This window comes from Xanthomonas hydrangeae, from assembly GCF_032697525.1.
Taxonomy (GTDB): Bacteria; Pseudomonadota; Gammaproteobacteria; order Xanthomonadales; family Xanthomonadaceae; genus Xanthomonas; species Xanthomonas hydrangeae.
Genome location: NZ_CP103836.1, coordinates 5,120,324 through 5,177,994 on the forward strand (window position 1 = coordinate 5,120,324; position 57,671 = coordinate 5,177,994).

General features: G+C 64.5%; 49 protein-coding genes, 1 tRNA gene and 1 other RNA gene (2 of these 51 running past the window's edge). 11 read left to right on the forward strand and 40 right to left on the reverse strand.

Annotation, left to right across the window (positions count from 1 at the left end):
- Both NYR97_RS21590 and NYR97_RS21595 read right to left on the reverse strand, forming a co-directional pair.
- Positions 1 to 935: the 5' portion of a glucosidase family protein gene (locus tag NYR97_RS21590; protein WP_316695708.1), read on the reverse strand. 1,423 nt of this gene lie to the left of the window's left edge; only the first 935 of its 2,358 coding nucleotides appear in the window; its start codon is at positions 933 to 935; its stop codon lies off the left edge, out of view.
- Positions 925 to 1,383 carry a hypothetical protein gene (locus tag NYR97_RS21595; protein ID WP_316695710.1) on the reverse strand — a complete coding sequence of 153 codons (459 nt, stop codon included), beginning with the start codon at positions 1,381 to 1,383 and terminating at the stop codon, positions 925 to 927. Before NYR97_RS21595 ends, NYR97_RS21590 begins: the two co-directional genes overlap by 11 nt.
- Here NYR97_RS21595 and NYR97_RS21600 point away from each other — a divergent pair.
- The gene (locus tag NYR97_RS21600) at positions 1,382 to 2,548 is read left to right on the forward strand and encodes a DUF5694 domain-containing protein (protein WP_316695711.1); all 1,167 of its coding nucleotides are present in this window, start codon (positions 1,382 to 1,384) and stop codon (positions 2,546 to 2,548) included. The two genes, NYR97_RS21595 and NYR97_RS21600, sit on opposite strands and share 2 nt — an antisense overlap.
- Before the next feature lie 683 nt (positions 2,549 to 3,231).
- Here NYR97_RS21600 and NYR97_RS21605 read toward each other — a convergent pair.
- From NYR97_RS21605 to NYR97_RS21665, 13 genes are all read right to left on the reverse strand, one after another.
- On the reverse strand, positions 3,232 to 3,528 hold the full coding sequence (locus NYR97_RS21605) for a flagellar basal body rod protein FlgC (RefSeq protein ID WP_115040378.1): 297 nt from the start codon (positions 3,526 to 3,528) through the stop codon (positions 3,232 to 3,234).
- 232 nt (positions 3,529 to 3,760) lie between these two features.
- Positions 3,761 to 5,401: a DUF5597 domain-containing protein gene (locus tag NYR97_RS21610; RefSeq protein WP_425613016.1), complete on the reverse strand. Its 1,641-nt coding sequence runs from the start codon at positions 5,399 to 5,401 to the stop codon at positions 3,761 to 3,763.
- Entirely contained in the window at positions 5,398 to 7,746 is a 2,349-nt protein-coding gene (locus tag NYR97_RS21615; protein WP_316695715.1) for a S9 family peptidase, read from the reverse strand. The genes NYR97_RS21610 and NYR97_RS21615 overlap by 4 nt, the downstream gene beginning before the upstream one ends.
- On the reverse strand, positions 7,736 to 9,322 hold the full coding sequence (locus NYR97_RS21620) for an APC family permease (protein WP_316695716.1): 1,587 nt from the start codon (positions 9,320 to 9,322) through the stop codon (positions 7,736 to 7,738). Before NYR97_RS21620 ends, NYR97_RS21615 begins: the two co-directional genes overlap by 11 nt.
- Before the next feature lie 155 nt (positions 9,323 to 9,477).
- Positions 9,478 to 11,355 carry a DUF885 domain-containing protein gene (locus NYR97_RS21625; RefSeq protein WP_316695718.1) on the reverse strand — a complete coding sequence of 626 codons (1,878 nt, stop codon included), beginning with the start codon at positions 11,353 to 11,355 and terminating at the stop codon, positions 9,478 to 9,480.
- On the reverse strand, positions 11,352 to 13,169 hold the full coding sequence (locus tag NYR97_RS21630; RefSeq protein WP_316695719.1) for a DUF885 domain-containing protein: 1,818 nt from the start codon (positions 13,167 to 13,169) through the stop codon (positions 11,352 to 11,354). The genes NYR97_RS21625 and NYR97_RS21630 overlap by 4 nt, the downstream gene beginning before the upstream one ends.
- A gap of 117 nt (positions 13,170 to 13,286) precedes the next feature.
- On the reverse strand, positions 13,287 to 14,486 hold the full coding sequence (locus NYR97_RS21635; protein ID WP_316695721.1) for a M24 family metallopeptidase: 1,200 nt from the start codon (positions 14,484 to 14,486) through the stop codon (positions 13,287 to 13,289).
- A complete protein-coding gene (locus tag NYR97_RS21640; protein WP_316695723.1) occupies positions 14,483 to 16,099 on the reverse strand; it encodes an aldehyde dehydrogenase family protein in 1,617 nt (538 codons plus the stop codon). The genes NYR97_RS21635 and NYR97_RS21640 overlap by 4 nt, the downstream gene beginning before the upstream one ends.
- Before the next feature lie 198 nt (positions 16,100 to 16,297).
- On the reverse strand, positions 16,298 to 17,206 hold the full coding sequence (locus tag NYR97_RS21645; RefSeq protein WP_205394430.1) for a dihydrodipicolinate synthase family protein: 909 nt from the start codon (positions 17,204 to 17,206) through the stop codon (positions 16,298 to 16,300).
- Positions 17,203 to 18,516, reverse strand: a complete 1,314-nt coding sequence (locus tag NYR97_RS21650) for an FAD-dependent oxidoreductase (RefSeq protein WP_316695726.1) — start codon at positions 18,514 to 18,516, stop codon at positions 17,203 to 17,205. Before NYR97_RS21650 ends, NYR97_RS21645 begins: the two co-directional genes overlap by 4 nt.
- Entirely contained in the window at positions 18,509 to 18,754 is a 246-nt protein-coding gene (locus tag NYR97_RS21655) for a 2Fe-2S iron-sulfur cluster-binding protein (RefSeq protein ID WP_205394428.1), read from the reverse strand. The genes NYR97_RS21650 and NYR97_RS21655 overlap by 8 nt, the downstream gene beginning before the upstream one ends.
- Positions 18,751 to 20,013 (reverse strand): NAD(P)/FAD-dependent oxidoreductase, encoded by a 1,263-nt coding sequence (locus tag NYR97_RS21660; protein ID WP_316695728.1) that lies wholly within the window; start codon positions 20,011 to 20,013, stop codon positions 18,751 to 18,753. The genes NYR97_RS21655 and NYR97_RS21660 overlap by 4 nt, the downstream gene beginning before the upstream one ends.
- On the reverse strand, positions 20,013 to 20,951 hold the full coding sequence (locus NYR97_RS21665) for a proline racemase family protein (RefSeq protein WP_316695729.1): 939 nt from the start codon (positions 20,949 to 20,951) through the stop codon (positions 20,013 to 20,015). The genes NYR97_RS21660 and NYR97_RS21665 overlap by 1 nt, the downstream gene beginning before the upstream one ends.
- A 160-nt stretch (positions 20,952 to 21,111) precedes the next feature.
- Here NYR97_RS21665 and NYR97_RS21670 point away from each other — a divergent pair, with 160 nt between their 5' ends.
- From NYR97_RS21670 to NYR97_RS21685, 4 genes are all read left to right on the forward strand, one after another.
- Positions 21,112 to 21,828 carry an AraC family transcriptional regulator gene (locus tag NYR97_RS21670; protein WP_316698429.1) on the forward strand — a complete coding sequence of 239 codons (717 nt, stop codon included), beginning with the start codon at positions 21,112 to 21,114 and terminating at the stop codon, positions 21,826 to 21,828.
- Positions 21,829 to 22,032: 204 nt separating this feature from the next.
- Positions 22,033 to 23,697 carry a signal recognition particle-docking protein FtsY gene (gene ftsY / locus NYR97_RS21675; RefSeq protein WP_316695731.1) on the forward strand — a complete coding sequence of 555 codons (1,665 nt, stop codon included), beginning with the start codon at positions 22,033 to 22,035 and terminating at the stop codon, positions 23,695 to 23,697.
- A 56-nt stretch (positions 23,698 to 23,753) separates the two neighbouring features.
- Entirely contained in the window at positions 23,754 to 24,827 is a 1,074-nt protein-coding gene (mutY, locus tag NYR97_RS21680; protein ID WP_316695734.1) for an A/G-specific adenine glycosylase, read from the forward strand.
- Positions 24,828 to 24,880: 53 nt separating this feature from the next.
- Positions 24,881 to 25,159 (forward strand): oxidative damage protection protein, encoded by a 279-nt coding sequence (locus NYR97_RS21685; RefSeq protein ID WP_006451832.1) that lies wholly within the window; start codon positions 24,881 to 24,883, stop codon positions 25,157 to 25,159.
- A gap of 63 nt (positions 25,160 to 25,222) precedes the next feature.
- Here the strand turns inward: NYR97_RS21685 and NYR97_RS21690 are convergent.
- From NYR97_RS21690 to NYR97_RS21700, 3 genes are all read right to left on the reverse strand, one after another.
- Positions 25,223 to 25,298: non-coding RNA, sX9 sRNA (locus NYR97_RS21690), on the reverse strand.
- Positions 25,299 to 25,958: 660 nt separating this feature from the next.
- A complete protein-coding gene (locus tag NYR97_RS21695) occupies positions 25,959 to 27,581 on the reverse strand; it encodes a histidine kinase famiy protein (protein WP_316695737.1) in 1,623 nt (540 codons plus the stop codon).
- 115 nt (positions 27,582 to 27,696) lie between these two features.
- Positions 27,697 to 28,029 carry an SMR family transporter gene (locus NYR97_RS21700; RefSeq protein ID WP_043889818.1) on the reverse strand — a complete coding sequence of 111 codons (333 nt, stop codon included), beginning with the start codon at positions 28,027 to 28,029 and terminating at the stop codon, positions 27,697 to 27,699.
- 286 nt (positions 28,030 to 28,315) lie between these two features.
- Here NYR97_RS21700 and NYR97_RS21705 point away from each other — a divergent pair, with 286 nt between their 5' ends.
- Positions 28,316 to 28,990: a class I SAM-dependent methyltransferase gene (locus NYR97_RS21705; protein WP_210763265.1), complete on the forward strand. Its 675-nt coding sequence runs from the start codon at positions 28,316 to 28,318 to the stop codon at positions 28,988 to 28,990.
- Between the two features lie 16 nt (positions 28,991 to 29,006).
- Here NYR97_RS21705 and NYR97_RS21710 read toward each other — a convergent pair whose 3' ends face one another.
- The 3 genes from NYR97_RS21710 to NYR97_RS21720 all read right to left on the reverse strand — a co-directional run bounded on the left by NYR97_RS21710 (position 29,007) and on the right by NYR97_RS21720 (position 30,394).
- Positions 29,007 to 29,615, reverse strand: coding sequence for a hypothetical protein (locus NYR97_RS21710; protein ID WP_316695742.1), 609 nt, complete (start codon positions 29,613 to 29,615; stop codon positions 29,007 to 29,009).
- 153 nt (positions 29,616 to 29,768) lie between these two features.
- A complete protein-coding gene (locus tag NYR97_RS21715; protein WP_043889283.1) occupies positions 29,769 to 30,035 on the reverse strand; it encodes a hypothetical protein in 267 nt (88 codons plus the stop codon).
- Between the two features lie 283 nt (positions 30,036 to 30,318).
- Positions 30,319 to 30,394, reverse strand: a tRNA-Phe gene (locus tag NYR97_RS21720).
- 180 nt (positions 30,395 to 30,574) lie between these two features.
- Between NYR97_RS21720 and NYR97_RS21725 the strand changes: the two genes are divergently transcribed.
- The 5 genes from NYR97_RS21725 to dxs all read left to right on the forward strand — a co-directional run bounded on the left by NYR97_RS21725 (position 30,575) and on the right by dxs (position 36,751).
- Entirely contained in the window at positions 30,575 to 31,111 is a 537-nt protein-coding gene (locus NYR97_RS21725; protein WP_316695744.1) for a lipocalin family protein, read from the forward strand.
- 122 nt (positions 31,112 to 31,233) lie between these two features.
- Positions 31,234 to 31,710 (forward strand): LEA/WHy family protein, encoded by a 477-nt coding sequence (locus NYR97_RS21730; RefSeq protein WP_316695747.1) that lies wholly within the window; start codon positions 31,234 to 31,236, stop codon positions 31,708 to 31,710.
- A 37-nt stretch (positions 31,711 to 31,747) separates the two neighbouring features.
- Positions 31,748 to 33,541, forward strand: coding sequence for an acyl-CoA dehydrogenase C-terminal domain-containing protein (locus NYR97_RS21735; RefSeq protein ID WP_316695749.1), 1,794 nt, complete (start codon positions 31,748 to 31,750; stop codon positions 33,539 to 33,541).
- Between the two features lie 262 nt (positions 33,542 to 33,803).
- Entirely contained in the window at positions 33,804 to 34,460 is a 657-nt protein-coding gene (locus NYR97_RS21740; protein ID WP_316695751.1) for an HNH endonuclease, read from the forward strand.
- A 374-nt stretch (positions 34,461 to 34,834) separates the two neighbouring features.
- Positions 34,835 to 36,751, forward strand: a complete 1,917-nt coding sequence (gene dxs, locus NYR97_RS21745; protein WP_316698434.1) for a 1-deoxy-D-xylulose-5-phosphate synthase — start codon at positions 34,835 to 34,837, stop codon at positions 36,749 to 36,751.
- Between the two features lie 357 nt (positions 36,752 to 37,108).
- Here the strand turns inward: dxs and NYR97_RS21750 are convergent, their stop codons facing one another.
- From NYR97_RS21750 to NYR97_RS21840, 19 genes are all read right to left on the reverse strand, one after another.
- Positions 37,109 to 38,365, reverse strand: coding sequence for a glycosyltransferase (locus NYR97_RS21750; RefSeq protein ID WP_316695752.1), 1,257 nt, complete (start codon positions 38,363 to 38,365; stop codon positions 37,109 to 37,111).
- Complete coding sequence (locus NYR97_RS21755; protein WP_316695753.1) at positions 38,334 to 38,966, reverse strand: hypothetical protein; 633 nt, start codon at positions 38,964 to 38,966, stop codon at positions 38,334 to 38,336. The genes NYR97_RS21750 and NYR97_RS21755 overlap by 32 nt, the downstream gene beginning before the upstream one ends.
- The gene (locus NYR97_RS21760) at positions 38,944 to 40,098 is read right to left on the reverse strand and encodes a glycosyltransferase (RefSeq protein WP_316695756.1); all 1,155 of its coding nucleotides are present in this window, start codon (positions 40,096 to 40,098) and stop codon (positions 38,944 to 38,946) included. Before NYR97_RS21760 ends, NYR97_RS21755 begins: the two co-directional genes overlap by 23 nt.
- On the reverse strand, positions 40,089 to 41,048 hold the full coding sequence (locus NYR97_RS21765; RefSeq protein WP_205394413.1) for an NAD-dependent epimerase/dehydratase family protein: 960 nt from the start codon (positions 41,046 to 41,048) through the stop codon (positions 40,089 to 40,091). Before NYR97_RS21765 ends, NYR97_RS21760 begins: the two co-directional genes overlap by 10 nt.
- Positions 41,045 to 41,893: an MBL fold metallo-hydrolase gene (locus NYR97_RS21770; protein WP_316695759.1), complete on the reverse strand. Its 849-nt coding sequence runs from the start codon at positions 41,891 to 41,893 to the stop codon at positions 41,045 to 41,047. Before NYR97_RS21770 ends, NYR97_RS21765 begins: the two co-directional genes overlap by 4 nt.
- Positions 41,894 to 41,928: 35 nt before the next feature.
- Positions 41,929 to 42,960, reverse strand: a complete 1,032-nt coding sequence (locus NYR97_RS21775; RefSeq protein ID WP_316698436.1) for a 3-oxoacyl-[acyl-carrier-protein] synthase III C-terminal domain-containing protein — start codon at positions 42,958 to 42,960, stop codon at positions 41,929 to 41,931.
- 114 nt (positions 42,961 to 43,074) lie between these two features.
- A complete protein-coding gene (locus NYR97_RS21780) occupies positions 43,075 to 44,100 on the reverse strand; it encodes a TraB/GumN family protein (protein ID WP_316698439.1) in 1,026 nt (341 codons plus the stop codon).
- Between the two features lie 92 nt (positions 44,101 to 44,192).
- Positions 44,193 to 44,654, reverse strand: a complete 462-nt coding sequence (locus NYR97_RS21785; protein WP_316695761.1) for a cupin domain-containing protein — start codon at positions 44,652 to 44,654, stop codon at positions 44,193 to 44,195.
- 32 nt (positions 44,655 to 44,686) lie between these two features.
- Positions 44,687 to 45,481, reverse strand: coding sequence for a WecB/TagA/CpsF family glycosyltransferase (locus NYR97_RS21790; RefSeq protein ID WP_316695764.1), 795 nt, complete (start codon positions 45,479 to 45,481; stop codon positions 44,687 to 44,689).
- Between the two features lie 4 nt (positions 45,482 to 45,485).
- Entirely contained in the window at positions 45,486 to 46,280 is a 795-nt protein-coding gene (locus NYR97_RS21795; RefSeq protein WP_006449127.1) for a polysaccharide pyruvyl transferase family protein, read from the reverse strand.
- Between the two features lie 40 nt (positions 46,281 to 46,320).
- Positions 46,321 to 47,520: a GumK N-terminal domain-containing glycosyltransferase gene (locus NYR97_RS21800; RefSeq protein WP_006449128.1), complete on the reverse strand. Its 1,200-nt coding sequence runs from the start codon at positions 47,518 to 47,520 to the stop codon at positions 46,321 to 46,323.
- Positions 47,521 to 47,584: 64 nt separating this feature from the next.
- Positions 47,585 to 49,069, reverse strand: coding sequence for a lipopolysaccharide biosynthesis protein (locus NYR97_RS21805; RefSeq protein WP_043889285.1), 1,485 nt, complete (start codon positions 49,067 to 49,069; stop codon positions 47,585 to 47,587).
- A gap of 17 nt (positions 49,070 to 49,086) precedes the next feature.
- Positions 49,087 to 50,136 carry a glycosyltransferase gene (locus tag NYR97_RS21810; RefSeq protein WP_205394406.1) on the reverse strand — a complete coding sequence of 350 codons (1,050 nt, stop codon included), beginning with the start codon at positions 50,134 to 50,136 and terminating at the stop codon, positions 49,087 to 49,089.
- Complete coding sequence (locus tag NYR97_RS21815) at positions 50,133 to 51,275, reverse strand: glycosyltransferase family 4 protein (protein ID WP_316695768.1); 1,143 nt, start codon at positions 51,273 to 51,275, stop codon at positions 50,133 to 50,135. The genes NYR97_RS21810 and NYR97_RS21815 overlap by 4 nt, the downstream gene beginning before the upstream one ends.
- 67 nt (positions 51,276 to 51,342) lie before the next feature.
- Positions 51,343 to 52,431 (reverse strand): acyltransferase family protein, encoded by a 1,089-nt coding sequence (locus NYR97_RS21820; RefSeq protein ID WP_316695769.1) that lies wholly within the window; start codon positions 52,429 to 52,431, stop codon positions 51,343 to 51,345.
- 13 nt (positions 52,432 to 52,444) lie between these two features.
- A complete protein-coding gene (locus NYR97_RS21825; protein ID WP_316695771.1) occupies positions 52,445 to 53,536 on the reverse strand; it encodes an acyltransferase family protein in 1,092 nt (363 codons plus the stop codon).
- Positions 53,533 to 54,819 (reverse strand): polysaccharide biosynthesis protein GumE, encoded by a 1,287-nt coding sequence (locus NYR97_RS21830; RefSeq protein WP_205394812.1) that lies wholly within the window; start codon positions 54,817 to 54,819, stop codon positions 53,533 to 53,535. The genes NYR97_RS21825 and NYR97_RS21830 overlap by 4 nt, the downstream gene beginning before the upstream one ends.
- 94 nt (positions 54,820 to 54,913) lie before the next feature.
- Complete coding sequence (locus NYR97_RS21835; protein WP_023904402.1) at positions 54,914 to 56,368, reverse strand: undecaprenyl-phosphate glucose phosphotransferase; 1,455 nt, start codon at positions 56,366 to 56,368, stop codon at positions 54,914 to 54,916.
- A gap of 243 nt (positions 56,369 to 56,611) precedes the next feature.
- Positions 56,612 to 57,671, reverse strand: partial view of a GumC family protein gene (locus NYR97_RS21840; RefSeq protein WP_316695772.1) — the 3' portion only. 380 nt of this gene lie beyond the right edge of the window; only the last 1,060 of its 1,440 coding nucleotides appear in the window; the start codon falls outside the window, past its right edge; its stop codon occupies positions 56,612 to 56,614.

A 57,671-nucleotide genomic window follows, 5' to 3' on the forward strand; every position in this document is an offset into this window, starting at 1 on the left:
GCCATATCGTTCCAGCTGGCATCGGGCAGCTCCGCCTGCACCGTACCGTCCAGGGCCTGCTGCCAGTACGCGGCGAAATCGATCAACGCCGCGTAGAACTGTTCGGCGGTGGCCTCTTTTCGCGCAGGTGCGAACGCGGGATAGCTATGCGTGTAGTGCACGCCAACGATCTCGCCGCCGCGCACATGCATCGTGCGATGCCAGGTCTGCACCACGAAGCGATCGCTGGCACGCACGTCGGCAAATACCAGCACGTCGTACCAGGCATCGGCCTCGCCCTGGCGGCGCATGACCTTGCGCACTGCAGGCATCCACCCGCCCAGCATGCCTTCCTCGCGGCGCTTGATCAGCGCCTCTTCGCCCAACTCGGCAAACGCCTGCTCCGGCCGCGAGGTGCGGCTGCGGCCATTGGGCAGGATCGGCATGGTGTCCAGGCTCTCGCGCGTGCCGACGAAGGTGGTCCACGGCCAGCGCCCGCCATTGTCCTTGGGGTCGAGTAGCGAAGCCGGCGGTGGCGCGACATCGCGCACCTGCGCCTCGTCCGGGTCGCCATCGCGCAGCAAGCGGTCGGCAAGCAGATCCGCTTCGGCCATCGCCACCTCGGCCAGCGACATGCCAAAGTACGGCTTGCCCTCGGCCGGATAGGCCGGCTCGGTGCGCTTGTCCAGGCGCAGCATGCCAGCCTCGGTCCACAGCGTCAGCTGGCCCTGCGGGTCGTCGAGATGCTCGTAGACGGTCCAGTCCTGCTGCAGATGCCGAAAGCGGCACAGCGTGCTGCCGACATGCGCGGCGGAGGGGAGTGCTTCCAGACGTGGGGCTGAAGGCGGAGATAATGCAGTAGCAGCTGCGCTGGCAGCTGGCGTCGCCATCGCGCCACCAGCGCCGACAACTGCAGTAGCCGCCATGCCGTGACGCAAAAAGGTTCTACGGTCCATCGTCGCGCCCTCGAGTGATCTCTCCCGCATCCTGCGCGACTTCGTGCCTTGCGTCTTGTAGCAGGTCTCTGGCACGTGTGCGGAACTCTGCATACAACCAACGCAGCGACCGGCTTGCGGTTTTGCTTTGCGATGCCCTGTCCGTTATCTGCGGCCTTGGCGCGACAGCGGCGGCTTCCGGATGCGATGCCAGCACCGGACCCGGCATGGCCGACGGCGCGCGGTTGACGGCGCTGCTCAAACCACGCGTCATGCCGGCTGCACAGGTTGCTGCAGCTGCATGCGACAACAGCGCAGCGGTTGCTCGTGACTCCCCTGCCATTTGGCCAAGTGACTTTTCGGCCACGCCGATATCTGCCGTGCCAACCACACTTGCTGCACACACGCAGGCCGCATCCTGGCAATCCAGCCGCGCATCCAAGACCAGACCGCCAACAAGGAACGTCATGCAGGCACACCTATCTCGCGTCCCGCACATTGCCCGCGCGGCAGCACGTGTTTCGAATGCCGGCGCTGAATCGGCCAAGACCTCAAAACGTTCAGCGCGTTACTGGCTGTGGTTTGCCTTGATCGCGCCCTGCATCGCACACGCGCAGGTCGATCTGTCGCAGCTGGATGCCGAGATGACTGCGCCACGCACCCAGGTGCTGGTCCTAGGCAGCGTGCACTTGTCGCAGTTGCCCAAGGGCAGCGACATCGGTGCGGCGCGCTTGCGACCGTTGATGGACCGGCTGGCCTCCTACAAGCCGACCATCATCACCGTAGAGAATCTTTCGGGAGAAACCTGCGATCTGATGCGACGCCATCCTGCAGTCTATTTGCCCGAAGACAGTGCGACCTATTGCCCCGACACCAGCGATGCGGCACGCGCCACCGGGCTGGATGTTCCCACCGCGCTCGGCCAGGTACGCGTAGCGCTCGGCACCTTGCCGAGCGCGCCCACATCGGCACAGCGTCGACACCTGGCTGCGCTGTTTCTGGCTTCCGGCGATCCGTCGTCTGCGCTGGTGCAATGGTTGCAGCTTGCGCAGGCCGAACAGCGCAGCGGCGATGGCCTGGATGCGGCGTTGGTGACGCGACTGCGCGCCATGGAAACTCGCCCGAACGAGAGCGACCAGATCGCGGCGCGACTGGCCGCAAGGCTCGGCTTGCAACGCGTCTACCCGGCCGACGATCACACCGGCGACAACGTGGACCTGGGCGACCCTGTCGCGTACGGCAAGGCCATCCAGGCGGCCTGGGACAAGGCCGCACCGCGTGCCAACGCCATGCGTGAGCACGAAGACCAACTGGCCAGCGAAGGCAAATTGCTGGAGCTCTATCGTGCGATCAACCTGCCGGCCAGCCAGCAGTTGGCCATCGCAGTGGATTTTCGCGCCGCACTGAGCGAGGGGTCGCCGCAGCACTTTGGCTACCGCTACATGTCCGGCTGGGAAATCCGCAACCTGCGCATGGTCTCGAACGTGCGCGCCAGTTTTGCCGAACAACCCGGCGCGCGCGTGCTGGCAGTGGTCGGTGCCATGCACAAGCCCTGGTTCGACAACTGGCTAGGACAACTGCAGGGCGTGGATATCGTCGATGCGGCGCAGGTATTAGGCACTGACGGGCAGTGACGTGAATTGAGTACAACGACTTCAGCATGACGCTCCAAGTCAGGAGCCTAGTCAGTCGAGGGCGCGGTGCCCTCACCGCTCGCGGGACACGCCGCAAGTACGTCCGTGTAGGCTCGGTGGCGGCATCCATGCCGCCACACGGTCCCGCAATCGGTGAGGACACCGCACCAGACAGTTTGTAGGTCGCTTCGTTGAAAGCCTGCCTGTTATTTGGTGTGCGTTGCAATGCTGATCGGATGCGCTGTCATCAAAAAATGCGTCCTGCACTGCTTGCAACCATGCATACCGACACTCTCGACTGGCCCTTACCCGCCCACCGTCGCGGGACCTTACGCGGCATGGATGCCGCGTAAGAGCCTACACGGACGTACTTGCGGCGTGTCCCGCGACGGTGGGCGGGCAAGGGCCCTGCAGCAAACCCACAGATCATCCGCTCTGCAACTGATCTACCCGCACTGTCCAATCACGTTAAAAATCGAAAGGAACATGCGTTGGTGGCCGAGCTGGAACCGGGCGACGTCGAGTCGTTCATCGGCACTGGCGGGCGAAGCAGCCAGCGATTTACCGACTCAACGACCTGCAGAGCGTGAACTTCGAGCCAGCTACCACTAGGTACGACATCAGACTGAGGGCCCTGCACTCGATGCATTAGATCGACAACGGCCGTCGTCCACTCCGAGCTCTCAGCTCAATACGTCCAACAAGCTGCCCAACATCTCGTCGGAGCGCCGCAGCGCAGTGGCGTTGGCCTGGAAATCGTTGCGTGCCGATAGCCCTTCGACCAGATCGGTGGCTGGCGCAGAAGGATCGGAGCTGGCATCGACCACGCTGGCCGCCACTCCACCATTGGCTTGCGTGCTGGCCGCAACGGCCTGACGCGGACTGCCGTCCACCGGCTGGCGCGCCACATTGCTGGCGGCCACCTGCTGACGCAGCGCGGCGACCTGCATTCCGGAACTGGCGATGGGACTGATGCTCATGGTGGCTCCGGTGCAGAAACTGAGAAATAACCGATGATGTTTGTTTACCGACCAATCGGCACAATCGCTGCTGGCGATTGCGCCGTGCTGCTGTCGCTCTTACGGCAACCAATGCGCGTGGCAAGCGTTCCTCACGTGAGGAGAACCGGCGGACAGAAACTGCAATCCACGTCTCCCACCCACCGATTCCGACCACACCCGCCACACGGCTACGCAGTCGCCTCACGCACGCTCAATACGTACCGACCCGCACACGCAACACCACAGGCACCTCGCCCGCCGCATCCACACGACCGAAGTTGAGCCCGTAGTCGGTCTGGTCGCCGTTGAGCTGCTTTTCCACCTGCCAGCGCCCGTCCACATACCGCCCCTGCTCCACCCGCAACAGTTGCCCATGACGGGTATCGGCCGCCTCGCGGAAAAATTCAATGCGCGCGGCCATGCCGGTGACCAGGAACTCCTCCGGCCCCAGCTGCGCCACCAGCAGCCGCCCGGCGTGGTCGTCGTTGCCCGGCAGGATCGCCGGCGCATCGCCCCACATCGGCGCGCCGAACGACACCTTGGCCTGCCAGTCGCCCAAGCGCAGCGTGCGTTGCGGCGCGCCGGGCTGTTCGGCCACCGCCTGCAGCCGGCCGTCGAAGGCGGCCTGGGCAATGATGCGTTGCAGTGGCGCCAGCAGCTTGAAGTTGGCCGCATGCGCGGCAATCGCGGCACGGTTGGCGGCGCTGTCCTGGTTGCCATCCATGCCGAACACCGAAAAACCGATTCCCCCCTGCCCCAGCACATGGAACAGATACGGCGCCGTCGCCGCCTCGAAGCCGGTTTCCGACACCCAGGCCGGATTGTCCGGCCGCGCGTACTGGCCGACGACCTTGGTGTATTCGTTGTAATCGTTGGTATAGATATCGGTGCCGATGAAGTCGATCGACGGCGTGGCCGCGCGCCACAGCGCGAACATGTTCACCGTCGCACCACCGGACGGATAATCCAGCCCTGGATAGCGTTTGCCCTTGTAGCGCAGCCAGGTGTTGACGTAGAGCGGCAGCGGATACACGCGCTTGCCGGCGGCGGCCACTTGTTCGATGTACGCCGCGGTGGCATGCGCATTGAAGGCTTCGGCCGCTTCTGCACCGAACAGCTGCTGCCAGCTGCCCTGCGGTTTGCCCAGCGCTTGCGCGATTGCGGCAGGCACGGGCTGCGCAAACGCCGCCTCACCGGCCGGGCCATGATCGCGCACAGTGCCGATCGCACCAGGCTCGTTTTCCACCTGCACCAGGATCACCGTGTGGCGCTCGCCATCGACCTTGCGCAGATGCTGCATCAACGCGGTGAACGCACGCGCATCGGCCTGCACGTTGGCAGCCGCATGCGGCGACAACACATCCACCGGCTCGCCGTTGGCATCGCGCATGCGCGGGTAGGTGGCCTCGTCGCGCTTGATCCATTCCGGCACGTAATGCATCTGGCCGTTCTTCCAGCTGCCGAACCACAGCAAGGCCACACGCAGACCACGCTTGCGCGCGCCGGCAATCAGGGCATCCACGTTGGTGGTATCGAAGCGCCCGGGCGCCGGCTCGAATTGCTCCCAATACACCGGTGCTTCCACCGTGTTGGCATGCAGCGCCACTACTTCGTCCAGCGCCTTGGGCAACACTGCCGGCCAGGCGCTGGAGTTGTGCAGCTGCGCGGCCAGTACGGTATATGGCGCGCCATCGACGAACACCGCATGGCGGCCGTTTTGGGTAACCAAGCGCGGCAGGTCTTCTGCATTGGCCAGCAGCGGCGCGCTACCGGCCAACACCGCGAGCGACCACAGCAGGCCTGCGATACGGCCGCGCGGTTGCGCCATTTTCAGGGCAAACAAACGCATCATCGCGCCTCCGACGGTAGTGAGTTCCAATGCGGTGTGGGTTCATGGCGCAGATGGCGCACGAAGAAGTCGTACTGGCGGCGCTGCACATAGTCGATCGGCCCGCTGGACCGGCCCACCGAATGCTCGCCACCGGGCACGTTGAGCAGGTCGAAGTCCTTGCCGCTGTTGATCAACGCATCGACCACCCGCGCCGTGGAGGCCGGATCCACGTTGCTGTCCTGCTCGCCGACGATCAGCAGCAGATCGCCTTGCAACTTGGCTGCGTTGACAACGCCCGAGGCCTGCGCATAGCTGGCATCCACCGGCCAACCCATCCACTGCTCGTTCCAGCTGATCTTGTCCATGCGGTTGTCGTAGCAACCGGCAAACGCCACGCCCACCTTGTAGAAATCCGGATGCCGCTCGAGCGCACCCAGCGTGCTCTGCCCACCGGCCGAAGCACCATAGATGCCGACCCGGCCGATATCGTAGGACGGATCTTTTGCGGCCAACGCGCGATGCCAGGCAATGCGATCGGGAAAGCCGGAATCGCCGAGGTTTTTCCACGCTACATCGTGAAAGGCCTTGGAGCGATTGGCGGTGCCCATGCCGTCGATCATCACCACGATGAAGCCCAGATCGGCCTGCGCCTGCATGCCGATCTGCTTGTCGCCACCGGAGTGATAGCCGAACGGCCAGAACGTCTTCGGCACGAACGCATCGTGCGGCCCGGCGTAGATGTTCTCGATCACCGGATATTTCTTGCTCGGATCGTAATCGCGCGGGCGCACCACCATGCCCCAGATGTCGGTGCGCCCATCGCGGCCCTTGGCCACGAAGGTCTCCGGTGCGCGCCAGCCGGCTGCCAGCAACTTCTCGATGTTGCCCTGTTCCACTTGCTGCAGCAGCCGGCCATCGATGGCGTGCAGCTCCATCACCGGCGGCAGATCCGGGCGCGAATAGACATCGACGTAATGCCGGCCGTCTTCTGCAATCGTCACATCGTGATCGGCGTCGGTGTGGGTCAGCCGGGTCAACTGGCGGCCGTCGAAATCAACGCTGTAGAGCTGCCGGTAGTACGGATCCTTGCCTGCATCCATTCCGCTGGCAGTGAACCAGACGCGCCGCTGCGCATCGTCCACACGCAGCACATCGCGCACGATCCAGTGCCCGCGCGTGAGCTGCCGCTTGGGCTTGCCGGTGCGGCCATCGATCAGATACAGGTGCCGCCAGCCGTCGCGTTCGGAGATCCACAGGAGCTCATCGCCGCGTGCATCCACATCGTGACGGAAACTACGGTCGGCATATACGAATGTAGATGTGTCCTCGCCGACCGCAACATGCGCGCGACCTGTCTGCGCGTCCACCGCAATCACCCGCATGCGTTGAAAGCCGCGTTGCACATAGTCGAAGCTCACGCTGCGGCCATCACTGCGCCACTGCAAAGGCGACAGCACATACGGATTGGCGAACAAGCTAGTCTCCACGTCCTCGCGCGTGCCGTCCACGGCAAACAACACCGGACGCTCCACATCCACCGCATCGCCGGGCTTGGGGTACAGCTGGGTACGCACGAGCGGCTGGCCGCCGCCTGCAGGTGCCGCCTCCACGCGGGTCACGCGGCGGGCCAGCCCGGGACGCACCCGATACACCGCCAGCCGCTGCGAATCCGGCGACCAGGCGATGCTCTCCGGATCGAAATAATCGTCTGCACGACCATCGGTGCTGAGCCGGGTCAGCTGCCCATCGGAAACGCGACGCAGGAGCAGATTCCAGCCATCGGCCAGCGCTTCCCAACGGCCATCGGGCGAACGACGTGGCGTGTTGTCGGCGGGCACTCCAGGGTCGCGCACCACACCGAAGCCGCGTGGACGTACCTGCGTGCCGGCATCATCGCGTGCGCAGCGGTAGCTCGTCAGCGTGCAACGCCAGATCTCTTCGCCAAGCTCGAAGCGCATCGCAACGGCATCACCCTCGCCGTCTTGTGCATACGCGAAGCGCTCGAACGGCAAGCGCAACGCGCCGTAGGTCTTGCCGGTTGCCGCCTGCAATGCCTGCGCTACGCGCAGTTGATCGAAGGCCGGCTTTTTTTGCAGCGTGGCGACGTCCATGCTGACAAAGGCGAATCCGCCAGGCACCGTCTTGCGGTAGTAAAACGCGCCGTTGTCCTTCCATTGCGCGGGCCACGCCACGTTCTCGGTCAACGTGCTCCATTGTTCGCGCAACCCCAGCGAGCGTTGGTAATCGGCCAGGCTTGGCGCCGCCTGCGCAGTAGTCGACAGCAACACGATGCACGCAGCCAACCCATTCAAGCAGCCACGCAACCAGTGCGACACGCGCGCGTCACGGCGCAGCTCACTCGCCATCGTCCTCCTCCAGCGCCAGCTCATCGCTGCGCAAGCCGCTACGCGCGCCCCAGTGGTAAATGAAGAACGCAATCACCGCCACGCTCAAGGTATCGAACGGATGCGCGATCCAGCCATGGCCACCGAACGTACCGGCCCACGACACCGCCATCACCAGCACGAAGAACACGATCAACCACAGCGATGCACGCACCTGCCGCAGCAAGCGCGCCTGCCCTTCCCGCGAGGGCAGGCGATACAGCACGTACAGCACGAACGCGAGCACCTGCAGACCGAGCAACCACGACAAGGTGGGCCAGGTGGACCAGTAGATGATCAAGGCGGCGACAATGAACGACAGCGGCCCCAGCACCGCAAAACCACGCACGCGGAACGGCCGCGGCAAATCCGGCGCGCTGCGGCGCAACGCGGCCACGGTGACCGGCGCCACCGCATAGCTCAGCACCAGTGCGGCCGACACCACGCCGATCAAGGTCTCCCACGACGGGAACGGCAACGTCCAGAAGATCGACAGGCCCAGGCTCAACCACAACGCCGGACGCGGAATGCCCGATTGCGGATCCACCCGCGTCAACACCGGCAAGAAACCGCCGCTGCGCGCCCAGCCGTACACCACGCGCGGGGTGGCATTCATGTAGATATTGCCGGTGCCGCTGGGCGACACCATCGCATCGCAGATCACCAGGGCGGCCAGCCACGCCATGCCCAGGGCCAGCGCGATGTCGTGATACGGCAGTGCAAACACCTTGTCGATACCCGCCCAGCCAGGCGCCAGTTGCGCGGCCGGAATGCTGCCCAGAAACGCCAGCTGCAGCAGCACGTAGATCACCGTGGACAGCGCTACCGACAGGATCAAGGCGATCGGAATATTGCGCTGCGGGTCGCGCACCTCGCTGGCCACCGACACGATCGGCGTCAAGCCCAGGTAGGCGAAGATGATGCCACCGGCCGAGATCGCCGCTTCCACCCCGGCCATGCCCGAGGGCGCAAACCCGTGCACGGTCAGGTTGCCCGGATTGAAGTGCTTCATCAGCAGCACGATCACCAGGATCGGCACCAGAAACTTGAACACGCTGACGATGTTGTTGGCCAGCGCAAAGGTCTTGACGCTGAAATAGTTGAGCAGGAAAAACAGCACCAGCAATGCGAGCTGTACCAACCAACCCCAGATGCTCGGGTGCGAGCCATTGGCCTGATTGAGCACCGGAAACCACGCCGCCGCATATTGGCGCGCGGCCTCCACTTCGATCGCGATCAAACTGGAAAACGCGATCAAGGTGATGAAGCCGGTCAACGAACCGAGCAAGGCGCCATGCGAATACTCCGGGTAGCGCACCACCCCGCCGGCACGCGGTAATGCCGCGCCTAGTTCGCAATACACCAGCCCCAGCAGCAGCACTGCGATGCCACCGAGTATCCACGACAGGATGCCGGCCGGCCCGGCGATGGAAGAGACATGGCTGGCCGAAAACAACCAGCCAGAGCCGAAGATCGAGCCCAGTCCGATAAAGGTCAGGTCGGTCAGACTGAGTCGCTTGTGGAACTTGCCTTGCGTGGTCGCACCGTGTGTGGTCATAGCTGGCCCCGGACAAATGAAAGCGCGTGCTGCGGAAGATGGCGTGGTCGTGCGTGCCGTATGGCGGTCAGTGGTTCTGCGATCGCACGTTGGTGGTCTTGTACGACGGCAGCCCCACAGGTCCGGCAAACGGATGCAGGCGCATCGGGCCGCACTCAGTCATCGGCTGCCGCCCCTGGCCCGGCATTGGCAGCGTCTGCCGTGTCGTCCGAATACGGCGAGACACCACCGTCGGCGATGAAGCGGTCGATGCGCGCTTCCAGCACCGGCAGCGGCACCGAGCCGGTCTGCAGCACCGCATCGTGGAAATGGCGCAGGTCGAATTTTTCGCCCAACGCGGCTTCGGCCTTGCGTCGCAGTTCCAGGATCTTCAACTCGCCCAGGTAGTACGACAACGCCTGCCCCGGCCAGGCGATGTAGCGATCCACCTCGGTGGTGACTTCGTGTTCGCTCAAGGCAGTGTTGTCGCGCAGATAGGCCTGCGCCTGCGCGCGTGTCCAGCCTTTGTGGTGGATGCCGGTGTCGATCACCAGGCGGCAGGCGCGCCACATCTGGTAGGTCAGGTAGCCGAAGCGATCGTAGGGCGTGTCGTACATGCCCATTTCCTGGCCCAGATACTCCGAATACAGCGCCCAGCCCTCGCCATAGGCAGAAATGAAACCGTAGCGGCGAAACTCCGGCAGCCCTTGCGCTTCTGCCGCCAGCGGCATCTGCAGTGCGTGCCCGGGCGATGACTCGTGCAACGTCAATGCGGTCAGGTTGTACAACGGCCGCGATGGCAGGTTGTAGGTGTTGACCAGATAGATGCCTGGGCCGCCGCGGCCGCCGGTATAGAACGGCGCCAATTCCGGCGGCACCGGTTCGATGGCGAAGCGTCGGCGCGGCAGCCGGCCGATGTAATCGCCCACCTTGGCATCCACGCGCTTGGCGATCCATGCCGCCTGTTTGAGCAATTCTTCCGGCGTCCTGGCATAGAACTGCGGGTCGCTGCGCAGAAAATGCAGGAACGCAGGAAACACCGCCTGCCCGGCCGGCGGTTTGAAGCCGCTGGCGACGATGGTCTCGTCCATCTGCGTGCGCAGCTTGGCCACTTCCTGCAGGCCGATCTGATGGATCTCATCGGGGCTCAGATCGAGCGTGGTGAACTCGCGGATCTGCGCGCGGTAGTAGGCCTGGCCATCAGGCAAGGCTTCGCCGGCCAGCGTTGCGCGTGCGCGCGGCTGATACTCGTTGCGGATGAAGTCGAGCAGCTTGGCGTAGGCCGGCAGCACCTGGACATTGATGGTCTGCACCGCTTGTTGCCGCAGTTGCGCCTGTACATCGGCCGGCAACGTCGTCGGCATCTGCTTGAACGGTGCGTAGAAAGGATTGGCCTCGCCCTTGGCCTGCACAACATCGGCGATGGACTGATCGCGTCCGGTCAGTGTCACCTTGGGCTGGCTGAAACCACGCGCCAGGCCGGCACGCATATTGTCGGTGTGTTCGGCGAAATAGCGCGGGATATCTGCCAGCATCTTCAGGTAGCGCTGGTAGTCCTCGCGCGTGCGCAACTTGGCCTCGGCGCTGAAGCCCAGATCGCTCCAGAATGCCGAGTCGCTGTTGAACGGCATTTCCCAGGCACGGAAATGCTGCTGATCCAGCAGCACCAGCAACTGTTGCCGATACACCTGGTAACTCACCTGATCTTCGGCCGTCAACTGCGCTGCCGGAATCGCATCCAGTTCCTTCAAGGCCTGTTGCCAGTACGCGGTGCGCAGGTTTTGCGTGGCCACATCGACCTTGGGCAGATGGTCGGACTGCTTGTCTTGCGTGGCCTGGTTGTCTTCATCCACCGCGCCGGACAGCTGCGCCTGGCGCCAGCGCCATTCGCGCGTGTACAGCGCTTTGAAGCGAGCGGCTGCCGCGTTCTGCGTGGCGGAGTTCTGCGTGGCGGCGACCGGCTCGGCGGCATCGGCGGTCGCGGCAACGCCACTCAAGCTCGTCGCAATCAACACACTCAATGCGCTCGCGCGTAAAACGCTGCTCGTCTTCATCCGCGTGCCTCCGGCGCAGCTTTGGCCTGTGCAATCCACTGCCGCACGCGTTGCTGCAACATCGCCAGCGGCATCGCGCCACCGCCCAGCACCGCATCATGGAAGGCGCGCACATCGAAACGAGCGCCGAGTTCTTTTTCCGCCTCCGCACGCAGCGCCAGAATCTGCAGCTGCCCCAGTTTGTAGCCGAGGGCCTGGCCCGGCCAGACGATATAGCGATCGGTTTCGGACTGGATGCTGGGCTCGTCGTCGGACGGATGCGCGTGGAAGAACTCCACCATCTGCTGACGATTCCAGCGCTTGTAATGCACGCCGGTGTCGAGCACCAGGCGATTGGCGCGCAACAGCTCGCCGGACAGCCGGCCGTAGTCGTTGTACGGGTCCTTGAAGAAACCGATCTCCTTGCCCAGGCGCTCGGCGTACAGCGCCCAGCCTTCGATATAGGCGTTGTAGCCGGCCTGCTGGCGGAACGGCGGCAATGGCAGCGTCTGCGCAAGCGAGATCTGCAGATGATGGCCCGGCACGCCCTCGTGATAGGCGGTGGTTTCGATATTGACCAGCGTGCGGCTGGCGAAGTCGCTGGTGTTGACCTTCACGATCGCCGGCTTGGTGCCTTCCGAATTGCTCTGCCAGTATTCGGCGCCGGGCGCGCTGCGCCGGAATGCGGGCATCGCCTGTACCTCCAGCGGCGTTTTCGGCAGGTGGCCGAACAGCTTGGGCAGCTCCGGCTGCATCGCGGCGATGTACTGGCGGTATTGCTGCAGGATCTGCTCGCTGGAAGTGGCGAAATGGCGTTTGTCGGTGTCCACCGCCTTGCGGAAGCTGGCCAGATCGGCGAAACCCTGCGCCTTGGCGATCACCGTCATCTCGCCTTCGATGCGCGCCACTTCCTTCAGGCCGATCTGATGGATCTCCTCCGGCGCCATATCGGTGGTGGTCTGGGTATGGATGGCATAGCGATAGCGGCGCTCGCCATCGGGCAGCGACCACAGGCCTTCCTGCGCGCGCCCTTGCGCGGCGTACTCGTCGCGCACGAACGCGGCCAGCTTGGCGTAGGCCGGGCGCACCTGCTGCGCGATCGCGGCCAGCAACTGCGTGCGCAGCGCAGCGCGCTGGTCGGCCGGCACGGCGGCGTCGAGTTTTTTCAGCGGCGATGCGAATGGGCTTTGCTCGCCGGTCAACGCGGCGATCTTGTCGATCTGCTCGGGCAGGCGCTCCAGCAGATAGCGCGGCTGGGTGAGACCCTCTTTGGCACCCTGGCGCGACACCGCGATCACCTGGTCGATCACCGTTGGAATCGTCTGCAGGCGCTTGATGTAGTCCTGATAATCCTTGGCGTTCTCGAACGGAAACGCATCGCCGTAACCGGCCAGCCCCAGCTGGATGCCGCCGATCGGCTCCAGCGGCATCGCATAGGTTTTCAGCTCGATGCCTTCCAGCGTGTCGCGCAACTGGCCGAGCATCATCTGCAGGCTGAGCTGGCGTTGCTCGTCCAGCGTCTTGCTGTCGATCGCTTCGAATTGCTTGAGCAGCTCGGCAGTGGCGCTGCGTTCTGCCTGCACGGCCTCAAGCGAGTAGTCGCTCCAACGATCGTTGTAACGTTTGTCGCCGATGATGCTGGCGAACTCCGGGTTGTGCTGCAGCTGGTACTGCCATTGTTTGTCCAGCAGCGCGTCGAAGGCCTTGGCGGCCTGCTCGCTGCTCGGCGCGGAAGTGGCCGCAGCCGCTGCCTCCGCTGCGGGCGGCGCCGGTTTGCAGGCAGTGAACAGTGCGGCGGCCAGCAGGCCGATGGCGACGGGACGCAGGTGGTTCATGCAGTTACTCCAAGATGCAATGGCGGCCGTAGGAGCGCGCTTGCGCGCGATGAGGCTTTATCGGTAACGCCAATCGCGCGCAAGCGCGCTCCTACGCGTGCGTGGGCCCATACAGGCTCACGCAAACGGTTGGTCGATCGCCGGCGACGGCGGCGTAAACCACTGCGCGCCGGCATCGGTGACATAAAAATGGTCTTCCAGGCGCACGCCGAACTCGCCGGGCACCACGATCATCGGCTCGTTGCTGGCGCACATGCCCGGCTGCAGCGGTAGCGCATTGCCGCGCACCAGATACGGCGCCTCATGAATCGCCAACCCGCAGCCGTGACCGGTGCGGTGCGGCAGGCCGGGCAGGCGATAGTCGGGGCCGAGCCCTGCCGCCTCCAGTACCTTGCGCGCCGCCTGGTCCACTGCTTCGCAGGCGATGCCTGGGCGTATCGCCGCAAACGCCGCCGCCTGCGCCGCCTGTTCCAGGTCCCAGATGCGCCGTTGCGCGTCGTTGGGCGTGCCGTAGATCCAGGTGCGGGTGATGTCGGAGTGATAGCCCTGCACGGTGCAGCCGGTGTCGATCAGCACCAGCTCGCCTTCCCGAAGATGCTGCACACCGGGAATCCCGTGCGGGAATGCGGTGGCATGGCCGAACTGCACGATGCAGAAGGTGGAGCCGTTGTCCGCGCCCAGCGCGCGATGCGCCTCGTCGATGAACCGCACCAATTGATCGGTCCCGATGCCTTCCTGTGCGATGCCGGCGGCCAGCCGCTGCACCAGCAGGGTCATGTCGCAGGCCTGCTGCATCAGCGCCAGCTCGGCCGGCGACTTGCACATGCGGCAGCCATCGATGATGGATCCCGCATCGCGGATCGCCGTGCCCAGGTGTGCGCGCAGGCCGGTGTGCACGGCAAACGCAATCCCTGGATCCAGTGCCAATGCATGCGCGTGGCGTTCGTCCATGGCCTGCACCGCCAGCGCGTACGGGTCCTCGTGTTCTTCCCACAGATACTTGGCGACTGGAATCTTCAGCACCGCATCCAGCGAGCCTTCTTCGAACGCGGGGCAGATCAAGACCGGGTCGCCATCCAGCGTGAGCAGCAGCGCGACCAGACGCTCGCTTGCGCCCCACGGCACGCCGGTGAAGTAGCGCAGCGAAGTGCCGGCGCCAACCAGCAATGCATCGGCGCCATGCGCGCGCATCAGGCGGCGTGCGCGTTCGATACGCTGGGCGTATTCGTCCGCGGCGATCGGCGCGGCGCGTTGCGTCCACGGCGTCAATTGCGCGCGTGCCTGTTCCAACGACACCCCGCCGATCTGGCTGCTCATGTGCCCGCTCCGAGATCTGCAGTACTCCACTGCCCATCCACCAGACGTGCGACACCGCCCGGATTGCGTTGGCGCAACTCGGCCGGCAACAACGCGTCGGGCACCGCGTCGTAGCTATGCAAGGCAGCGAAACGGCGAATCGAGCCGGGCATGCCCACCGCGGTGAACCCCGGATGCCCGGTGCTGGGGAACGGCCCGCCATGATTCTGCGCCGCGCTTACTGCAACGCCGGTCGGCATCTTGCTGTTGATCAACCGCCCCACCCGCGCACGCAGCACCGGTGCGATGACCTGCCATGCCGCATCGTCGCTGCCATCGATCGCGCGATACACGGTGCCGGTGAGATTGCCTTCGAACGCGGCGGCGACCTGTTGCATCTGCGCAACGTCGCGCGTACGCACCAGCAAGCTCACCGGGCCGAAGGCCTCGGTCTGCAGCGCCTGCGGGTTGGCGATGAATACCTGCGCATCCACGCTCAACAAGGTCGGCGCATAGCGATACCCGTCTTCGCCGGTATGTCCACCGGCCAGCAGCGCGGCACCGGCAGCGCGCAAGGCCGCCACACCGCGTTGCACACCTTCGACGCCGGAGCTTGAAAACAGCACCATCGGCATGGCGGCGTCGAAATGCGCCGTGGTCGCGGCAACGAACGCATCGCCTGCCTCGCCGTGCGGCACCACCACCACACCGGGATTGGTGCAGAACTGGCCGCTGCCCAGGGTGCACGAGGAGAAGAATTCCTGCGCCAACGCGGCACCGCGTTCGGCCAGTGCGCCCGGCAACAGGAACACCGGGTTGACGCTGGAGAGCTCCGCATAAAACGGCACGCCGGCCGCGTCGGCGGCCGCCTTCAGCGCCAGGCCGCCTGCGCGGCTACCGGTGAAGCCGATCGCCCCCAGCCGCGCATCGCCGGCCAGTCGCACACCTATCGCGTTGTCGAAGTGATACAGCAACTGCACCGCCGCAGCCGGCAGACCCGCCGCGACCAACGCTGCATGCGCAAGCTGCGCCATGCGCTGGCTGGTGGCCGGATGCAGCGGGTGCGCCTTGGCGATCACCGGATTGCGCGCGGCAATGGCCGAGGCGAAATCGCTGCCGGCAATCGCATTGAAGGCGAACGGGAAATTATTCGGGCCAAACACCAACACCGGCTTGCCCAGCGGCGCCAGGTGCGAACGCAGATCGACAGCGGTATCGATGATGGGTTGGGTCCAGCTAAAACTGCGCACCGCTTGTGCGGCTTGGCGCAATTGGCCGCTGGTGCGTGGCAGTTCGTTGCCGCGCAAGCGCGTGGGCGCCGGCAATGCGGTTTCAGCATGCGCAAGCGCAACCAGCGTGTCGGCATCGGCGTCCAGCGCGTCGGCATAGGCGTCCAGAAACGCGGCAATCCGTTCGACCGGCGCTGCCGCAAGCTCTGCTGCAACCGCTTGCGCCGCCGCAATCGCCGTCTCGATGTCGTCCGCACCGCTGACCGGGAATTGCGGCCCGATCGCCTCGCCCGTGGTCGGGTCGGCCGCACGGAAGCTGCCGGTCGCATCGCGGCTGGCTTGCCACTGGCCGGCCAGCAATACCTCGGCCTGCTGCAAGGGGATGGAGTGGATCGTGTCGTTCATTGCGGCACCTTCGGTTGCATGGAACAGTTGCATGAGGACGGACCCTGCGCACCGTGCGGCAGCGCCCGACCAGGAGCGATGAGGATGTCGCGTTAATGCGACATCCTCATCGACACACGTCTCGCTACACCGGCCGCCACGTCAGCGCGTGACTCCGTGCGCGGCGCTCAGCCAATCGCGTGCAGCAAGCCATCATCGTCAGGACAGTTTCGGTGCCGTGGCGATCGCGTGATCGATGACCTTGAGCGCCGCCTCACGCTCTGCACCGTCGACCACCAGGCGCGGGGCGCGCACACGCTCGCTGCCGATGCCCACTTTTTCCTGCACCAGTTTGATCAACTGCACGAACTTGGGCACGGTATCCAGGCGCAGCAGCGGCAGGAACCAGTCGTAGAGTTCCTTGGCCGCCGGATACCCGCCATCGCGCGCGAGTTCGAACAGGCGCACCGATTCCTTCGGGTACGCATTGACCAGACCGGCGATCCAGCCCTTGGCGCCCATGCTCAGGCCTTCGACGATGGCATCGTCCATGCCGACCAGCAGCGCCAGACGATCGCCCAGCAACTCCTGCAATGCGGCGAAGCGGCGCACATCGCCCGAGGATTCCTTCACTGCCTGCAGGTTCGGGAATTCGGCGGCCAGCTCGGCAATCTGCGCCGGGCCGAAGTCGGTCTTGTAGGCCACCGGGTTGTTGTACAGGATCACCGGCAGGTCGGTTGCGGCGATCACTGCGCGCACATGCGCGCCCATCTCGCGCCAGTCGGTGGAGTAGACGTACGGCGGCAGCACCATCAGCCCGCCGCAACCGAGTTCCTTGGCCGCTTTCGCCAGCGCCACCGCTTCACCGGTCGCCAGGCTGGCGATGCCCGGCACCACCGGCACGCGGCCGTTCAATGCAGTGATCAGCGTCTTGAGCACGGCCAGCTTGTCGTCCACGCTCAGGGTGGCCGCTTCGCCCAGCGAGCCCAGCGGCACGATCGCGGTGCAACCGGCGTCCACCAGCTGATTGGCGTGCTTGGCCAGGAAGTCGTGATCGATCTCACCGGAGGCGGTGAACGGGGTGGTGATGGCCGGCAACACGCCGTGCCAGAACGCAGCAATGCTCATGGATGATTCCCTTGCGAGTCGGAAGTGAACGGGTCGGCCAGCGCCGCGAGGCGGACCGGGAACAACGGCGGCCGGCGGCCGGCGTCGGTGGAAAGTTCGGGCGGGCAGCGCCCTAGTTCGGCCAGCGCAGTGCCACAGATACGGCCCTGGCAGGCGCCCATGCCGCAGCGCGAAGCGAGCTTGGCATCGCGTGCATCGTTGAAGTTGTCCAACGCGCCCAGCGGCACGTCTTCGCAGCGGCACACCAGCGTGTCGGGCTGCGCCAGCGTGCGGATACGTGGATTCAGTGCGAACTGCTGTTGCAATAACCGCGCGAACGCGCGCGCGGCACGCCGCCGCGGCTGCAGGCGCAGCGCGGCATCAGGTGCATCGGCGGCCATATGTCCGGCCATCGCGCCTTCGATCAGCGCGCAATCGCGCCCGCCGATGCCGCAGGCTTCGCCTGCAGCAAAGACCTGGGTGACGCTGGTGCGCAGCAACGCATCCACGCGGACTTGCTGATGCGCGCCGCAGGCTTCCAGCTGACACCCCAGCAGTTGCGCAAGTTCGGTATTGGGCACCAGGCCATAGCCAACGGCCAGTTGATCGCAAGCGATACGCGTACGGCCGGCAGGCCCTTCGATCTCCACTTCGCGCAGTTGCGTGTCGCCGTGCGCGGATACAACAAAGCTGCCGGCGCGATACGCCACCGCGCGCAACTGCAGGCGCAACGCCACCGCCTGCGCCGCCTTGCCCGGCCAGCGCCACAACTGCAGCGCAAACTGCCGCAACGCAGCCGCCGATGTCTGTTCGTGGATGCCAAGCACCTGTGCGCCATGCCGTTGCAAGGTGGACGCACTGGCCAGCAGCAACGGGCCGCTACCAGCGACGACCACGCGCTTGCCGACCAGCGACCAGCCCTGTTTGGCCAGCGCCTGCGCCGCGCCGGCGCCAGTGACGCCGGGTAAGGTCCAGCCCGGGAATGGCAGCAGCAATTCGCGCGCGCCGGTGGCCAGCACCAGCGCGGCGTAATGCAGTTGCAGCGTGCCGTCCGGGCCATCGGCCAACAGCCAACCCGGCTGCGCCAACAGAATCTGCGTGCGCGCCAGCAGCGTGATCACCGCATTGCCCTGCACCTGTTGCAACAGCGCGCGCGCATCGGCCGGCGCACCGTGTTGCACATCGCTGCGCCACACCTGCCCGCCCGCCCGCGGCTGCATATCCACCAGCCCCACGCGCACGCCATGACTGGCCGCCGCCTGCGCCGCCGCCAGACCGGCCGGGCCGGCTCCGATCACCAACACATCGAAATGCTGCATGCGCTCAGCCATCGGTGCGCACCTGCATGCCGTCGCGCGCATCCACCAGGCAGGCGCGTTGCTGGCCGATGCCATCGATACGCACCCGGCATTCGAAACACACGCCCATGCCGCACAACGGCGCGCGCGGCTGGCCACTGCACGATTGCCGAAACTGCAGCGTCGCCAGCGCCACCGCTGCGGCAACGCTGGCGCCAGCCGGCACTTCGACCGGTTGCGCATCTACATGCAAACGCACTGTCGCGTTCATGCGGCCGCACCGTGCACGGCACGTGCCGGTGCATAAGGCGCCGGGTCGATGACCGGCGTGCGCCCGAGCAAGCTGTCCACGATCACCCGTGCGCTCCCCAGCGCCGTGGTGACACCCAGCCCCTCGTGACCGGCGGCCACCCACACATCGCGCCGGCCGGGCACCGCCCCAAGATACGGCCGCCCGTCCGGTGTGGCCGGGCGCAACCCGGTCCACACCCGGATCGCCTGCAACTCGCGCAACACCGGCAGATAGGCGAACGCACGCTGCAACATCTGCTGCAGCACCGGCATCGACAGCGCGCGATCGTGCTCGCCGAACTGGCGCGAAGAGCCGATCAGGATTTGCCCGGTCGGTCGCGGCTGCACATTGAACGCCACGCTGGTGTCGTCGGCGCCATGCGCCGAATCCGCGTAGCCCAACTCCAGCAACTGATGCCGGATCAAGCCCGGATGCCGATCGGTGATGACCAGATGGCCCTTGCGTGGGCGCAACGCCAGCTCGGGCAGCAACTGCGGCAAGGCCACACCGCTGGCCACCAGCACCGGGCCGGCCAACAGCTGGCCATCGTCCAGACGCACCCCATGCGCCTGCAACTGCTCCACCTTGCGGCCAGCAAACAGCTGCGCGCCCGCCTTGCAGGCCAGACTCACCAGATGCCGCGCCACGCGCGGCGGGTACACCACGGCCTCATTGGGCACGCGCATGCCGCCGGCCAGGCCCGGCACCAGTTGCGGTTCCAGCGCGTACAACTGCGTCGCGTCGATGGCTTCGGCATGCAGATCGGCTGCCGCCAGCCGCGCGATCTTGGCCGGCACCGCCGCCAGCTCGCGTGCATCGCGCGCCACCCACAGCGTGCCGCAGCGGCTGAATTCGGCTTCGCTCAGTTGCGCAAACCGTTCCCACAGCCGTAACGAGTACGCCGACAACGCCAACTCGGCCGGGTCGTCATCCATCGCCACCAGGTGCCCCATCGCTGCAGCGGTGGAGCCGCCGCCGATCGGCCCCGGCTCGACGATCGCCACGCGCAGCCCTTCGCCAGCCGCCGCCTCGGCACAGGCCGCGCCGACAATGCCTGCGCCAATCACAACCAAGTCGTAGCTGCGTCGCGTGGACGCTGCCGACGGCGATGTGTGCGTGTCTGTTCGTGCAGCGGCGTATGCAGCCGCCGCATCACCAGTCTGCGCGGCCGCGGACACGCCGGCTGGCGCAGCAGGCGCTGCGCCGGCACTCCCCTGCGCGCGCGGCAGCTGATGCATCAGGCCACGATGCCCCAGGCGAACGGGTCGGCCGGGTCGATCGACAACTGCGAGCGCGCGGTGATGTAGGCCTGCCCACTGATGCGCGGCGCAATGCCACGCCCACTCAACCGATAACTGCCTTCGAACGTGCTGCCCAGGATGCCTTGCTGCATCCAATGTTCGCCCTCGCCCAGCTTGCCGTCGGCGGCCAGGCAGGCCAGTTTGGCGCTGGTGCCGGTGCCGCACGGCGAGCGGTCGTAGGCCAGGCCCGGGCACAGCACGAAATTACGTGCCAGGCCGCTGGCATCGGGCGCGGGGCCATTGACTTCGATATGGTCGATCTCGCCACCGGCCTCACCGGTGATGCCGGCCGCTTCCAAGGCCAGCCGGATCGCTTCGGTATAAGCGGTCAACTCGCGCTGATGCGTCAGATCCAGCACACACGGCGCCTGCTCGGTGATGAAGAACCAGTTGCCGCCCCAGGCCACATCGCCGCGCACCCTGCCATGCCCGGGCACGTCCACCTCCACGCCGGTCGCAAAGCGATAACTCTCGACATTTTCGACCGACACCGTGCCGTCTTCGGCCAGCTCCACGCCGACCGTGCCGACCGGGGTTTCGATGCGATGCTGGCCCGGCGCGATGCGCCCCAGCGCGGCCAGCGTGCGCACCACTCCGATGGTGCCGTGTCCGCACATGCCCAGGTAGCCGACGTTGTTGAAGAAGATCACCCCGGTGCAGGCGCTGGGGTCGCGTGGCGGCAGCAGCAAGGCGCCGACCATGGTGTCCGAGCCGCGTGGTTCGCAGGCGATCGCGCTGCGCCACTGATCGAAATCGCTGCGAAACCGCTCGCGACACTGCGCCAGATCGCCATCGCCCAGATCGGGGAAGCCGGAGAGGACCACGCGGGTAGGTTCGCCGGCCGTATGAGAGTCGATGACGTCGATGGTGTGCATGGCTCATGCTCCCACTGCGGGCTGGCAGGCGACTAGCGTCCAATGCGAGTTGCAAATGCGGAAATCTGCACAATCGACAACCCGGTTCACAGCCCCGCGTTTGCGCTAGGATCATTGCTGGGCCGCGCCTTTCGTGCAGCCGTCAATCGTGACCGCCACCATGACGCCGATGGACCTCAACCTTCCCGCGCTGGAAATGCAGACGCTGTTCGACGCACTGCCGGACGTGGTGTTCTTCATCAAGGATGGGCAGGGCCGCTACACCCACTGCAACCTTACGCTCGTGCGCCGGCTGGGACGCAAGCTGCGCAGCGAAATCATCGGCCGCTCGCCGCTGGAAGTGTTCCCGCTGCCGCTGGGCGGAAGCTACATGATGCAGGACCGCCGTGTACTGTGCGGCGAGCTCATCGACAATCAATTGGAGGTGCATCTGTACCCCAATCGCCTGCCCGGCTGGTGCCTGACCTTCAAGCGCCCGCTGTGCGAAGCAAACGAAGTGATCGGCATCGTGGGTATTTCGCGCGATCTGGGCCAGCCCGACAGCCGTCACTCCGCGTACGAACGCTTGAGCCAGGTGATGGAGCACATGCAGGCCAACTTCGGCGACAACCTGCGCGTGCAGAGCCTGGCCGACCTGGCAGGCTTGTCGGTGGCGCAGCTGGAGCGGCATTTCCGCCGCGTATTCCAGGTGACACCGCAGCAACTGCTGACTAAGCTGCGCATCGAATCGGCGATGCGGCTGCTGTACGGCGACGACAGCATCGCCAGCATCGGGCAACGTTGCGGCTTTGCCGACCAGAGCGCGTTCGCACGCCAATTCAAGGCCACGGTTGGCATGACGCCGCGCGATTACCGCGCGCTCAAAGGTCAGTTGTAAGCGAAAAATCGGCGCTGACATACGGCTGGCGCAAATGCCGAATTCGGCAGGATTTGGGTTGCCATTGCGATGTGATTTGCGTAGTCCTTGCGGCGATCATGCAGCACACCGGATGCTGCCCCGGATGAGGCGGCGCTGAAGGTCGCGTCAAGGCGAGCCAGGGTCCGGATGGTAGAATTTCGGGTTTCCCCAACTGCGTTGCCAATGGCCAGCTTCTTTCGCCGCAACAAGCCAACCACGCCCGACAGCGCGCGTACCTCGCGCTACAGCCTGGAAGAACTGGCAGCCGCATTTCCGACCGCACCTTCTGCCGCCCCCCCGGTTTCGCCGGTTGAGGCCATGCCGGCCACTACGCCGAGCGGCACGCCAGCAGCGGTGCCGGTTGCTGCACCGGTTGCCACGCCTGCTGCCGCACAGGCCGAGCCGGCGACTCCCACGCCCGCTGCCGCTCCGGCCGAGCAGCTTGCGCAAGATATCGCCGCGCGTACCGGGCAGGCCCAGAGCATCGCCGCAGTGCCCACCGCGCCTGCCCCGCCGGCAACGCCCGCGCTTTCGGCATTGCAGGCGCTGCCTGATCCCAAACCGTCCGTCACGACAGAAGCCCCCACTCCAGTGGTGGTGGCGCCGGTTGTTGCGCAGCCACACACCGCGCCATTGCTGCCTGCTGCTGCACCCGCGCAGCCTGCGGCGCCGTCGCAGACTGCGACTCCTGCGCTTGCACCTGCCGCACCATCGACGACTGCGGCACCTGCCGCCCCGCCAGCTGCAACACCAGCTGTCGTTGCACCGCCTGCCGCTGCACCGCCATCTGCGGCTCCGGCCGTTGCCGTAACCCCCACCGTCGCCACGCCCGTCGTCACCCCGCCGGTCGTCGTCAGCACCCTGCTGCCGACTAGCCAGGACAACGACAGCATCGTTGGCCAGCGCGATGCACTACCCGCAGCCCCGGCCGGCAAGCCGGGCTGGCGCGATCGTCTGCGCAACAGCACCTTCGCGCGCAGCTTCGGCGGTCTGTTCTCGCGCAACCCCAAGCTCGACGACGATCTGCTCGACGAGATCGAAACCGCACTGATCACCGCCGACGTCGGTATCGGCGCGACCACCGCATTGGTCGAAGGCCTGCGCAAGCGCATGAAGTCGCGCGAGTTCGTCGATGCACAGGCGATGTTCAAGGCGCTGCGCGCCGATCTCATCGCGCTGCTGCAACCGGTCTCCAAACCGCTGGTCATCGACCGCTCGGTCAAGCCGTTCGTGATTCTCACCGTGGGCGTCAACGGCGTTGGCAAGACCACCACCATCGGCAAGCTCGCCAAGCGCTTCAAGGACGAAGGCAATAGCCTGATGCTGGCCGCCGGCGACACCTTCCGCGCCGCCGCGGTGGCGCAGCTGCAGGCCTGGGGCGACCGCAACGGCGTGGCCGTGATCGCGCAGGGGCAAAACGCCGATGCCGCCTCGGTGGCGTTCGACGCGCTGCAGGCCGCCAAGGCGCGCGGCACCGAGGTCTTGATCGCCGACACCGCCGGCCGCCTGCACACCCAGACCGGGCTGATGAACGAGCTCGGCAAGATCCGCCGCGTGCTCGGCAAGATCGACGCCGCCGCACCGCACGAAGTGCTGATGGTCATCGACGGCACCACCGGCCAGAACGCCATTTCGCAGCTGCGCCAGTTCCATGCCGCCGTCAGCGTCACCGGCCTGGTGGTCACCAAGCTCGACGGCACCGCCAAGGGCGGCGTGGTGTTCGCGCTGGCGCGCGAGTTCAATATTCCGATCCGCTTTGCCGGCATCGGCGAGCGCCCGGAAGATCTGCGCGTGTTCGACCCGGTCGCCTTCGTCGATGCGTTGCTGCCGGAAGCGTTGGGCAGCTGATCGGCAGGCGCTTGCATGCGTCTGCAGCCGTTATGAAGTCATCGCCAGCAGAGCCCATGCCAGCCGACCACGCCACTCCCACCGCTGACGCTTTCGTCCACCGCCTGCTGCACTGGTTCGACGGCCACGGTCGTCACGATCTGCCCTGGCAGCATCCGCGCGCGCCCTACCGCGTGTGGCTGTCGGAAATCATGCTGCAGCAGACCCAGGTCGCGGTGGTCATTCCGTATTTCCAGAAGTTCGTCGCCAGCTTCCCGACCCTGGCCGACCTGGCTGCGGCCGACAACGACACCGTGATGGCGCACTGGGCCGGGCTGGGCTACTACGCACGTGCACGCAACCTGCATGCGGCCGCCAGGCAATGCGTCGCCTTGCACGATGGCGAGCTGCCACGCGATTTCGATGCACTGCTCGCGTTGCCCGGCATCGGCCGCAGCACGGCGGGCGCCATCCTCAGCCAGGCCTGGAACGACCGCTTTGCCATCATGGACGGCAACGTGAAACGCGTGATGACGCGCTTCCATGGCATTGCCGGCTATCCCGGCCTGCCGGTGATCGAAAAGCAGTTATGGCAACTGGCGACGACGCATGTCACGCATGTACCGGCCGGCCGCCTGGCCGACTACACGCAAGCGCAAATGGATTTCGGCGCCACGCTATGCACACGCGCAAAGCCGGCCTGCGTGCTGTGTCCGTTGCAGGACGATTGCGTGGCGCGCCGCGAGGGCCTGGTGGAAGCATTGCCCACGCCCAAGCCCGGCAAACAATTACCCGAGCGCGAAGCCACCGCGCTGCTGCTGGAAAACGCAGACAACCAGATCCTGCTGCAGCGCCGCCCGCCGACCGGTATCTGGGCTTCGCTATGGACGCTGCCACAGGCCGAGACCGATAGCGGCATGCGCGCATGGTTCGCCAACCATATCCAAGGTGATTACGAGCGTGCCGATGAGATGCCACTGATCGTGCACACCTTCAGCCATTACCGCCTGCATCTGCAGCCGTTGCGCATCCGCAAGGTCGCGCTGCGTACAACGGTGCGCGACAATGACAATCTGCGCTGGGTGGCCCGCGCCGATCTCGCAGCGCTGGGCCTGCCAGCGCCGATCCGCAAACTGCTCGACGCTCTGTAAGGCGCACTCACACTCCAAGCGCGCACGTTGAGCGCGTACCCAAGGGAATTTGCATGTCACGCACCGTGTTCTGCCAGTACCAGCAATGCGACACCGACGGCCTGGATTTTGTGCCGTATCCCGGCGAACTCGGCCAGCGTGTGTTCGCACACATCGGCAAGACCGCATGGCAGGCATGGTTGGCGCATCAGACCATGCTGATCAACGAAAACCGGCTCTCGCCACGTGACCCCAAGCACCGCGCGTTTCTAGAAGCCGAATTGCAGAAGTTCCTGTTCGAGCGCAATGCCGACAAGCCTGATGGCTATGTCGCACCGATGAGCGAAGAGTAAGCGCGGCGCTCGGGCGCCATTGCGCCCACCACCAGGCGGGCGCGCAGCCTGCCGACTGAAAGCGGCTAACAAAATGTAGCGAGCGGCCGTCAGGTGGGCGTGGACGGCGCGCAGGGGCCGGAGTGTAAGAGTGGTACATGAGGATTCCGAGCACCATCCGCGTACGCCTGGAGGCCGCGCAGTAGTTTTGTTAGCCGCTCTAAATGCAGCACGCATTTAGAACTGCTAAAAACGACTTCATGCCGGTCCGTTGCAGAGCGGATGATCTGGGTCTTCGCTGTAGGTCGGATGATCTGCGGCTTGGCTTCGGCTTGGCTGCAGGGCCCTTGCCCGCCCACCCTCGCGGGACACGCCGCAAGTACATCCATGTAGGCTCTTACGCGGCATCCATGCCGCGTAAGGTCCCGCGAGGGTGGGCGGGCAAGGGCCCGTCGAGATGGTCGGTGTGCGTGGTGCAAGCAATGCGTGAGGTAAGAGGTAAGTTGTTTGCAACCGACTCACTTTCTGGCGCGGTGCCCTCACCGATTGCGGGACCGTGTGGCGGCATGGATGCCGCCACCGAGCCTACATGGACGTACTTGCGGCGTGTCCCGCGAGCGGTGAGGGCACCGCGCCCTCGACCGACTCAGCTTGTGCCATGGGCGTCTGACTGCATCCAACAAGAGGCGACCAACAAAACCACTACGCTCACCGCCAGGCGACCGCTTGCTACTGTTTTGACCGCTCGCTCGGTTTTATTAGTCGCTCTTGGCTGCGACACTTTTCAACCAGGCATCCGCATTGCCTCGGCAAACACCGCTCAACAGACACCAACAGGCCCGTCCAGCAACAAGCGGATACGCTTGAGCAATTCCTTCTGCGTATACGGCTTGTTGACCACGCCGAACTCCGCGCCATCCACGTCGGTGCGCTGGATGCCGGCATCGGCGTAGCCGGTGGTGAGCAGAATCTTGATGTTGGGCAGCATGCGGCAGGCCTCGCGTGCGAGCACCACACCATTCATGCCGCCCGGCATGATCAGATCGGTGAACAACGCATTCACCTCCGGATGCAGCTCCAGCACTGCAATTGCTTCGCGTCCGCTGGATGCGCACAGGACACGGTAGCCGGCACCTTCCAGAAAGAGCTTGGCGACCAACGCCACGTCCTGCTTGTCTTCCACGATCAGGATGTTCTCGCTACCGTCCTGCTCGATCACGCGCTGTTTGACCGCCTGCACGTCGTCCGCATACTCGCTGGATGCCGGGAAATACAGCCGCACCGTGGTGCCCTCGCCCACTTCGCTATGGATGCGCACGGTGCCGCCAGACTGCTTGACGAAGCCGTACACCATCGACAACCCCAGCCCGGTGCCCTGGCCTTCTTCCTTGGTGGTGAAGAACGGCTCCATGACCCGGCTGGCGATGTCCGGCGGCATGCCCGAGCCGGTGTCGCGCACCGCGATGCTCACATAGCGGCCCGGTGCCAACTGGTGATACGCGGACAGATCGTGGCTGATGATCTCCACATTCTGCGTCTGTACCGTGACTTCCTTGCGCTCGGCATAGGCCATCGCATCGCGCGCGTTGATCAACACATTCAGCAGTGCCACCTCGGCCTGGGTAGTGTCGATCTGACAATTCCACAGCCCCTCTTGCAGCGACTGCCGCAGGCTGATGTCGTCGCCCAGCGTGCGCTCGGCCATGTTGTTCATGCCCGACACCAGACCGTTGAGATTCACCACGCCGCCGCGCAACTTCTGCTTGCGCGAAAATGCGAGCAATTGCTGGGTCAATGTGGCCGCCTTGGCCGCAGCAGCGGCCGCCTGCTCGGCACTGAATGCAATGCGTTTGGCATTACCACCGCCGTCCGCAGCCATCATCTGGATCACTTCCAGATGGCCGGACATCACCTGCAGCAGATTATTGAAATCGTGCGCGATACCGCCGGTCAATTGACCCAGCGCTTCCATCTTCTGCGCCTGACGCAAGGCATCCTCGGCATCGCGGCGACGGCTCACATCCAGCTGCGAACCGAAGAAATACACCAGCTCGCCCTTGTCATCGAACACCGGCGAGACGAACAGCGCATTCCAGAACGGAGAACCGTCCTTGCGGTAATTCAGCACTTCGGTGGCAAATGCGCGACGGTTGGCGATGGAATCGCGAACCTCGTTGACGTTGGCAGGATCGGTGTCCGGCCCCTGCAGAAAGCGGCAATTGTGGCCGATGACCTCTTCCGACGAGTACCCGGTCATTTCCAGGAATGCGCGGTTGGCGAACACGATGGGGTTATCCAACAGATGCGGGTCGGTCACCGTCATCGGCATCCGCGTGGTTTCCACTGCGGCAAAAAAGATATCCGAGCGTTGCTTCTCGACAGCAGGACCGCGAGATCCGCTGATGTGGGACGCACATGGCGCTCCGTGACCGGGATCGTTCAAGTGCATCTTCTGCGCAGGGCAATGTTCATGACCGGAGTCTAGTTGGAGGCGGTTAGTTGACTCCTCACATGCGCTGCGTACGTTTTGCCATTACGGCAGCGCTCGCCCGTGCAGGCTAATGTGGCGCAACCTTGGAAAACACATTGATCACCACTGCCCCAGCCGCGATCAACCCCATACCCAGCATCGCCGGTGCATCCAGCCGTTGCCCATGGAGTGCCCACGCCACCAGCGAAATCAGCACGATGCCCGCGCCCGACCACAGGGCGTAGGCGATGCCGACCGGGATGACACGCAATGTGAGCCCCAGAAAATAAAACGAAATGCCGTAGCCCAGCACCGTCAGCAGCGATGGCCACAAGCGCGTGAAGCCTTCGCTGGATTTGAGCGCCGAAGTCGCGGTGACTTCTGCGCAGATTGCCACCGCCAGGAACACCCAGTTCTTCATCGCTGCCACCTTGTCGTCCGCAATCCGGCGACCATAACCGCCAGCGTCGGCTTGCATGCGAGCGCGCAGCTGTGAGCCATTGCAAACATGGTCGCTTGCTGCAAGCCGGCCAAGCGTGGCGCCATACGCTGCCATGCCTTGACATCCGCAGACGTGCATCGGCAAGGTTTTGCCGTAGCATGCGCGGGCACCAAGCAGCTCCTGCGCCTCGTCCGGCCGTTCCGGCCCCGATGCGCGCATTCTTTTCCGCGCCAGTGCCTTCCTCTGGCGACCATGCGGTATCACCGTGCCGGGCTACCAGACCCAGATTCACGAGTTGACCTTCGGGCAACTGACCTACGTCATTCGCGCACTGGCCGACAAGCAGCAGTACGCCGATCCCGATGAAAGCGCAGCTGACGCGGGCATTTCGTCCGCGCAGTGGAGTCTGTTCGGCCAGGTCTGGCCGGCCGGGCAACTGCTGGCAGAAGCGATGGCCACGCGCCCGATCGAAGGCAGACGCATCCTCGAACTCGGTTGCGGCTTGGGGCTGGCGAGTCTGGTGCTGCGCAGGCGCGGCGCCGACGTCGTCGCCAGCGATCACCACCCGCTGGCCGAAGTGTTTCTGGCCTACAACGCTGCGCTCAATTCGCTGGAATCGGTGCCGTATCGGCGCCTGGACTGGGACACCGGCGCACCGAACATGGGCCAGTTCGACATGATCATCGCCAGCGACGTGCTTTACGAAACCCGCCACGCCACCATGCTGGCAAAACTCGTCCCCGCACTTGCCAAGCCCTCGTGCGAGATCGTCATCAGCGACCCGGGCCGCGGCAATGCCAATGCGCTATCGCGCATGCTCGCAGACATCGGGTTTTCGCTGATTGCCGGCGATCGCCAGGCCTCGGTGCAGGTGGCCAAGGCACCGCGTCTGTTGGTCTATCGGCGCAACATGGACAACTGGAGGCCGACAGGCGGCTGATCGCAGCGCCATGCCATCACGGCGTCGGCGTGTACGCCGACAGCGACACCGGCTTGCGCGGGTCGGCCTTGATCTCGGTGTGCTCGCTCATCCGCATCGCATCGGCGTCAGGCCTGTCATCGGTATTCATCTCCCAGCTTTCCGTCACACGCTTGTGGAAAAAGAACCCGCCGCGCGCACGGTCGTAGCGGAAGGTGATGTAGTCGGTCCAATGCTGCCCGCACGATACGCCATTCTGTACGGTGAAATACGCGCCCTTCGCCACCAAGCCTTCTTCGCCATCCAGAAACGGATCGCACTGGCCGCCTTCGTCGGCCTTGAAGATCACCCGCGTATTGCGCCCGGCTTCGACAAAGCCTCCATCCGCATTCGCCACCAAAACCAGCAAGGTGCGTACAGGCGCAGTGCGCCCACTGGAGCGCAGCGCATCCAATGTGCCTTCAGACGAGGCGCGCAGGGCCACCACATAATCCTGCCGGCCGTCTCCAGTCAGATCCGCATTGGCAACGCCGATCACCGTCTGCCCGGCAGGCAGCAACTTCGACGCATTGGCAGGCAGCGTGGACGCGCCACACGGCACGGCCGCAGCCAGTGCCATTGCCAACCACCAGTGGTGTTTCGTCATTGCCGTTCCTTCGTCCGATCAAGGCTACAAGAATACCCGGCCATGCAGGCTCCTCGAACGGTGATGCGTTGCGGAGTACCTCGCGCTGCAACACCACAGGCGACTGAGCACCACCTGCGCACAGCCAACAACTCACACACCGTTGTGGCGGCGCTAGGTCTCGCGAACTCGGTATTCCTTCGGATCCAGAAACTCCGCCAGGCAGGAGCCGACGCGCAGCGCCTGCTCACGCGCATCGCCGCGATACTCGCCCTGCCCGGCGCCCTCGATCGTGGCCACCGGCGATGCGCGGTCGCGGTGGTAGACGAATGCGGTCGAAAGCCACAACGTCGCGCCAGGCGCCTGGCTTTCCAACGTCTCCACGCGGAACTCACCGCAGTACCCATGAATCAACGTGCGTCGAAGTGTCTTGTGCGTCATGCGCGCAAGTATCGCCACGCGCAGTTGAAGACGACGTGGAAGCAAAGCGCTCATCACGAGACCGAGCAAGACGCCACGCGGATTGACTGCGACGGCAACTTGCAGCGTCATTCGAGCCGATTTGCAAAGACGGTTCGCGACACAGCCTCATCGTCAAAGCACTCCCCGACAGACACGACAAAACCACCCGCCGATCTGTATGCAGGTCTGGCTCAAAGGAAACACAGCAAGAGTCTAAAAACCCGGCGATTGCCGGAAAGCCTTGCGAATGAAGGCTGTGAAATGGTGGCCGAGGACGGAATCGAACCGCCGACACGGGGATTTTCAATCCCCTGCTCTACCAACTGAGCTACTCGGCCACTACCTGCAACGCGATGCCTGCGTTGCGAGGACGCGCATCATAGCGAGCAGGCGCAGTTTGGGCAAGCCTTGCGCGCAACTTTGTTGCGGGCCGGTGCCGGCAGCCGGGTTTCTTGCGCCGGTTCACGCCGCGCGGCGGGTGGCATGGCCTAGCCTGCGCGCGTCCCGAGGAGATTGTCATGCGCCTGCCCCGCCTGCTGCTGTCGTTCGCTTTGCTGCTGCCATTGACCGCTATTGCCCAACAGCCGATACGCGCGGTGCCGCAGCTGGACATCTCACGCTACGCCGGGCAGTGGCACGAGATCGCGCACCTGCCGGTGTCGTTCCAGAAGAAGTGCCGCAGCGACATCACCGCCAGCTACACCTTGCGCGACGATGGCTTGATCGGCGTGCGTAACGGCTGCCGCACTGCCGATGGCGCCCTGACCCAGGCCGAGGGTGTGGCGCGGCCGGTCGCCGGGCAACCCGGCCAGTTGCAGGTGCGCTTCGCTCCGGAATGGCTGAGCTGGCTGCCGCTGGTGTGGGCCGACTATTGGGTGATCGCGCTCGACCCGGACTACCAATGGGCAGTGGTCGGCGAGCCGGATCGCAAGTACCTGTGGATCCTGTCGCGCTCGCCGCAGATGCAGCGCGCGCAGTTCGAGCAACTCAAGCGCCAGGCCACGCAGATGGGCTACGACCTGTCGCCGTTGATCGTGGCTGCGCCATTGCCGTGAGTGCAGCGCCCTGACCGCACGCCCTCCGCACCGTGCACGCAGCAAGGCAGCAAGGCAGCAAGGCAGCAACCTTACTGCGTAGTATTCTTGGCGCCGCCTTATCCAGCCAAGGATCCGAGTACATGCGTCGTGCCTATCGCCTTGTGATTGTGTCGCTGACCTGCGCCCTGCTGCTGAGCGCCTGTGGCGGCGCGGTGCGCCGCGTGTCCGAGCCGGCAGCCCGCATCCAGCAGCTGACCGTGCGCCCGGATGGCGGCTGGTCGGTGGACCTGCGGCTGCAGAACTACAGCAGCATCCCGATGCAGTTCGAGCGCGTGGCGCTGGAGATCTCCGCCGGCGACCAGCTGGCCGGCAAGCTCGACCAGGCCGTGGGTATTTCGATCGGCCCGGAGACCGCCGACGTGGTGACTGTCACCCTGCAGCCGACCTCGCTGGGCCGCCTCACCGTCGCCGACGTGCTCGCCAGCGGCCGCTCGCTGCCGTACACGCTCAAGGGCACGGTATGGGCGACCCCGCAGGACAAGAAGCAGCGCGATTTCAGCGTCGAGTCGCGCAACACGCTCAGCCCGGCCCCCGGCCTCAACGGCGTGCTGCGCTGACGCGCACGCCTTCCCGCACTCGTTTGAAGGACTCCGCATGAGCAGCTACACCGCCCCGCTGACCGATTTCCGCTTCGCCCTGCACGACGTACTCGGTGCGCAAGCCCTGTTCGCCCGGCTCGGTTACACCGATGCCAGCGCCGACATCATCGACGCCGTGCTCGAAGAAGCCGGCCGCTTCACCTCGCAGGTGCTGGCGCCGCTCAACAGCATCGGCGACGAGATCGGCTGTGCGTTCGACAAGAGCACCCGTGCGGTGACTACCCCGCCCGGCTTTCGCGCGGCTTATGACCAGTTCGTGGAAGGCGGCTGGAACGGGCTCACCGCCGAGACGCAATTCGGTGGTCAAGGCATGCCGCATACGCTGGGCGTGCCGTTGAGCGAGATGATCAACGCCGCCAACCTGGCCTGGGGCAACTTCCCGTTGCTCTCGCACGGCGCGATGGAAGCGCTGCGTCAGCACGGCGAAACCTGGCAGCAGGACGTCTTTCTCAAGCCGCTGATCGACGGCCGCTGGACCGGCACCATGTGCCTGACCGAGCCGCATTGCGGCACCGACCTGGGCCTGCTCAAGACCCGCGCCGAACCCAACGCCGACGGCAGCTACGCCATCACCGGCACCAAGATCTTCATCACTGCCGGCGAGCACGACCTCACCGACAACATCGTGCATCTGGTGCTGGCCAAGCTGCCCGATGCACCGGCCGGCGCAAAAGGCATCTCGCTGTTCGTCACCCCCAAATTCAAGGTGGACCGCGACGGCACCGTGGGCGAGCGCAACGCGCTGCATTGCGGCTCGATCGAGCACAAGATGGGCATCAAGGGCTCGGTGACCTGCGTGATGAATTTCGAAGGCGCGCAAGGCTATCTGGTCGGCCAGCCGCACAAGGGCCTGCAGGCCATGTTTACCATGATGAATACCGCACGCCTGAGCGTGGGCCTGCAGGGCATCGGCCTGTCCGAGCGCGCCTATCAAAATGCGCTGCGTTACAGCCGCGAGCGTCTGCAATCGCGCGCGCTCAGCGGTGCCAGGTTCCCCGACAAGCCGGCCGACCCGATCATCGTGCACCCGGACGTGCGCCGCATGCTGCTCACCATCAAGTCGCTGACCGAAGGCAGCCGCCTGCTGGCGCTGCACGCGGCCAGCCTGGTCGACATCAGCCACCATGGCGCCACCGAACAGGAACGCGCCGATGCCGAGATGCTGGTGAGCTTCCTCACCCCGATCTCCAAGGCCTGCCAGACCGAATGGTCGATCGAGAACACCTACCACGCGCTGCAGTGCTTCGGTGGCCACGGCTACATCCGCGAATACGGCATGGAGCAACTGGCCCGCGATGCACGCATCACCACCATCTACGAAGGCACCACCGGCATCCAGGCACTGGACCTGATCGGCCGCAAGACCGCCGCCAGCCAGGCTGCGGGCTTGAAGCTGCTCCTGGCCGATGTGGAAACCTTCGCCAATGCGCAGCAAGGCAACGCGGCGCTGGCCGAGTTCATCAAACCGCTGCGCGACAAGGCCAGCGAGTGGGCGATGCTGACCCGCGACGTGCTCGATCGCGCCGCCCGCAACCCGGACGAACTCGGCGCTGCCAGCTACGACTATCTGTTCTATTCCGGCTACGTGGTGCTGGCCTACTGGTGGGCGCGCAGCGTGGCCGCTGCCGATGCCTCCGCGCACAGCGAGGATTTCAAACGCGCCAAGCGCGAGACCGCACGCTTCTACTTCGCGCGCGTGCTGCCACGCACGCTCACCCACGCCGCCACCATCCGCAGCGGCGCCGCCCCCTTGATGACGCTGGAAGCGGAGTTGTTCGGCCAAGCCTGAGCAAGCGCCATCATCTCGGCGGGCTGCCGCTGTCGTAGCAGCGGACCTGGCCGCGACGAGGCATTACCGATTGGCGAGACGTCGCGCCCGGGTGCGCTCCTACGGCTAAACAAGGCCTGCAACGCGTCCGAAGATGGGTGACGCAGCACGGCGGCATCGCGGCCGGGCGGGGACGTGCTGACCCTCCGATTGCAAGACGCGCGCCAAAGCGGTTCGCTGCAATACACAAACTGTCAACGATCGGGTATAAGCTGTTTTCCCGATGGAGACAGACACGCACGCAGGTGATGTGATCGTCCCCGGAGGCTCCCCAGCTCCGGTCGCGGGCAGCGCTGTCGCTGCGATCCAGCAACTGCCCACGCTGCGCTTGCTCTCGCTCGATGCGCATGGCCGGGTGCTGGACTGGATCAACTGGCAGGACGCCGCCTGCCTGTACGCACGCGACGCGGTGTCCTGGACGCTGGGCGAGCCCTGCATGGAGATCCACGGCGGCATTTCGCGGCTCACCGGCGAGCGCAGCACGCTGACGTTGCATCCCATCATCGCCGCACGCGGGCATGCCCGGTCGCGTGCATTGGACCCGACGCCGACCCTCAGCAACACCGCGCTGTTCGCACGCGACTCGCAGCTGTGCATGTATTGCGGCCAGCACTTCAGCCGCCCGCAACTGACCCGCGACCATGTCATGCCGGTGTCCAAGGGCGGCCGCGATACCTGGGAGAACGTGGTCACTGCGTGCTTCCAGTGCAACTCGCGCAAGGCCAACCGCACGCCACAGCAGGCACATATGCCGCTGCTGGCGGTGCCGTATCGGCCGAGCTGGATCGAACATCTGATCCTCTCCAACCGCAATATCCTCTCCGATCAGATGGCGTTCCTGCGCGCGCAGTTGCCCAAGCGCTCCAAGCTGTCGCTGTAGCGCGTGTCATCCATCCCCGCGCAGATCGCTCGGGCTTGCACGTGTTCGGGCTCAACAAGAGCGATTGAGTGGACCTGGGTCCACGCCTGAGCGATGACGCAGTAATGGGCACGCGCAAAGCCAGGCATCCATCGTGCCGGCTGACCAGCACACTGTCGTTCCAGCCACGAACTCCCAGCGCCTGGCGTTCGCGCGCCCAGCGTGCATCTGCGCGTTCAAGCGGGTGCGGCAGATTGCCGCATGCGCAGGCGTTCACTGCGCCCGCCAGCAGTGGCGGCGAGCGCAGCCATCACTTTCCGCTGACAGCTGAACCGGTTTGCTTGCCGGGCCTTCGCATGGGGAGGACAATATGGCTTCAGAACATTGACACGATGATGATCGATTCCACCCGCTATCCGCGCCTGTCGCGCATCCAGACCCCCGACGATCTGCGTCGCTTCGACGAGGCCGACCTCACGGCGATCGCCGAAGAACTGCGTTCCTACCTCATCGAGTCGGTGGGCAAGAGCGGCGGGCACTTCGCGGCCGGCCTGGGTGTGATCGAACTCACCGTCGCCCTGCACTACCTGTATCAGACCCCGGTCGATCAGCTGGTGTGGGACGTGGGCCATCAGACCTACCCGCACAAGATCCTCACCGGCCGTCGCGACCAGATCCACACGGTCAAGCAGAAGGACGGCGTGGCGCCGTTTCCCAAGCGCGAAGAAAGCATCTACGACACCTTCGGCGTCGGCCATTCGTCGACCTCGATCTCGGCCGCGCTCGGCATGGCGATCGCCGCGCAGCGCAACGGCGACGAGCGCAAGGTGGTGGCGGTGATCGGCGACGGTGCGATGACCGCCGGAATGGTCTACGAGGCGCTCAATCACGCCGGCGGCATGGATCCGGAGCCGAACCTGCTGGTGATCCTCAACGACAACCGCATGTCGATCTCCGAAGCGGTCGGCGGGCTGACCAAGATGCTGGGCCGTGCCAGCGGCAGCCGCACGCTCAACGCGATCCGCGAGGGCGGCAAGAAGATCCTCGGCGACAAGAAGAACAACCCCACCGCGCGCTTCGTGCGGCGCTGGGAAGAACACTGGAAAGGCATGTTCGTGCCGTCCACGTTGTTCGAAGAAATGGGCTTCCACTACACCGGCCCGATCGACGGCCACGACCTGCCCAGCCTGGTCGGCGCACTGAAGACCTTGCAGACGCTCAAGGGCCCGCAGTTGCTGCACGTCATCACTACCAAGGGCAAGGGCTACGAGCTGGCCGAAGGCGACCAGATCGGTTACCACGCGGTGGGTCCCTTCGACCCGAGCAAGGGGCTGATTGCCAAGGCCGGCGCCAAAAAGGCGACCTATACCGATGTCTTCAGCGACTGGGTCTGCGACATGGCCGCCGCCGAGCCGACGCTGCTGGTGATCACACCGGCAATGCGCGAAGGCTCGGGCCTGGTGCGTTTCAGCAAGGAGTATCCGCAGCGTTATTTCGACGTGGCGATTGCGGAGCAACATGCGGTCACCCTGGCCGCCGGCATGGCGACCCAGGGCGCAAAACCGGTGGTGGCGATCTATTCCACGTTCCTGCAGCGCGGTTACGACCAGCTGGTGCACGACGTGGCGGTGCAGCAGCTGGACGTGCTGTTCGCAATCGACCGCGGCGGCGTAGTCGGCCCGGATGGCGCCACCCATGCCGGCAATCTGGATCTGAGCTTCTTGCGCTGCGTGCCGCATATGGTGGTCATGGCGCCGGCAGACGAAGCCGAATGCCGCCAGATGCTGACCACCGGCGTGCGCTACGAAGGCCCGGCAGCTGTGCGCTACCCGCGTGGCACAGGCCCGGGCAGTGCGCTCGACACATCGCTCACCACCCTGCCGATCGGCAAGGCGCAGCTGCGCCATAGCGGCGCACGCATCGCGCTGCTGGGCTTCGGCGCGAGCGTGGATGCGGCAGAAGCGGTCGGGCGCGAACTCGGCCTGACCGTGGTCAACATGCGCTTCGTCAAGCCGCTCGACAAAGCCATGCTGCTGGAACTGGCCAAGAGCCACGAAGGCTTCGTCACCATCGAAGACAACGTCGTCGCCGGTGGTGCCGGCTCCGGTGTGGCAGAGCTGCTCAATGCCGAAGCCATCACCATGCCCATGCTGCACCTGGGCCTGCCCGACAGCTTCCAGCACCACGCCAGCCGCGAAGACCTGCTGGCCGACGCTGGCATCGACCAGGCCGGTATCCGTGCCGCCGTGCTCAAGCGCTGGCCGCAGCTGATGGCCAGCAAGGCGCTGTCGTTGAATGCTGCTGCGGGCTGAGGCTCGCGGTCAACGTCACGCCGCGCGTACTGCCCGCAACCACGCACCCCGACCTCTCGACTGGCCCTTGCCCGCCAACCGGCGCGGGACCCTACGCGGCATGGATGCCGCGTAAGAGCCTACAAAGCCTACAAGGACGTACTTGCGGCGTGTCCCGCGATGGTGGGCGGGCAAGGGCCCTGCAACCAAGCGGCAGATCAGCCGGCTGCGCACCCTTGGCAGTTTTGTGAGCCGCTCTTGGATGTTCAGTCCCGGCAGGCGATTGGAGATTCGCCTGCCCGTATCAACCGCGACCCACGCATCGTGTTGACGCGGCTGCGCTGACGCAATGCGCGACCGATCTCGCGTGGCGACGCATCAGACCTGCGGCACCACACCGGTCTGCGCAAACGCATTCACCAACCGCACGATGCGCGCCTGCGCGTCGATGGCGTGCAGCTCCGTTTGCAATCGACGCACGCCTGACGGCAGCTCGCTCGTGCCAAGCGCCTCTCGTAAAAGCGAAGGCAATTCGTCCAGCTCACGCAACCACCAGGCTGCTCCGGCGACCTGCAGGCGTGCGGCGTGGTCGAACTGATCGTAGTCCAGCGGATACACGATCGATGGCAAGCCGGCAGCGAGGCAGGCGTACAGAATGCCGGCGCCGCCGTGGTGCACCACCAGCGCGTAGCGATGCAGGTGGTGCGCATAGTCGACATACGGCAGACGTTGATAGTTGCCGTGCGCCTGCTGCTGTGGCGCCGCGGTATCGCCATCGCTGAAATGGAAGATCACTTCCGGGAACTGCGGTGCCAGCGCGCGCAGCACCGCATCCATGCGGTGTTTGACCCACTGCAGATGCGTGCCCAGCGTCACCAGCACATGCCGCTGCCCAGCGACGAACTCAGGCGACGCAACTGCCGATGGCGGCGTACACAACTGCGGCCCGACGAAGCGTACCGCCGCAGGCCAGCGCTGCGCCAACTCGAACGACGGCAGACCCAGCGCCAGGATGCACTGCGGCGAATACACCGCTTCGCTGCGATCGCTGCGATAGATCGCCGACAATCCGCAGGCCTGCATCTGGCGCCGATAACAGGCATGCAAGCTTCGTTTGAACCCACGCGTCAAACGCCGCGCGATCGCATGCCAGATCCGCTGCGTTACTGTGGTCGCCGGCAACAGACCGCCGAAATACGCCGGAGGCGCGTCGACTGTTTCGATCACGCACGGCGACGGCATGCTGGTCCACCACGCGATGTCCATCGCCTGCGCCGCCAGCCCCGCGCTGGGCAAGGTGAAATCGACGATCACCAGGTCCGGCCTGCGCTCGCGCCAGTGCGCATTCAGCACATCCCCCATCCGCGCCATCAACCCAAGCGCGTTGTGCAGTTGTCGACGCAAGCGCAACGGGTTGTGGCCCACCGCATGCGGTGGGTTGGCGATCTCCAGCAACAGCCGGTCGGCTTGCGCATCCAGCACGCTGACTGCGCTCAGCCCGCATGCACGGATGCGCGCCTGCGCCGCTGGCGTGCTGATGACCTGTACCTGGTGATGCGGCGCCAGCTGACGGGCGATCGCAAGGATCGGATGCAGGTGCCCGCTATATGGCGGCGCGATCAGATCGATGCGCATCTGCCCTCCCCTGCACGGCGTGTTCGAGCCGCGCGATGAACGCCTGGCAATCGGCGAGCACCGCCGCATTACGCAGGTAATCCATATGCCCGCACGCGGGCGCCAGATCGACCGCAGCGCCGAACAGCGCGCGCGAGATCCAATCGCGCTGTCCTTGCAGCACGCGCAGCTGCCCGAACGACGCGGGCGCGGTGCAGACAGGGCCGTAGGCGAACACCGCCAGACGCGCACGTAGCGCCTGCGGAAGCTGCAATGCAGTGAGTAATTGCAGGCCGCAGCTGCCGGCCAACAGCGCCGTCATCGGCGCCTGCTCCAGTAGCGCCACAACCCGCGTGCGATCGGCGTCCGCAACGCGTGCAGAGCGTGCCGCCAGATATTGGCGCGCATTGGACACACTGGCACGCCAGAGCGGCGTGCGCCGATGTGCCGCGCTATCTGGGCGATACGGATAATTGCAGTCGATCAGCCGCCGGCCCGGTCCTTGCAGCTGCTGCAAGAAGTGCTGTTGTTCGATGCTCAATGCGCAGCGCTGCGGATCGCTTTGCCCGGTGAGGAAGGCGATCTGCAGCGCGGCGCTGTCAATCGGCACGAAAACGGCCATCCGGCAGCACGCGGTAACGCCGGGTACGCCAGCGGATTGTGCGCACCACAGCAGCATGCAGCAGATGCAGCGGCTGCAGACATTCCGCGCACACCGACAGCAATGCCCGGTGACGGAGTGCACCGGTGACCCGCCATTGCACCAGGCACAGCAGCAAGGCACGCAACGGCACTGTGGTCAGCGCACACGCCATTGCCAGCCACGTTGGCTGTACGCAAACAGACAGCAGCAAGGCCAGCAGTAATAGCGGCGGCAGCCCTTGCGACACAATGATTGCGCTGCGTACGCTCACTGTCTGACGGCGCAGCAGGATCAGTGCGAACAACATCCACCGATGCATCTGACGCATGTAACTCGCAAGATCCGGCATCGCAGTGCACATGGCCACCGGCGCGGTGGATTGGCACAGTCGCCCCCCGCGCTCACGCACCAGTGTTGCAAACGCCAGATCGTCGGTCAGCTGCTCCAGCAACGCGGCAAACCCGCCCCAGGCGCGCAGTTGTTCGGTGCGTGCCGCATAGCACATGCCGTTGATGGTCAACGGCGCGGCGAACGGCAGCCAGCCCAGATAGGTGAGCGCCGCATTGTTGTTGACGAACTGCGACAGCAGGCGTCCAGCCATCGTAGTGCTGTCTTGGTAATACGGCAGCGCAGTGACCACATCGGCGTGGGTCAGATCCTGCAACAACTGTGCGAGCGCGCTGTTGCTCAGCTGCGCATCGTCGTCGAGGATCAGGCTGATCGGTGCACGCACATGCGGCAGCGCATAGTCGAGCTTCCATGCCTTCGGATTGATGCCAGGTGGCGCGGGGGGCACCAGCACACGCTCGATGCATCGCTGCGGATACAACGTCACCAATGCATCGGCCACCGTCTTTGCTGCGCAATCCTCCGCATCCAGCAGCCAGATGAAATGCGCCTCCGGCAATGCCTGCAGGTTGGCGGCAAGCACCTGCTGCAAATGCGCGTCGCCGCCCAGGATGGGCTGCAATATCGCGACCTCCGCCTGGGTTGCAGCGGCATCGCTCGATGGCCGCGCGCACGCACCGCGCACGACCCACAGCACCGCAGCCGTCTTGACCATCAGTACCGCCAGATAGGCCACTGCCAACGCCAGTGCGGCTACGCCCATTGCGCCGCCTGCCAACGCACGAACGCCTCGATACCTTCTTCCAGACCAACGCTGGGTTGCCCGAGATCGGCAAGCGTACGTCGTGGATCGAAGGTCTTGGAATAGGCGAACGCGCCAACGCCGAAGCGGGTGATCGGCGGTTCGCCGCGCAGTCGCAGCAGGCGGTAGGCCGCCTCCACCACGCTGGCCATGCGCAGCGCGGTTGCGATACGTACCTCGCGCTGCGGCAACGGCAGCTGCAGGCGCGTCAGCAAGTCCATTAGCAGCTGCTGCAGATCCACCGGCTGGGCGTTGGTGAGGTTGTAGGCCGGTTGCAAGTGCGGCGCGGTGGCCGCGCGATAGAGGTAATCGCATAGCGTATCGATATAGATCAGATCGCCGATCACCGGCTGGGTCTGGCCGACAAAACGTGGCAACGCGCCCTTGCGCGCAGCGGCGATCACGCGCGGGAACAGCACCGTATCTCCCGGCCCGAACACTGCGCGTGGGCGCAGCACGGATTTCTCGCCTGGATAGTGATCGAGCAAGGTTTCGCCCAGATATTTGGTCTGCGCGTAGGTATTGACGAACGCCGGCCCGATCGGGCTGTCCTCGGTGAGGTCGTATTGATGCGCCTCGCGATAGAACACCGAACTCGACGACACATACAGCAGACGCGGGCAGCCATTGCGCTTGCAGAAATCGATGACGTTGGCGGTGGCCTCTACGTTATGCAGCTGGAACTGTGCGCGCGTGCCCCACGGCGATGCCAGTGCCGCTGCATGAATCACCACATCCGGCTGCCACTGCAGCGAGAACGGCCGGCTCAGATCGATGCGGTGGTAGTTGGGTAGATCGCTGGCGCGGCGACCGATGCCATGAATCTCCACACCCGTCTGCCCCTGGAAACGCCGCAGGAACGAACCACCGACAAAACCGGACGCGCCGGTCACGAGAATGCGCAGGCTCATCGCCACTCCGGTTGATAACGGTCAAGGCTGGGCTGGCAGTGCGAAGGCAGGATCGCCAGCTCAGGATGCGCTTGCGACAGCCCGTGCAACTGATGCACGGTGCGTTGAAACGCTGCCCAATCGTGCATCAGTAGACGCGTGGGCCATGCTGGCCACTGCAGCGTTGCCCACGTCGCCGACGACCACACCGCGTCGGCACACAGCAACACCTCGCGGTCGTGCTGATCGCGTAACCACAGGCCCATCTGCCCAGGCACGTGTCCGGGTAACGGCACCGCCAGCACGCTACCGTCTTCGAACAGATCGTAGGCCTCACCCAACCCTTGCCAGGCACCGGTCAGCGCGCGCACTGGCGCTTGTTCGGCGAACTGCAGCCGTCGATCGAAATCGGCCGGTAGCAGCTGCGGCAACAAGGCGCGGCGCAGGCCGCCAATGCGCGAACATCTGCGCAGCTGGTGGTAGTCCGCGCGCAGGCAGATGAAGCGCGCCTTCGGCAGATCGCGCAGACCGCCGACATGGTCGGCATGGAAGTGCGAAATCAGGCACCAGGCAATCTCCTCCAGCTGCACGCCGCGACGCGCCAACTGTGCGCCCAGCGTTTCGTGCGCTGGCAAGCTCACCGGCGTGGCCCAGCGGTACAGGCGCTCGGGCCAGGGATCGGTGGCGCGAAAGAAATGCGCGGCATAGCCGGTGTCGTACAGCAGCGCCCCACGCTGCGGATGCCGAATCAGCACGCTCAATGCCGGGAACTCCACCGCATGCCAGTGCCCGTCCGCACGCACCATGCGCTCGCAATGGCGGCAATGGCCGATGCGCAGCAACTCCAGCGACACACGCGGCGGCATCAGTGCGAGTCCTGTTCGGGAAGTGAGCACACGCCCTAGTACCGCAGCACCATGCCGCCGATCGCCAGCCCGGCGCCGGTACCGAGCAGTGCGAACAGATCGCCGCGCTGCAGACGCTGCTCGATCCGCGCGTGATGCAGGGCGTGCGGCAACGATGCGGCGACCTGATTGCCGGTGGCATGCAGGATGCGAATCACCTGGTCGGCGCGCAGCCCCAAGGCCTGCACCACATGATCCAGACCGCCGCCGGAGGCCTGATGCGGCACGAAGCAGCGCAAGGCGTCTGTGGTGGTGCCCGCCTCGCGCAGTAGTTGCTCCCAGAAGGCAGGCAGGTAACGCGCAGCGAAGCGGTAGGCGCCGCGCCCATCCATGCTGAAGGTGCGCGCAGCATCGGGCGCACTGTCTTCGCCACGCGGATAGCGCGTGCCGCCGCCGCGAATGCGGCACAGATCGGCGCCACTGCCATAACTGGACAGGCGACTGGACAGCAGTGCCGAGCCTTCATCTGGCGCGCTGCGCCCCACGATCACTGCAGCGGCACCATCGCCGAACAGCCCGGCGGTCGCCGGCGCCGATACATCCAGGCCGCCTGATGCGACTTCACTGGAGACGATCAACACGCGCTGGTAGCGCCCGAGCGCCAGCGCATTGGCGGCCATGTCCAATGCCACCAGAAAACTCAGACAGGTCGCATTGACGTCGAACGCGGGAATGCCCGAATCGCCCAGGCCAAGCGCGCGCTGGATCAATACCGCCTGGCAGGGAATCGGCTGCTCCATGACGCTGCAGGCCGAGATCAGGCAATCGATGTCGCCGGCCTCGATGCCGGCGCTGGCCAGCGCCTGGATCGCGGCGGCGGCGCCCATCGACGATGCGGTCTCGCCCTCACCCACGTAATGGCGGCTGGCCACACCCGAGCGCGCGAACGTGGTGCCCGCCGGCAACTGCCAGCGCGCGTCCAATTGTTGCGAGGTCACCTCCGTCGCGGGGACATGGCGCCCGGTGCCCAGAATGCGCAGCGGCAATGCGTTCAACGCGGAGGTCTCATTGGACAAGGCGCGCAGCATAACGTGGCTGGCGTTGACCGACTCGATCGATCGCACGCTGCGCATCGCCTGCAGACGAAGAAGGCCATGGCACGGCCGATCAAGCCTTAGGAGCGGACATCGAACCTGCTGCGCTTACGGCGCCTCCACCGCATACCCCATCGCCTGCAGCCGTGCGAGATATCCATCCGGCGCCGTCAGCCGGCTGATCGGCAGCACCGCGAAGGTGCTGCGATTGCGCTGCAGCGCGGTGGTCGCAATGCTCAGCCAGTGCTCGCGCATGCGGCGTTCGAGATCGTCGATACCACGCGCCCTGGCCGCACCGGAGCTGGCCATCGCGCTCATGCAGGCGGCCTGCGGATCTTCGCGCGGCAGTTGGCGCAGCGCTTCGATATCGCCCACCGACCATGCGTTGGCGCGCTCGACCATCGTGGGCAGGTCGCGCTCCACTGTTACCAGAATGCTGCGAAAGCACGCGGTATCGTCCATGCCGCCGGCACGGAATTCCTTGATGGCCTGGCGCGGGTCCTTGATCGTGTAGTCCAGCGCCGTAGGTGTCGGTTTGATACCTGCGCGCTTGGCGGCACGCTCCACCACCGACCAGATCACCGGCGAACGGGCAAGGCCGGAGCGTTTGATCGCCGCCTGATACAACTCACCGGCGGCAAGCATCGGGCGCTTGCGCTCCACACCCCGATCGCCACCGATATAGCGTGCCTTGGCCAGGCTCCAACGGGCATACAGATCGGCCGGTAACACTTCGCGTAGTTCGCGGCCGTCTTCGTTCTTCATCGCCTTCATCGCGGACGGCAGCAAGGTCAGCTTGCCGAAAAATCCCATGTCCGCATCGATCTGCACGGTCGGCGCCATCAGGACCTGCTGGGACTGCCCGATGATCGTTTCCACCTCGGTCGACTGCCACTGCAACCGCTTCGGCAATGGCGACAAGGTGCCCAGGATCCACAACACATGATCGCCCTTGCTGACCTTCCACAAGCCAGGGCCGGGTTGCACGCCGCGTACCACCATCGCTTCCAGATCGACCACCGCCGGTGGCGATGGCGATGGCGCAGCCACTTTCGGCGTGGTGCTATCGCTGGCCGCCGCCAGCAGCGACACCAGCATCAATCCGACTCCCCACACCGCCCCCTTGCGTCGCATCACCTGTCGCCCCTGTGTGAGACGCGGACATTACGCCAAGCCCAAAGCCGCCGCGTTAGGGAAGCGTTCGGCATGGCAGGCGCAACCGTGGCTCAGCGCGGGATCAGGGCTGCCAACTGCGCGGCCAGCGGCGAGGCATCGTCGAGCAGCGCGAACCCTTCCCACACAAACCCGGGCGAGACCGTGCAACCCACCAGGGTGAAATCGCCAAGCGAGCGTGCTGCCTGCCAGCAGCCGGCCGGCACCACGTGCATCGGCTCACCGCGCTCGGCCGCATCCAGGGTCAGGCGTTGCAACTGCCCGCTGGCCTCATCGTAGATCAGCAGCTCCAGCGCATCGCCTTGCTGCCAATGCCAGCTTTCCTCGGCGTCCACGCGATGCCAGGCGCTGCATTCGCCGGCACTGAGCAGAAAGCGGATCGCGGTCAGCGCGGGACGCGTGTGCCCGCCATCGGTCACCTCACGCGCAGATGCATACACACGGCGAAAATGCCCGCCTTCCGGATGCGGGGCGAGGTCGAGCGAGCGAATCAGGTCGGCGGCGGTTGGATGCATGCGCACATGCTAGGGCAGCGCGCCGCCGTGCATCAGGGTAAATGCTTGCCAGCACGCAGACAGGTGCGGAAGAACACCAGCAGATCCCAGCTGTAGCGCTTGAGCAGACGGCGCGGCTCGTGGAGCAGCCGATACATCCATTCCATATGCAGACGCTGCACCCAGTCGGGCGCACGCTTGGCGGTGCCGGACAGGAAGTCCAGCAGCGCGCCAACACCAAACACCAGCGGCACCGTCAGCACCTGGCTGTGATCGAGGATCCAGCGCTCCTGCAAGGGGTTGCCGAAGGCCACCAGCAGCACATCGGCGCCGGAGCGGTTGATGCGCTCGGCCAGGCCCTCGCCCGCCGCGGCAAACTCGCCGTAGCCATCGCACATGCCCACCACCTGCTGCCCCAGCGTGCCGGTCAGCGTGGCGGCCGCGGTCTTGCCCACGCCCGGGCGCCCGCCGAGCAGGAAGAACTTGAGCGGATGCGCAGCGTGGCGACACAGATACGGAATCAGATCGGTGCCATTGAGATTGCCGGCAAAGCGGCGGCCGTGGATCAGCCGCGCGGCCAGATCCATCCCGATCCCGTCATTGACGATGCGCACGCTGGGCTCGCGCATCCGCATGCGCAACGCCTGGCATTGCACGATGAAATTGGTGTTGGCAAAGAACACCCGGCGCCGCTGCTGCGCCGCCAGCGCATGGAACAACTCCAGCGCAAAGGCTTCCTGCGTCGTGGACAACACCGGAAAACCGCCAAGCGGAATCACCACGCCTTGGGGTGGCGCGGCATTGGCGGAGGTCGTCGTTTCGGTTTCCACGCGCTGGCCCTGCATCATCGAATCACCAAAGGTCGTAAGGGAATGCGGCCAGCAATCCGGCCTGCAAACTCGCCAGGTCGAACTCGCCATTGCCGCCCAGATCCAGGCACTCTTCCACGCTATTGCCCGAATGCCACTGCGTGCGTCCGGTACCGTTGTAGTAGTCGTCGTACTTGAAGCGGTCTTCGCCGTTGCCCCAGTCCAGATATACCGCCGGGATCCCGTACGCCTCGGCCAGAATCAGCCCGTGCAGCGAGCTGCTAATCACCAGCTCGGCACCCAGCAAGGCGCTCATGAAGGTCGCAGGCTTGACGTTGGGAAACACCAGATGGTCGGCATACGCGCTGTATTTTTCGACCGGCTCGTTGAAGTGCGGAACGATGGCGAACGGACGCTTGTTTACCGCGCCAAGCGCATCGGCGGGAAAGAACATCGGCGTCAGCAGACCGGGGTCGCCATAGACCTCGGGCACCGCGATGCCGCGCTCCATCAAGAATTTGCGCGTCTTCGGCCCACGCACCGCACGCACGTCGAGCGTACTGAAGGTGTTGCGTTCGGCCGGAATCTTGCCGTTGATGCCACTGCCCCAGACGGTGTCGCCATCTTTGGCGAAGTGCAGCACCGAGCCGATCGCGATCAATTTCTTGCTGAGATCGCGCTTTTCAATCAGCGTTTTGTCCTGCAGGGACAGCACGCAGGAGACGATCACCTTGGACAGGTGATCCCCCATGTTGACGCCAGCGTTTTTCGGCTGCCACCAGAACAGTGCACGACGTTCGGCATGTTCTATCCACTTCTGCAGTAAAGCGTTGGCCATCGTGAGGGATCTCCTTTAAAAAACGAGTGAGCGCGCCGCATCAATGCGAAAGCGCAGCCTCCGCAGAGGTGCGCGCGGCTGCGCCGGTGTTGTGCGGGTACAACCGGGTCTCTGGATACGCACCGGGATTGAGCACGCGATCGGTGGTATCGGACCAATTCAGGCACTGGCGATAGCGCACGTGCGGCGCTTCCAATGCCAGCCCGATTGCAGCAATGATCGAATCAGCGTCGCCCGGAGTGTAGCCGAAACGCGACTGATAGGGCCCGACGACGACGTTCGGGCAGACTGCCGGCAGCCCAAAAAAATCGTACTGCAACAGCTTCATCGAGCTGTCGGCCAGATAGATCGGCACCTGCTCGGATGCATAAGGCGCAATACCGAAACGGGCGTGCTTGATGTAGCCGATGGTCTCGACGTGTTTCATTTCGCCATAGACCGTCACATTGTCGCCGTAACCAGGATGACGCCCCATGCCCGAGCCGATCACATGGAAGGTGACGTGCGGAAAGGCCTTGCTGGCGACGACGAAGAATTCCGGATCGAACAACATCGAGCCTACTGCCACCGCATGGATGCCCTCGCCATACGGCGATGGGTCGCCCAGCTGGTCCAGGTTGTGATCCACGCCATGGCCGACGTGATAGACGTTGTCGCGGCTTGCCACTTCCTCGGCCATCGCTGGCGATACCAGTGCGATCACATCGAGCGTTGGCGCAACACGGTCGAACTCGCGCTCGATGTAGGAAGCCACATTGATCGTGCTCAAGGCATCGGATGCACGATAGACCAGCTTGGCCGCAGGATTGATGCGCTTGGCGAGCTCGATGAAGGCAACTGCAATGCCACTCTCGAATACGATCACGTCCGCCTCGCGCATCCAGTCAAGCAACTGACGCGGTGGATGCGCGGCGTACCAGCGAAACATCGCATCCTCGACCGCACGTAGCCACGCGCGGCGTGTATTGAACGGGTGCACCGTGGTGCGCCAAAGATAGCAGTCGACCCCCTTGTGCGAGACGACGGTGTTCGCCGTTTCGTCCAGCGGCAGTCGCATGTCGCCCTTCATGCGCGAGAGCCTGCTGTAACGCAGCGAGAAGAATCGCGTCGTCCCGCGCAACGCCAGCTGATCGGTAATGAAATGGATATTGGCGCGGCGCGGCGTGCGGTAATCGTGTGCGGACAAGACCAGATAGCAAGGCCGGGCAATGCCGGTAGCGGCGGCGGGTGTGTCGCTCATGGGCCGTGTCCTATGGATGAGTGGGAGAAAGCATGCACGAACGCAGGCGGAGACAGTGACGATCTCATCGGCGTGCCTTGGCCTGGGTCAATAATTTACGGATGTTGACGATGGACAGCACATCGCGGCGGAACGCCGGCCAGATCGCCAGGGCCAGCAGGCAGACGGCTGCCATCGCGCCCGCCCCAGCGGCAAGTTGCTGCCACAACGGGCCACCAGCCACGACTGAGGCGTAGTAGGCGCAGCCACCAGCCACGCCATATGCCACCATCGGGCGCAAGGCGTTGGTGAACAGCGAGCGCACCGGCGCATCGGAAATCTTGCCAATCCAGACCAGCGACAACGGCCAGATCAACAGCAGCCCGAACGAATAGCCGATCGCCACGCCCATCGCGCCCCAGCGCGAGCCGGCAAAGATGCAGCCAATCAGCACGATGCGACCGACCAGCGAATAAATCAGCTGCTGGCGCATCAATCCCTTGGACAGGAAGACCCAATAGGTGGCGTAGGACGCGGTCTGGAAAATTCCGCCCAGGGTCAACACCTGAAACAACGGAACCGCATCGCGCCACTGCTCGCCAAGCACCAGCACGATCAACGGCATCGCCAGCGCACAGGAAAAGGCGAACAGTGCAAAGATCAAATGCACCATTACCGTTTGCCCACGCAGCAGGAAAGCGTTGAAGCGTTCGCGGTCGTCCTGCAGCTGCGACAGCACCGGCAACGCCACGCTGGTCGCCGGTGCGTTGATCTGGTTCAACGGCATCATCAGCAATTGGAAGGCGCGGTTGTACAGGCCCAGCGCATCGGGGCCGGTCCGCCAACCGATGATGACCTGGCCGACATTGCGGCTGGCATATCCCAGCAACTGCGCAGCCATCAGATTCCAGCCGAAGCTCATGAAATCGCGCATCGGCGCGGCACGCTGGTAGCCGCGTGGCAACCAGCGCGAGCAACTCGCGGCGATCAAGAAATTGACGCTGGCTTGCACCACCTGCTGCACCACCAGCGCCCAGTAACCCCAACCGAGCAACGCCGCAGCAACAGCTGCAACCAAGCCCAGCACCTGCGAACCGACATCACTCAACGCCACCTGCCCGAAGCGCAGGCCACGGCTCAGATGCGCGCGGTACTGCGTGGTCATGCCGTTGATCAGGAAGGTCACTGCCAGTGCCTGCGAGATCATCACCAGCGCCGGCTCTTTGTAGAAATTGGCGATCAGGTGGGCAGAGGCATACACCACCACCGATAGCGACAAGCCGATACCGCTGTTGATCCAGAACAGGTTGTCGCGTTGTTCGCGGCTGACATGCTTGGCTTGCACGGCAGCGGCGGACAGACCGAAATCGCGCAGGATCTCGGCTGCACCGACGATCGCGGTGACCATCGCCATCAGGCCGTAGTCGTAAGGCGTCAGCAACCGCGCCAGCAAAATGATGCCGCCGAACTGCACGACCATCTTGGCGGACTGGCCGATCATGGTCACCGCTGCGCCACCGGCGGCACGCGAACCGAGGCTGCGTGGTGGGGGCGGCGTTGGGGATGTCATCGTTGGGATCTCTGCGGTCACAGCGCGGCGTCTCCATCCTTGCCGAGCGCTTCCAGGTAGGTGCGGTAGTGCAACTGCCCGATCCGTGGCCAATCACGTTGCGAAAGATCCGGTGCCGGGCCGCGTGGCGCGGCGCGTACCTTGTCCAGCATGCCGGTCAGCAGCGCTGCATCGAAATCGCCTTCATAGAGAAACACCCAGCCCGGGCCGACTTCCTCGGCAATGGCCGCATTCGACTCGCTCCACGGTGCCAGCACCGGGCGCGCCAGCGATAACGCCAGCAGCAGCGTGCCTGAGTTGTGCATCTGCCGATACGGCAACACCACCAGCTCGGCCTGGCTGACTTCGCGCGCCAACACCGGTTCTTCGACATAGGCCAGCAGCGCGGTGACGCGCGGATCCTGCGCGCAGGCATCCTCCACCAGCGTGCGCATCTGCGGCGTGGCGGGGTTGCCGACGATGCGTAGATTCAAGCGCGCATCGTCCACCTCGCGCATCACATCCAGCAGCGTTTCCACACCCTTGTAAGGACGAATCAAACCGAAGTGCAGCAGCCGCCCCGGCACCGTACTGCCCTGCTGCATGGTCGCGAACCAATCGCGGTAGTGGCCATGCAGGATGGTGTCGGTGAATGGCGGTCGCGGCGGCGTGGTCGCATTGATGCGGATCCAGCGACGCGTCAAACGGTCGATCCACCGCAACAGGTTGCGCTCACGCCAACCGCGATCTTCGTGCGGCGCCAGGTTGTGCAAGGTACGCACCACCGGCGTGCCGGTCAGTTGCAGCTTGAGCAACAACAGCGCCGCACACACCTGTTTGGCCAACGTGCCGGCAGCACTCGGATGACGCAGCAGATACTCCGGCCAATGCAGATGCAGTACGTCGTAACGCGACAACAACGCATCGCGCATCGAGAAGAAGCGCGGTTGCACCGCATCCGGCAACGAAGCGTAGAGCTGAGTCAGATACGGATTGGTATTGGCATTGGGCTTCTCGGTGGAGAACAGCACGGTGACCTGCGGCTGCGTGGCTGCACGCGTCAGCGAGGGAGACGCAAGCGCACTCATCGCACCGCCTCCTGCGCGCGGCGCGTGCCCAGCGCGGTGTGGTATTCGTCGATATAGCGCCCCACCACATGCTTCCAGTCGTAGCGGCTCACATATGCCATGGATGCGGCACGACGCGTATCGAAGTCAGCATCCGACTGCAGCGCAAGCGCCTGCACCTGATCGGCCGCTATCTCGAGCCTGTCGCGATTGACGATCACGCCCTGACCGGACTCGCCGGCAAGACGCACGAACGGCGGGATATCGCTGAGGATCGGAATCAGGCCCGCACTCATCGCCTCGACCGCCGCAATGCCGAACCCTTCATGCCGCGACAGACACACGAAGAACTGCGCCTGGTGCATCAACGCCCGCAGCTCTTCCTGCGAAGGCGACATGCTCAGCTGCACCTTGTCCTGCAAGCCACGCTCGGCGATCGCCTTGCGCAGATCGGCCTCGTTCAAATCGTACTCGCGGCCGGCGATGATCAGCCGCCACTGCGGGTCGCGCCTGAGCGCGGCCTGCAGCAACTCCAGGGTTTCGATCAGCCCCTTGTTCACCGACCAGCGTCCGAAGTACAGCAGCGTGCGTCCCGGCGTCGTTGCACCCTGCCCCGCGTATTTCTCAACGTCCACCCCGTTTTCGATCACCCGCAGGCGCGCCGGCGAAACGACCTTGGCGAACAGTTCGCCATCGTTCTCGCTGGTGGCGATCACCCGCGCATACGCCAGCGCGGAGCTGCGGGTGAGCGTCTGAAACCACAGCTGCTTCATGCGCGATGCGTAGGCGGTATGGAAAAACCCGCCATGCGTGGACACCACCATCGGCTTGCCATGCAGCGGCTTGGTCAGCGCAAGGTAATCGTAGAAAAAGTCGATGCCATGCAGATGCACCAGATCCGCCGAGCGAATCGCATTGAGCACCGATGGCGCAAACGGGTAGCGCGACGAACCGCGATAGCCAATGCGCCGGATCGGCAGGCCCTGATGCGTTTCCTGCGCAGCAAGTTGCGCGCCTGGATCGGTGAACACCCGGTCCAACGTCACGATCTCCACCGTATCGGCACTATTGGCCTGATGTTGACGGGCCACATTGAGAACGACTTCCTCCATGCCTCCGATCGAAGGATGGAATTGGCGGACAACATGCACCACTTTCATTACGCCAATCTCCTGTGCCCACAACGCGCAACTGCGTGTTGCGACGGCTGATGATTCTGGAAGCTCGTCATTTACCTTTCAACCCCAACATCCACGGCGCAATGCGCACCAACGCTGCACGCATCGGCACACTGGCAACAATCGCCGCCGTGCACAAACTCATCGCCCATGCTGGCGTGCCGATCATGCTGGGTGCGATCACACCGGTGCGTGCCACCACGCTGGTGAGTACCAGAAACACCAACGTATGCGTGCACAGAATCAGCAAGGTGTTGGCGCCAATCCACTGCAGCCAACGCCATTGCCGAACGAAGTAGGCAACGCACAAGGTCATCGCCGTGCCCAGCAGGCTGACCAGCAAAAACACCGCAGCGGACTGCCCGAACTGCAGATTGTTCACATCCACTTGTCCGTTCCATGCCGCCAACCACCACCAGGCCGCTGCCAGCACCGGGAGTGCCAACGCCCATGCCATGGCGCCAAGCGACCGCAGCGCATCGGCGTAGCGCGATAGCCAGCCGCCAACGGCGATGAAGAACAGCGCGACCGGCAACACGTCCAACGCAAACGGAAGCCGGAGCTGCAGCGACGGGAACCAGCCGGCCCATGCCAAGGCAAGCGGCAGGCAGGTCGCAGCCAGCACCGTCGTACTCAAACGCGCGCGCAATGCAATGTAGGCGAGCGTGGTGACAAACAGCGCCGGCAAAAACCACAGCGCCGGAAGCACATACAGGCTTGCGCCGTTGGCCCAGAACAGACCCGCAAACGGGTCCCACCACGGCAAGCTGTGCGATGGATGCGCCGCGCGGCTGGTCACTCCCATCAACATCCAGCAAGCGTAGGCCACCAGGAAGAACGCAAGGTAGGGAATGAGCAGCGTGCGCGCCAACTTCTTGATCGTCGCCACCGTCATTGCACGGCGGCCGAAGCGCTCGCCCACCCAGCCGGACAGCACAAAAAACAACGGGACGTGAAAGCTGTAGGCGAACAGCTTGTAGGCCGCCGGCATGCCGCTGGCATGCCCCAACACCACCAGGACGATGGCCAGCGCTTTTGCTGCATCGATCTGCCAATCGCGGGTCAACGCCGGTGCTGGCGTGGCCCTGGCCCCCGGGCTGTCGTGCCTGGCTGCAGTGGAGTACGGCGCGGTCGTCATGGCGCGGTACCGGTCATGCCGCCACCGGGCGGGCACCCAATGTCCACGGCGCGAAACGCATCAGGAACCAGCGCAGCGGCACGCATGCGGCCAACGCGAAGATGGTGACGAACAACGCCCAGCCGAGCCCCGGACGCGAGGCACCGAATCCGCCAGCCAGTGCTGCAACACCGGAAAGCACGAAAAACACCAGCATGTGCGTGCACAGGATCAACAACGTATTGCGCCCGATCCACTGCACCCATGCCCAGCCTTGCACCAACCGCGCGGCGCAGATCACCATCAGCGACCCGAGCACCGCGCTCAACAGAAACAACGCGTGATTGCGGCCGAATTCCAGCATATTGACGTCGATCCGGCCGTTGACATCAGCCAGCCAGGCAACCGCAATCGCCAGCACTACCGTCGCAAGCACGCTCCCAACCAACGACTTCGGCAGGTGCGGCGAGAGGTGGATCAGCAAGGCGCCAAGTGCATAGAAGCACAGCGACACCGGTAGCACATCCAGCCCGAAAAAAATCCGCACACCCTGTGCCGGGAACCAGTGCATCCAGAACCAGGCCACGACCAGCGACGCCACCGCAATCACCACCGGCGACAGCCAGCGGCGCAGCAGCACGTAACCAACCACCGTCACCAGCATCACCGGCAGAAACCACAGCGGAGGCTGCACGTACAGGTCCGGGCCGATCCCGGTGAACATGGCCACGATCGGCTCCCACCACGGGTGACTGCCCCAGCGCGCCGCCTTTTCGCCGATATTGCGTGTCAGCAGCCAATACGCATAGCCAAGCAGATAGAACACCACATACGGCAACAACAGGCTGCGCGCCTGCTTGCTGAAGGTCTGCGACAGCCCGGTAGCGCGCGAGGCGTACCCGGAGGCCAGCCAGCCGGAGACCAGAAAAAATAGCGGCACATGGAAGCTGTAGGCGAACAAGGTCATGCCGTGCGGCACACCCTTGGCGTGGCAAAACACCACCAGCAAAATCGCGATCGCCTTGGCGGCATCGATACGCAAATCGCGACCGCGTTGTGGGGTGGCGACGTGTGCGCCGGCAGTCGGCAAGACCGGCTGCTGTGCCTGCGTCGCCGCCAGATTCATCGCGCCCCTCCCGCAGGCAATGGCAGCTGCCCGCCATCGTCGGCTGGATCCTGCTTGCTCACGTTAGCCGCCGTTGCAGCAGACCAGGTCGGCAGCATGTGCCACATGCAGCCACACACGAACCACCACAGCGCCGAGGTCTTGATCGAAAAGTAGCCGTTGGACACCAGCAGACTCAGCGCGAACGCAAAGATCGCCAGGTTCTTGAACAGCTGCCCTTCCTTGCTCGGCATCAGCAGCAGGAACGAATAGGACAACAGAAACGCCAGCACGCCGACGATCGACTGCGATGCGATGAAGTAGGCAATACCACTGTCGAAGTAGCGATACGCCTGCGCAAAATCCAGGCCCATCCAGGACTCGAACGACAGGTTGTTCATCGAATAAACGGTGAAGAATATCCGCCCCATCGTGTTGTCCTGATAGGCGGTGATCCCGGTGATCCACACCAACAACCACGCGGTCATGATCACCACCAGAAACACCAGGAACGCCAGTCGCTGATCCAGGCGCTTCAATAGCGGCGACAGCAACACCATCAGCACACAGGTGCCCGCCGCGAGCCGTCCATCGGAGGCAACGATCATGAAACCGATCAAGCCGACCGACAGAATCAGCATCGACGGCCGCATCCAACGCCAGAACACCAACACGATTGCGGTGAAAAAGCAGATGTAGTTACCCATCGTCACCGGCTCGATGAACATCGAGGAGGCGCGCGGCAGGTTGGAGCCCGGCAGGAAGTTACGTTCGCCCGGCCGCGTGGCGCTGACGAACAGATTGCTGTCTTCGTTCCAGAAGCCTTCCGCGCTCATGCCACGCGCATTGACGAAGAAGCTCTTCGGATTGACCAGATCGCCGTACGCGCTTGGCATCGCCAGCTCGAAGGCGGCAACCAGCGAGACGATGATCGTCATGCGCACGAACAGCTTGGGCACTGACCCGGTATAGGCCGAACCCAGCACGACAAACGCAAACACCACCAGGGCATCACGGAAAAATTTGGGATCGATCTGCCAGTTCACCAGAAAGCGCACGAACATCAAGCTGACGATCAGCCCCAACCCGCTGATGATCAACGCGATGCGCTTGCGGCTCATCGAGCCCAGGCCAAGCAGGAAGCACGCGGCGTAGATGATGAATTCGACCGCGTAGGTGATCACCGGACGCACCGTGAACACGTTCGCGTTGATCAGCGCCAGCACCAGGTTGTAACCCACGCCGACCAACAGCGTCAGTTCGATCAGCAGGTTATGCCAGCGAACGCGGGTCTCCTCGCTCATTTGGATCAGCATGCAGACGCCTGCTTGAAAGGGGCGGCTGCGATGCAGCCGCCCGCGGCGCTGGACGCGCCAGGTCGCACACTACCCACCATCATCAGTACGCGGTCTTCTGTCCGAACACCCGCACCGCAGTCAGCACGATGATGCGGATATCCAGCCACAGCGACCAACGACGTATGTAGTCCAGGTCGTACTGGATACGCTTCTTCATCGTACGCAGTTCGGGGGTTTCGCCACGGAAACCGTTCACCTGTGCCCAACCGGTGATCCCCGGCTTGACGTAGTGACGCTGCATGTAATGGTTGATCAGCTTTTCGTAATGCGTGTTGTGCTGCGCGGCGTGCGGACGCGGGCCCACGATCGACATGCTGCCGCCCAGCACGTTGAAGATCTGCGGCAACTCATCCAGGCTGCTGCGACGCAGGAACGAACCGAAGCGCGTGATGCGGGTGTCGTTCTTGGTCGCCTGCTGGATGGTGGTGCCGTGGTCGTCATGCACGCGCATCGAGCGGAACTTGAACATGTAGAACTCGCGACCGCCCAGGCCATGACGACGCTGACGGAAGAACACCGGACCCGGCGAACTCATCTTGACGCCCACCGCAATCGCGGCCATCAACGGCCACAGTCCCATCAGCGCGATCACGGCCAGGATCTTGTCCTGCAGCGCCTTGGCGACCACGAAGTAATTGTCGCGATCCACACCGCCCTGACGCAGATTGATCACCGGCACATTGCCGATCTGCTCGCCAGACTGATTCAACAGACCGAAGTCGAACAGATCCGGCACCAGCTTGACGTTGATCGGATAACGATCCAGACGCTGCAGCAACTGCTTGATGTGATCGCGCTCGCCCAGCGGCAACGAGATCCATACCTGCTCGACCTGGTTGTCCTTCAGATACTCGATCAACGCGTCCGGGTCGCCCAGGCACGGCAGCGACTGCCGCTGCTCGGTCACGGCGATGTCGTACGGCGTACGGAAGTAGCCGACCAGATTCATGCCGACCCAGGGATTGCGGCTGAGGTAGTGATTGATCTTCATCACCGGATGGCGCAAACCGACCACCACCACACGCTGCACGTCCACGCCTTGCGTGCGCAGATGGTTCAGAAAGCCGCGCAGTACCGTGCGTGCCGCCACCAACGAAGCCAGACCACCGACAAACCACAAGCCGATCCAGCCGCGCGACACCTGCTCGCCCACCTGCACGATCAGCGCGTGCACCGCGAACAACGCGAACACACCACCGAACGCACCACCCAGGACCAACAACTCGCTCAACAACCCGCGACCGCGCCAGCTGCGATACAGCGGGAACAGCGCAAAGCAGATCACCGAATACAACAAGGTGGTGGCGATCGCGACCCGATACGGCGCCGCCGGCACCCAGGAGCCGAACACGATGCGATACGCAATCAGTCCGGAAACCACGACCATGGTCAGGTCGAAGACGCGCAAAACCAGGTCGGCTGCAGCCGAATACTTGGACAACAATCGCGGCGAGGATGTGGTGTAGGTCGCGCTACTCAAGTCTGCCAAAAGCATGGGGATGTCCTCCAAACTCGATACGGCGCATGCGGGGGAACATACGAAACGCACGCGAGCTTTCAATCATCTCCGTCGTACGATCACCGCGGTAATACCTACCGACCCCAGATCGCACGACAGCCCTTTGTTTCAACAGAGACAAACTTTCAAACGAGGGATCCCGAAACTTACGGGATCCGCCTTTTTCCACGCTGAATCAGTTGTCACTTAAATTAACCACCGTTTTGCAACATCACGATGTCAGTTCAACCGCGTCTCCGGCCCATTGCCTCGCAGAAAGTAGCGCACCAGGGCCACAGCCACACCAAGGAATACGCCAAAGATGAAGCCTAAGGCGAGGTTCAATTTGAGTTTCGGTGAAGTCTTCGACGTAGGCACGTCTGCGGTATCGACGATGGTCACGTTGTTGGCGCCCACGTTGCTTGCAACACCGATCTCCTTGTAACGCTGCAGGAGCGCATCGTAGAGCTGACGGTTGGTATCGACGTCGCGCTTGAGCATGTTGTATTGGATGCTGCGACTCTGCAGATCCAGCTCGTTGCTGCGCAGACCGGCAATGCGTTCGTTGAGCAAACGCTCCTGCTGCACAGAGGCGTCGTAGGCCGCCTTCAACGATTGACGGATGTTGATGACCTCGCCGGTGATCTGACGGCGCGACTCTTCGATCTGCGCCTTCAGGCGCCGCATTTCCGGATAGTCCGGCTTGAAGGTCGATAGCTTCTGCTGGTACTCGGTGTTCAAGCGGATCTGCTCACCGCGCAGGCTCTGGATCAACGGATTGCCCAGCACCTGCGGCAACGACATGCTGTCGCCAGCGCTGACCTGACGCCATGCTGCTTCGGCCTTGATGCGCGTGTCCTGTGCAGAGGCGAGCATTGCGTTGAGATCGCCTAGGTTCTGCGCCGCAAGCGATGGCTTGTCATCGCCCATCGACACGATCTGCTCTTGGGTCGAATAAGAGACCAGCGTCTTTTCCGAGTCTTCAACCTTGCCGCGCAACTGCTCCAGACGTTCGGAGAGGAACTTGGTCGCGAACGAGGACGCGTTCATCCGGCGCTCTTGCGTGCTGACGATGAAGACCTTGGTATAGGTGTTGGCGATCTTGGCGGCCAGCACCGGATCCGGCGAGTCGTAGTTGACGTAGACCAGGCGCGAATTGAGGATCGGCTCGACCACCAATCCGGCCAGCAAGGTGTCGGTCAAGGTGCGCTCGACGATCGCCTGGCGCGAATCGACCGACTTGCCGGCTTCCGGATTCTTGGCCGCAGCCTTCTCCAGTGCCTCGTCGACCTGCGCCTTG

Bases quoted from the DNA above. Each gene is read 5' to 3' on its own strand.
- NYR97_RS21600 (WP_316695711.1), top strand. From the start codon at position 1,382: ATGCAGGCACACCTATCTCGCGTCCCGCACATTGCCCGCGCGGCAGCA.
- NYR97_RS21595 (WP_316695710.1), bottom strand. From the start codon at position 1,383: ATGACGTTCCTTGTTGGCGGTCTGGTCTTGGATGCGCGGCTGGATTGC.
- NYR97_RS21605 (WP_115040378.1), bottom strand. From the start codon at position 3,528: ATGAGCATCAGTCCCATCGCCAGTTCCGGAATGCAGGTCGCCGCGCTG.
- NYR97_RS21610 (WP_425613016.1), bottom strand. From the start codon at position 5,401: ATGATGCGTTTGTTTGCCCTGAAAATGGCGCAACCGCGCGGCCGTATC.
- NYR97_RS21615 (WP_316695715.1), bottom strand. From the start codon at position 7,746: ATGGCGAGTGAGCTGCGCCGTGACGCGCGCGTGTCGCACTGGTTGCGT.
- NYR97_RS21620 (WP_316695716.1), bottom strand. From the start codon at position 9,322: ATGACCACACACGGTGCGACCACGCAAGGCAAGTTCCACAAGCGACTC.
- NYR97_RS21625 (WP_316695718.1), bottom strand. From the start codon at position 11,355: ATGAAGACGAGCAGCGTTTTACGCGCGAGCGCATTGAGTGTGTTGATT.
- NYR97_RS21630 (WP_316695719.1), bottom strand. From the start codon at position 13,169: ATGAACCACCTGCGTCCCGTCGCCATCGGCCTGCTGGCCGCCGCACTG.
- NYR97_RS21635 (WP_316695721.1), bottom strand. From the start codon at position 14,486: ATGAGCAGCCAGATCGGCGGGGTGTCGTTGGAACAGGCACGCGCGCAA.
- NYR97_RS21640 (WP_316695723.1), bottom strand. From the start codon at position 16,099: ATGAACGACACGATCCACTCCATCCCCTTGCAGCAGGCCGAGGTATTG.
- NYR97_RS21645 (WP_205394430.1), bottom strand. From the start codon at position 17,206: ATGAGCATTGCTGCGTTCTGGCACGGCGTGTTGCCGGCCATCACCACC.
- NYR97_RS21650 (WP_316695726.1), bottom strand. From the start codon at position 18,516: ATGGCTGAGCGCATGCAGCATTTCGATGTGTTGGTGATCGGAGCCGGC.
- NYR97_RS21655 (WP_205394428.1), bottom strand. From the start codon at position 18,754: ATGAACGCGACAGTGCGTTTGCATGTAGATGCGCAACCGGTCGAAGTG.
- NYR97_RS21660 (WP_316695728.1), bottom strand. From the start codon at position 20,013: ATGCATCAGCTGCCGCGCGCGCAGGGGAGTGCCGGCGCAGCGCCTGCT.
- NYR97_RS21665 (WP_316695729.1), bottom strand. From the start codon at position 20,951: ATGCACACCATCGACGTCATCGACTCTCATACGGCCGGCGAACCTACC.
- NYR97_RS21670 (WP_316698429.1), top strand. From the start codon at position 21,112: ATGACGCCGATGGACCTCAACCTTCCCGCGCTGGAAATGCAGACGCTG.
- ftsY (WP_316695731.1), top strand. From the start codon at position 22,033: ATGGCCAGCTTCTTTCGCCGCAACAAGCCAACCACGCCCGACAGCGCG.
- mutY (WP_316695734.1), top strand. From the start codon at position 23,754: ATGCCAGCCGACCACGCCACTCCCACCGCTGACGCTTTCGTCCACCGC.
- NYR97_RS21685 (WP_006451832.1), top strand. From the start codon at position 24,881: ATGTCACGCACCGTGTTCTGCCAGTACCAGCAATGCGACACCGACGGC.
- NYR97_RS21700 (WP_043889818.1), bottom strand. From the start codon at position 28,029: ATGAAGAACTGGGTGTTCCTGGCGGTGGCAATCTGCGCAGAAGTCACC.
- NYR97_RS21710 (WP_316695742.1), bottom strand. From the start codon at position 29,615: ATGACGAAACACCACTGGTGGTTGGCAATGGCACTGGCTGCGGCCGTG.
- NYR97_RS21715 (WP_043889283.1), bottom strand. From the start codon at position 30,035: ATGACGCACAAGACACTTCGACGCACGTTGATTCATGGGTACTGCGGT.
- NYR97_RS21725 (WP_316695744.1), top strand. From the start codon at position 30,575: ATGCGCCTGCCCCGCCTGCTGCTGTCGTTCGCTTTGCTGCTGCCATTG.
- NYR97_RS21730 (WP_316695747.1), top strand. From the start codon at position 31,234: ATGCGTCGTGCCTATCGCCTTGTGATTGTGTCGCTGACCTGCGCCCTG.
- NYR97_RS21735 (WP_316695749.1), top strand. From the start codon at position 31,748: ATGAGCAGCTACACCGCCCCGCTGACCGATTTCCGCTTCGCCCTGCAC.
- NYR97_RS21740 (WP_316695751.1), top strand. From the start codon at position 33,804: ATGGAGACAGACACGCACGCAGGTGATGTGATCGTCCCCGGAGGCTCC.
- dxs (WP_316698434.1), top strand. From the start codon at position 34,835: ATGATCGATTCCACCCGCTATCCGCGCCTGTCGCGCATCCAGACCCCC.
- NYR97_RS21750 (WP_316695752.1), bottom strand. From the start codon at position 38,365: ATGCGCATCGATCTGATCGCGCCGCCATATAGCGGGCACCTGCATCCG.
- NYR97_RS21755 (WP_316695753.1), bottom strand. From the start codon at position 38,966: ATGGCCGTTTTCGTGCCGATTGACAGCGCCGCGCTGCAGATCGCCTTC.
- NYR97_RS21760 (WP_316695756.1), bottom strand. From the start codon at position 40,098: ATGGGCGTAGCCGCACTGGCGTTGGCAGTGGCCTATCTGGCGGTACTG.
- NYR97_RS21765 (WP_205394413.1), bottom strand. From the start codon at position 41,048: ATGAGCCTGCGCATTCTCGTGACCGGCGCGTCCGGTTTTGTCGGTGGT.
- NYR97_RS21770 (WP_316695759.1), bottom strand. From the start codon at position 41,893: ATGCCGCCGCGTGTGTCGCTGGAGTTGCTGCGCATCGGCCATTGCCGC.
- NYR97_RS21775 (WP_316698436.1), bottom strand. From the start codon at position 42,960: ATGCTGCGCGCCTTGTCCAATGAGACCTCCGCGTTGAACGCATTGCCG.
- NYR97_RS21780 (WP_316698439.1), bottom strand. From the start codon at position 44,100: ATGCGACGCAAGGGGGCGGTGTGGGGAGTCGGATTGATGCTGGTGTCG.
- NYR97_RS21785 (WP_316695761.1), bottom strand. From the start codon at position 44,654: ATGCATCCAACCGCCGCCGACCTGATTCGCTCGCTCGACCTCGCCCCG.
- NYR97_RS21790 (WP_316695764.1), bottom strand. From the start codon at position 45,481: ATGATGCAGGGCCAGCGCGTGGAAACCGAAACGACGACCTCCGCCAAT.
- NYR97_RS21795 (WP_006449127.1), bottom strand. From the start codon at position 46,280: ATGGCCAACGCTTTACTGCAGAAGTGGATAGAACATGCCGAACGTCGT.
- NYR97_RS21800 (WP_006449128.1), bottom strand. From the start codon at position 47,520: ATGAGCGACACACCCGCCGCCGCTACCGGCATTGCCCGGCCTTGCTAT.
- NYR97_RS21805 (WP_043889285.1), bottom strand. From the start codon at position 49,069: ATGACATCCCCAACGCCGCCCCCACCACGCAGCCTCGGTTCGCGTGCC.
- NYR97_RS21810 (WP_205394406.1), bottom strand. From the start codon at position 50,136: ATGAGTGCGCTTGCGTCTCCCTCGCTGACGCGTGCAGCCACGCAGCCG.
- NYR97_RS21815 (WP_316695768.1), bottom strand. From the start codon at position 51,275: ATGAAAGTGGTGCATGTTGTCCGCCAATTCCATCCTTCGATCGGAGGC.
- NYR97_RS21820 (WP_316695769.1), bottom strand. From the start codon at position 52,431: ATGACGACCGCGCCGTACTCCACTGCAGCCAGGCACGACAGCCCGGGG.
- NYR97_RS21825 (WP_316695771.1), bottom strand. From the start codon at position 53,536: ATGAATCTGGCGGCGACGCAGGCACAGCAGCCGGTCTTGCCGACTGCC.
- NYR97_RS21830 (WP_205394812.1), bottom strand. From the start codon at position 54,819: ATGAGCGAGGAGACCCGCGTTCGCTGGCATAACCTGCTGATCGAACTG.
- NYR97_RS21835 (WP_023904402.1), bottom strand. From the start codon at position 56,368: ATGCTTTTGGCAGACTTGAGTAGCGCGACCTACACCACATCCTCGCCG.